43 protein-coding genes, 2 other RNA genes, 1 pseudogene and 1 other annotated feature are annotated in these 42235 nt (G+C 27.7%); of the genes and pseudogenes, 37 read left to right on the top strand and 9 right to left on the bottom strand.

All coding sequences use genetic code 11. The features are described 5' to 3' along the window. A pseudogene (locus KMP12_RS04810) lies at positions 1-188 on the top strand (hypothetical protein); the annotation flags it as partial. Between the two features lie 115 nt (positions 189-303). On the opposite strand, the gene murB reads toward KMP12_RS04810, so the two are convergent. Next, the gene (murB, locus tag KMP12_RS04805; RefSeq protein WP_215756610.1) at positions 304-1200 is read right to left on the bottom strand and encodes a UDP-N-acetylmuramate dehydrogenase; all 897 of its coding nucleotides are present in this window, start codon (positions 1198-1200) and stop codon (positions 304-306) included. Next, the gene (locus KMP12_RS04800; RefSeq protein ID WP_252344708.1) at positions 1184-1711 is read right to left on the bottom strand and encodes a GrpB family protein; all 528 of its coding nucleotides are present in this window, start codon (positions 1709-1711) and stop codon (positions 1184-1186) included. Before KMP12_RS04800 ends, murB begins: the two co-directional genes overlap by 17 nt. Positions 1712-1870: 159 nt before the next feature. Between KMP12_RS04800 and KMP12_RS04795 the strand changes: the two genes are divergently transcribed. Both KMP12_RS04795 and KMP12_RS04790 read left to right on the top strand, forming a co-directional pair. Then, positions 1871-4288 carry a transglycosylase domain-containing protein gene (locus KMP12_RS04795; RefSeq protein ID WP_215756609.1) on the top strand — a complete coding sequence of 806 codons (2418 nt, stop codon included), beginning with the start codon at positions 1871-1873 and terminating at the stop codon, positions 4286-4288. Positions 4289-4399: 111 nt separating this feature from the next. Beyond that, on the top strand, positions 4400-4939 hold the full coding sequence (locus KMP12_RS04790) for a competence protein ComK (RefSeq protein ID WP_215756608.1): 540 nt from the start codon (positions 4400-4402) through the stop codon (positions 4937-4939). 386 nt (positions 4940-5325) lie between these two features. Here the strand turns inward: KMP12_RS04790 and KMP12_RS04785 are convergent, their stop codons facing one another. Further along, the gene (locus tag KMP12_RS04785) at positions 5326-6960 is read right to left on the bottom strand and encodes an Rqc2 family fibronectin-binding protein (RefSeq protein WP_215756607.1); all 1635 of its coding nucleotides are present in this window, start codon (positions 6958-6960) and stop codon (positions 5326-5328) included. Positions 6961-7101: 141 nt separating this feature from the next. Here KMP12_RS04785 and gmk point away from each other — a divergent pair, with 141 nt between their 5' ends. The 5 genes from gmk to KMP12_RS04760 all read left to right on the top strand — a co-directional run bounded on the left by gmk (position 7102) and on the right by KMP12_RS04760 (position 10130). Continuing rightward, a complete protein-coding gene (gene gmk, locus KMP12_RS04780) occupies positions 7102-7728 on the top strand; it encodes a guanylate kinase (RefSeq protein ID WP_215756606.1) in 627 nt (208 codons plus the stop codon). 13 nt (positions 7729-7741) lie between these two features. After that, positions 7742-7936, top strand: coding sequence for a DNA-directed RNA polymerase subunit omega (rpoZ, locus tag KMP12_RS04775; protein ID WP_215756605.1), 195 nt, complete (start codon positions 7742-7744; stop codon positions 7934-7936). 31 nt (positions 7937-7967) lie between these two features. Then, an RNA gene (gene rnpB, locus KMP12_RS04770) (RNase P RNA component class B) lies at positions 7968-8343 on the top strand. A gap of 82 nt (positions 8344-8425) precedes the next feature. Beyond that, positions 8426-9559 (top strand): THUMP domain-containing class I SAM-dependent RNA methyltransferase, encoded by a 1134-nt coding sequence (locus KMP12_RS04765; RefSeq protein ID WP_215756604.1) that lies wholly within the window; start codon positions 8426-8428, stop codon positions 9557-9559. 67 nt (positions 9560-9626) lie between these two features. Further along, complete coding sequence (locus KMP12_RS04760) at positions 9627-10130, top strand: RrF2 family transcriptional regulator (protein ID WP_215756603.1); 504 nt, start codon at positions 9627-9629, stop codon at positions 10128-10130. Between the two features lie 71 nt (positions 10131-10201). On the opposite strand, the gene KMP12_RS04755 is transcribed toward KMP12_RS04760, so the two are convergent. Both KMP12_RS04755 and KMP12_RS04750 read right to left on the bottom strand, forming a co-directional pair. After that, positions 10202-11782, bottom strand: coding sequence for a hypothetical protein (locus tag KMP12_RS04755; protein WP_215756602.1), 1581 nt, complete (start codon positions 11780-11782; stop codon positions 10202-10204). 1 nt (position 11783) lies between these two features. Continuing rightward, positions 11784-12521, bottom strand: a complete 738-nt coding sequence (locus KMP12_RS04750; RefSeq protein WP_215756601.1) for an ABC transporter ATP-binding protein — start codon at positions 12519-12521, stop codon at positions 11784-11786. A gap of 157 nt (positions 12522-12678) precedes the next feature. Here KMP12_RS04750 and trpS point away from each other — a divergent pair, with 157 nt between their 5' ends. The 4 genes from trpS to KMP12_RS07585 all read left to right on the top strand — a co-directional run bounded on the left by trpS (position 12679) and on the right by KMP12_RS07585 (position 15442). Beyond that, entirely contained in the window at positions 12679-13695 is a 1017-nt protein-coding gene (gene trpS / locus KMP12_RS04745; RefSeq protein WP_215756600.1) for a tryptophan--tRNA ligase, read from the top strand. Between the two features lie 183 nt (positions 13696-13878). After that, positions 13879-14370, top strand: a complete 492-nt coding sequence (locus KMP12_RS04740; RefSeq protein ID WP_215756599.1) for a hypothetical protein — start codon at positions 13879-13881, stop codon at positions 14368-14370. A gap of 704 nt (positions 14371-15074) precedes the next feature. Next, positions 15075-15287: a hypothetical protein gene (locus KMP12_RS07590; protein WP_252344707.1), complete on the top strand. Its 213-nt coding sequence runs from the start codon at positions 15075-15077 to the stop codon at positions 15285-15287. After that, positions 15284-15442, top strand: a complete 159-nt coding sequence (locus tag KMP12_RS07585) for a rhodanese-like domain-containing protein (protein WP_252344706.1) — start codon at positions 15284-15286, stop codon at positions 15440-15442. Before KMP12_RS07590 ends, KMP12_RS07585 begins: the two co-directional genes overlap by 4 nt. Positions 15443-15677: 235 nt before the next feature. Here the strand turns inward: KMP12_RS07585 and KMP12_RS04730 are convergent, their stop codons facing one another. Next, positions 15678-16940 (bottom strand): competence/damage-inducible protein A, encoded by a 1263-nt coding sequence (locus tag KMP12_RS04730; protein WP_215756598.1) that lies wholly within the window; start codon positions 16938-16940, stop codon positions 15678-15680. Positions 16941-17059: 119 nt separating this feature from the next. On the opposite strand from KMP12_RS04730, the gene ssrS reads away from it, so the two are divergent. The 9 genes from ssrS (at position 17060) to KMP12_RS04690 (ending at position 22131) form a co-directional block, all read left to right on the top strand. Continuing rightward, a non-coding RNA gene (gene ssrS, locus KMP12_RS07925) (6S RNA) lies at positions 17060-17253 on the top strand. Between the two features lie 95 nt (positions 17254-17348). After that, the gene (locus KMP12_RS04725) at positions 17349-18116 is read left to right on the top strand and encodes a tRNA threonylcarbamoyladenosine dehydratase (RefSeq protein WP_215756597.1); all 768 of its coding nucleotides are present in this window, start codon (positions 17349-17351) and stop codon (positions 18114-18116) included. Between the two features lie 217 nt (positions 18117-18333). Further along, a complete protein-coding gene (gene comGA / locus KMP12_RS04720; protein ID WP_215756596.1) occupies positions 18334-19326 on the top strand; it encodes a competence type IV pilus ATPase ComGA in 993 nt (330 codons plus the stop codon). Continuing rightward, positions 19298-20347, top strand: a complete 1050-nt coding sequence (comGB, locus tag KMP12_RS04715; protein WP_215756595.1) for a competence type IV pilus assembly protein ComGB — start codon at positions 19298-19300, stop codon at positions 20345-20347. Before comGA ends, comGB begins: the two co-directional genes overlap by 29 nt. Positions 20348-20360: 13 nt before the next feature. Next, on the top strand, positions 20361-20696 hold the full coding sequence (comGC, locus tag KMP12_RS04710; protein ID WP_215756594.1) for a competence type IV pilus major pilin ComGC: 336 nt from the start codon (positions 20361-20363) through the stop codon (positions 20694-20696). Next, a complete protein-coding gene (locus KMP12_RS04705; protein WP_215756593.1) occupies positions 20671-21111 on the top strand; it encodes a prepilin-type cleavage/methylation domain-containing protein in 441 nt (146 codons plus the stop codon). The genes comGC and KMP12_RS04705 overlap by 26 nt, the downstream gene beginning before the upstream one ends. Continuing rightward, positions 21101-21376, top strand: coding sequence for a type II secretion system protein (locus KMP12_RS04700; RefSeq protein ID WP_215756592.1), 276 nt, complete (start codon positions 21101-21103; stop codon positions 21374-21376). The genes KMP12_RS04705 and KMP12_RS04700 overlap by 11 nt, the downstream gene beginning before the upstream one ends. Then, positions 21369-21878, top strand: coding sequence for a prepilin-type N-terminal cleavage/methylation domain-containing protein (locus KMP12_RS04695; RefSeq protein WP_215756591.1), 510 nt, complete (start codon positions 21369-21371; stop codon positions 21876-21878). Before KMP12_RS04700 ends, KMP12_RS04695 begins: the two co-directional genes overlap by 8 nt. Beyond that, complete coding sequence (locus KMP12_RS04690) at positions 21847-22131, top strand: hypothetical protein (protein ID WP_215756590.1); 285 nt, start codon at positions 21847-21849, stop codon at positions 22129-22131. The genes KMP12_RS04695 and KMP12_RS04690 overlap by 32 nt, the downstream gene beginning before the upstream one ends. Before the next feature lie 7 nt (positions 22132-22138). Here the strand turns inward: KMP12_RS04690 and KMP12_RS04685 are convergent, their stop codons facing one another. From KMP12_RS04685 to lysS, 3 genes are all read right to left on the bottom strand, one after another. Continuing rightward, the gene (locus KMP12_RS04685) at positions 22139-23005 is read right to left on the bottom strand and encodes a DMT family transporter (protein ID WP_215756589.1); all 867 of its coding nucleotides are present in this window, start codon (positions 23003-23005) and stop codon (positions 22139-22141) included. A 62-nt stretch (positions 23006-23067) separates the two neighbouring features. Next, positions 23068-23373 carry a DNA topoisomerase IV gene (locus KMP12_RS04680; RefSeq protein ID WP_215756588.1) on the bottom strand — a complete coding sequence of 102 codons (306 nt, stop codon included), beginning with the start codon at positions 23371-23373 and terminating at the stop codon, positions 23068-23070. A gap of 113 nt (positions 23374-23486) precedes the next feature. Then, a complete protein-coding gene (gene lysS, locus KMP12_RS04675) occupies positions 23487-24989 on the bottom strand; it encodes a lysine--tRNA ligase (RefSeq protein WP_215756587.1) in 1503 nt (500 codons plus the stop codon). Positions 24990-25375: 386 nt separating this feature from the next. Here lysS and KMP12_RS07580 point away from each other — a divergent pair, with 386 nt between their 5' ends. From KMP12_RS07580 to KMP12_RS04600, 16 genes are all read left to right on the top strand, one after another. Continuing rightward, positions 25376-25555: a hypothetical protein gene (locus KMP12_RS07580; protein ID WP_252344705.1), complete on the top strand. Its 180-nt coding sequence runs from the start codon at positions 25376-25378 to the stop codon at positions 25553-25555. A 4-nt stretch (positions 25556-25559) separates the two neighbouring features. Next, positions 25560-25907, top strand: a complete 348-nt coding sequence (locus tag KMP12_RS07575) for an HAD hydrolase family protein (RefSeq protein ID WP_371821666.1) — start codon at positions 25560-25562, stop codon at positions 25905-25907. A 91-nt stretch (positions 25908-25998) separates the two neighbouring features. Beyond that, positions 25999-26193 (top strand) — a binding site (T-box leader). A 223-nt stretch (positions 26194-26416) separates the two neighbouring features. Continuing rightward, entirely contained in the window at positions 26417-27229 is an 813-nt protein-coding gene (locus KMP12_RS04665) for a transporter substrate-binding domain-containing protein (protein WP_215756586.1), read from the top strand. A gap of 18 nt (positions 27230-27247) precedes the next feature. Continuing rightward, positions 27248-27889, top strand: a complete 642-nt coding sequence (locus KMP12_RS04660; protein ID WP_215756585.1) for an amino acid ABC transporter permease — start codon at positions 27248-27250, stop codon at positions 27887-27889. 10 nt (positions 27890-27899) lie between these two features. Beyond that, complete coding sequence (locus KMP12_RS04655; RefSeq protein ID WP_215756584.1) at positions 27900-28625, top strand: amino acid ABC transporter ATP-binding protein; 726 nt, start codon at positions 27900-27902, stop codon at positions 28623-28625. Between the two features lie 149 nt (positions 28626-28774). Beyond that, the gene (locus KMP12_RS07850) at positions 28775-29299 is read left to right on the top strand and encodes a CtsR family transcriptional regulator (RefSeq protein WP_215756583.1); all 525 of its coding nucleotides are present in this window, start codon (positions 28775-28777) and stop codon (positions 29297-29299) included. Beyond that, complete coding sequence (locus tag KMP12_RS04645; protein ID WP_215756582.1) at positions 29299-31767, top strand: ATP-dependent Clp protease ATP-binding subunit; 2469 nt, start codon at positions 29299-29301, stop codon at positions 31765-31767. The genes KMP12_RS07850 and KMP12_RS04645 overlap by 1 nt, the downstream gene beginning before the upstream one ends. 8 nt (positions 31768-31775) lie before the next feature. Further along, positions 31776-33161 carry a DNA repair protein RadA gene (gene radA, locus KMP12_RS04640; protein ID WP_215756581.1) on the top strand — a complete coding sequence of 462 codons (1386 nt, stop codon included), beginning with the start codon at positions 31776-31778 and terminating at the stop codon, positions 33159-33161. A gap of 22 nt (positions 33162-33183) precedes the next feature. Further along, entirely contained in the window at positions 33184-34266 is a 1083-nt protein-coding gene (locus tag KMP12_RS04635) for a PIN/TRAM domain-containing protein (protein ID WP_215756580.1), read from the top strand. A 61-nt stretch (positions 34267-34327) separates the two neighbouring features. Continuing rightward, entirely contained in the window at positions 34328-34558 is a 231-nt protein-coding gene (secG, locus tag KMP12_RS04630) for a preprotein translocase subunit SecG (RefSeq protein WP_215756579.1), read from the top strand. Between the two features lie 75 nt (positions 34559-34633). Continuing rightward, the gene (rnr, locus tag KMP12_RS04625) at positions 34634-36811 is read left to right on the top strand and encodes a ribonuclease R (protein ID WP_215756578.1); all 2178 of its coding nucleotides are present in this window, start codon (positions 34634-34636) and stop codon (positions 36809-36811) included. Positions 36812-36813: 2 nt separating this feature from the next. Next, positions 36814-37275 (top strand): SsrA-binding protein SmpB, encoded by a 462-nt coding sequence (smpB, locus tag KMP12_RS04620; RefSeq protein ID WP_215756577.1) that lies wholly within the window; start codon positions 36814-36816, stop codon positions 37273-37275. A 304-nt stretch (positions 37276-37579) separates the two neighbouring features. Further along, positions 37580-39226, top strand: coding sequence for an L-lactate permease (locus KMP12_RS04615; RefSeq protein WP_215756576.1), 1647 nt, complete (start codon positions 37580-37582; stop codon positions 39224-39226). A gap of 518 nt (positions 39227-39744) precedes the next feature. Continuing rightward, positions 39745-40182 carry a 50S ribosomal protein L13 gene (gene rplM / locus KMP12_RS04610; RefSeq protein ID WP_215756575.1) on the top strand — a complete coding sequence of 146 codons (438 nt, stop codon included), beginning with the start codon at positions 39745-39747 and terminating at the stop codon, positions 40180-40182. Between the two features lie 19 nt (positions 40183-40201). After that, a complete protein-coding gene (gene rpsI / locus KMP12_RS04605) occupies positions 40202-40594 on the top strand; it encodes a 30S ribosomal protein S9 (RefSeq protein ID WP_215756574.1) in 393 nt (130 codons plus the stop codon). Positions 40595-40996: 402 nt separating this feature from the next. Continuing rightward, positions 40997-42235 (top strand): hypothetical protein (locus tag KMP12_RS04600; RefSeq protein WP_215756573.1); only part of this gene is annotated, 1239 nt, incomplete at its 3' end.

The following is a 42235-nucleotide window of genomic DNA, read 5'->3' as shown; positions in this document are numbered from 1 at the left end:
AGAAAAATATCAATAAAAAAATTAATATGTTAGAAAACAAAATTAAAATGTATAAAAGTTTAGTAAATCAACAAATCCAAAACTTACAAGAACTAAAACTAACATTAATTTCTGATGTAGTTACAGGTAAAATAGATATAAGAGAAATAGAAATACCAGAGGAATATAGGAGGGAAATTGATTATTAGACTTAGGGAAATAAATTAATTTTATTGTAAATTTCTAAGATAAAAGACAAAAATTTATAGTTTTAAAAATTATAAATAGCTAGCAAAAAAATGAGAGATTAGTTTCTCTCATTTTTTATTCTCCTATTATCTTAACTTCACGCTCTAATTTTACGCCACTATGTTCAAAAACTTTTTTTTGAACTAGAGCAATTAAGTTTTTATAGTCTTCACAAGTTGCATTATCTATATTTATCATAAAACCAGCGTGTTTAGTAGATACCTGAGCACCGCCGATAGTTAGTCCTTGACAGTCAGCGTCTTGAATTAATTTTCCAGCAAAATAACCCTCGGGTCTTTTAAAGACAGAACCACATGACGGATATTCAAGTGGCTGTTTATCCGAACGCATTTTATTTAATTCTTCAACCCTAGCCATCATTTCTTTTTTGTTTCCAGGTTTTAGTTTGAAATAAACAGTTGTGATAATATCTTTTGTATCTTGGATAATTGAGTGTCGATATGAAAAATTCATATCACTATTTGAATATTCTTTATACTGCCCCTCTAGTGATAATGTTTCAACCCTTGTTACAACATCTTTAACTTCACCGCCATAGGCACCTGCATTCATAAAAATTGCACCGCCCACACTGCCAGGAATACCACAAGCAAATTCTAAACCACTCAATTCTTTTTCTATCAGAAAATCGGTCAGTTCTTTTAGAGTTAAACCAACTTGGCAACTAACTATATTGTCTTCTAAGAGGTCTATTTTATTCAGACCACTGGTAATTATAGTAAGCCCCCTAATTCCCTTATCAGAAATCAGAACATTAGAACCATTGCCCAAAATAGTTACATTGATAGAATATTTATTTGCAAATTCTATAACTTTTTTTAACTCTGCAACATTTTTTATAATAATTAAGGCATCACTTTTCCCACCAGTTTTTGTGTAAGAATAATTTTTTAGTGGCTGGTCATATTTAATAATACTGTCGACTAATATTTTTTCAAGTTCTTTTAGCATTTTTATCTCCATTTAATATTTTCTTAATAAAAATATCTCGTTTCTTTATATATTCTTTGCTATTACTTTTCAGATTAAAATTTTCTTTTTTAAAATTTTGATAGTCTTCAAATATTTTATTATTATTTTTTAATAAATCGTTAAAGAAAATAAAATTTTTATGTATGTCAGTATCTTTTTGCACAATAAATAATTTTATGTTGTAATCCATTTTAGTAAAATCTTTTATTTTGCAGTAAGAAATAAATCCTTTTCCCTTATGAGCAAACCTGTGATAGCCCATATTATTCAATCTTTTTTCATCAAAATTATTTATTTCGTGTAAATTTTCCACAACGATTAAAATATCTATTATCTCTTCACCCAAAGAATTATTAATTGCAGTTGAACCGATATGTTCATAAGTGAAGATAGGCATTTTAGGTATATCTTTAATTTTTTTAATTTCTTCTAAAAAATTATTTTTGAAAGAAAGATTATTTAATTTTTTGATACTTATATTTCTTTTCATAATAAATCTCTAATTTTATAATTTATATACATTTTATATTATATTTGTTCTTAACATAATTGTAAAGATAAAGTTACAATTATGAAATTGATTTTTTTTTCTTTTCGCTATACAATGGTATTAGTAAAAATATATAAAAATTAAGGAAATTAATTATTTATGAATAAAAAAAATGAACAGCTATCTAGGAGAGCAAGATATAAGAGTGTCGCACCTGGGGGTTTTGTTTCTAGGAATTATGTCAATAATAATGAAAATAAAAATAATAATTCTGACACTATACGCAGAACAGCTCCTAAAAGGTCAAAATATAATCAAATAGAAGAAGATAAAAATACTCAAAGAGTATATAAGAGAAACTCTCAAAATAGACCCGTAAATAATAACTTAACAAAAAAAGAAGATAAGAGAAATATAGCTAAAAAAAGAATTAGCAAACCAAATAAGCCTAGAAAAAATAAAAAATGGCTTGCTGCATTAATAAAATATTGTTTGTATTTAGCTAGTATAGGGACAATAGCCCTGTTTTTAATTTGTGTTTATTGGATATACCAAGCACCAGAATTTAATTCTAGTTTACTTGACAATAACAATAGAACAATAGTTTATGACATTAATGATAAAGAAGTAGCAAAACTTGGGAATAAAATAGGGGACAATGCTGAAATGTCAGAAGTTCCTCAACAAATGCAAGATGCAATTTTAGCAACAGAGGACAACAGATTTTTTGAACATGGAGCAGTTGACTATAGACGACTTGTTGGAGCAATATTTTCTAACATCACAAGTGGTTTTGGTTCTCAAGGGGCTTCTACTATCTCGCAGCAACTTATCAAGAGAATATTTTTAGATGATAACAAGCATATTAAAAGAAAGGTTCAAGAAGCCTATCTAGCTTACAAATTAGAACAAAATTATGACAAAGAAACTATTTTTAATATGTATATTAATAGAATTTATTATTCTGACGGAGTATACGGCTTAAAAACAGCGGCAAATTATTATTACGGCAAAGAACTTAGTGACTTGAGTTTACCCCAGACGGCATTACTTGCTGGGATACCGCAGCAACCAAACGGATATAATCCTTATGACCATCCAGAAAATGCAAAAAAAAGAAGGGATACTGTACTTTATCTGATGAAATATCACGGTAAGATTTCTGAAGAAGAAGCCAATGCCGCTGAGCAAGTTGATATTACAGACGGTTTAGTAAGAAGAGACAGTAGCAACAGATTTATTCTTTCTAGTGAATTTGATGAAAGTTTGACAACTTATATGAGTCAGGTTGCTATGGAGTTAAGAAATAGTAAGGAATATAGAAATTATGACGGAGATGTATTAAATCTAGGTTTAAAAGTTTATACAAACTTAGATACTAATATTCAAAAATCAGTTTATAATTCTATGGCTAATAATTCAGTTGGAATAAAAAATTCTAGTGATATAGCCATGGTTGTTCTTAATAATGAAAATAGTGGCGTGTCTGCCTTGTACGGGGGACGAAATTTCAAATTCGGTGGCTTTAATTATGCAACACAAGCTAAATTACAACCTGGTTCATCTATAAAACCAATTTTAGCCTATGGGCCGGCAGTAGAATATTTAGGCTGGGCAACTAATCAAATGATTGAAGACAAAAAAATTCCTGGTTCAGAAATACAAAACTGGGATAGAAAATATCACGGCAATGTAACGATGAATTATGCTCTGATGATGTCCTTTAATATACCTGCAATAAAAACTTATCAAGCAGTTGGATTTAATAATATTAGAAAATATGCTAACAGTGTAGGACTTGAAGTTACAGACGATTCAATTACCACTCCTATCGGAGGAAGTGCTGACGGCTATAGCCCCCTACAAATGGCTGGGGCCTATGTACCATTTTCTAATGGAGGTTACTATGCAACTCCGAAAACTGTCAGAAAAGTTTTTGATAATGAAGGATTTGAAATTGCAAGTTTTAATTCTAATGATAGAAAACAAGTTATAAAAGATACAACAGCCTATATTATGACCTCTATGCTAAGAAATGTTATCAACGGTACAGCGCAGTATTCAGCAGTTGGCGGTGTTGACATGGGGGTTAAAACTGGAACAACTACTTTTTCAGTTTCAGAAGCAGAAAAATTTGGTTTTGATGTAGACAATTATTCAAAAGATTCTTGGGTTATTGGCTATACAAGTAAATATACAATGGCAGTTTGGCAAGGTTTTGATACTATTGATGATAATAAAAAATTCATGACAAGTCAGGATAATGTAAAAACACAACAGCTTTATAAAACTAATATGCAAAGCATAGCAAGACTTTATCCACCAAAAGCATTTACTGCACCTAACAATGTAGGAACATATAATGGCGGTTTGAAAGTTTTAACAAATGAAGAAAAAGCACAAATAGAAGCCCAAGCAAGAAAAGAAGAAGAAGAAGCTAAAAAAGAAGAAGAAAATAAAAAAGCAGCTGAAGCAGAAAAAAATAATAATAGCAATAATAATTCTAATAATAGAAATAATAATATGGCAACAAATAACAGTAGAAATACAACTGAAAACTCAAGTAATGGTGGCTAAAAATATAGTAGGCGAAAGCCTATTATATTTTTTATTATTTCTCCAAGAATATTTTATAAATACTAGAATAAAAAAACACTATTTGCTATAATAAACTTGAGGTGAGGAGCTATGGAATATTTTAAGTCTAAAGACATAGTAGTGCTAATAAAAAAATATGAAATAATGGCAATAGATTGTTTTTATGATGAAATGGGAGCATTAATTTCTAAATTATATTGTTTGGATAATAATGAAATATTGGTTGATATAAAACCATCAAAAATTATAAATACAATATGTGAAATTTATAATAATGATGACTATATATCTTGTAGTAAAAAAACTAAAAAAATAATATTGTGTGATAAAAAAATTCCAGTTTTTATCAATGACGATTACGGAAGTATTTGGCTTCCTTTTGGAACGACAAATAATGATACTGATGGAAGTTTTTGGCTTAATATGAATTATATTTCTATTAATCCTCACACTGCTAAGGCAGATAAAAAAACAAAAAGATTAACATTGATACTTGAAGATGGGCAAAAATTAGAACTTGATATAAATTATAAAAACTTTATGCTTAAATGGGGCGAAGGTGCGGCCCTAAAATATGAAATTGATAAAAGTAAAAGAAGAATAATTGCTCAAAATCATTTTAACTATTAAAAAATTAATTTTTAAATTTCAAGAAGATAAAGAATCGGTAATAAGTTTATTACCGATTCTTTATTTATTATTTTGCTTAATTAATAAAAAAACCTACCTTACAAAATGTGTAAGGTAGAAATAAGGGAGTAAATATGAAAAGTCTTTATTATAAGCTAGGGATACTTATAATAAAAGAACAATTGAAGTAATTAATTACTTCATATAATATTATAGCATAATTTTTTTAAAATACAAGTATAAAAATCAATTTTTTAAAAAACATACTTTGAAAACGTTAATATAACAGGGTTAAGAGAAAAATTTATATTATTTATCTATAATTTTATTTTAATTACTTAAATTTTTAAAAAATGGAAATTGTAAAAAGAAAAATATTTTAATTTTTACATATTTATTATTTTACTAATGAGTAATTTATCTATTTTTATTTTTAAAGTTTTTTGATTTGTATAAGTAACCATCCCAGCTTTTGCACCAGATATTTTTTTTACATATTTAATTAGGGTGTAGTCAACATTAACAAAATCTTCATTTTTAAATTTTGAATAATAGGCTGCTAACATGGCGGCTAGATTTATTAGTTCTTCCTTAGGATTATTTGAAAAAATAACAACATGGCTTCCAGGTATGTCTTTGGCATGGAACCACAGATAATTTCTTTTTGCCAATTTATTAGTTATATTATCATTTTGAATATTATTTTTTCCTATATATATAGGAGTATCTTCATAATTAATTACAGTATATTTAATATTTTTTTGTTTTTTGTTAATCTTATTTTTTATGTATTTATGCTTAACTAATTCTTCGTTTATTTCTTCTAAATCTGATATTTCAGCATTTTCTATTTGTATTTCTAAGTTTTCAAAATAATTTATTTCTTCTTTTGTTACTAGTATTTGCTTTTCAATGTTTTCTATACTTCTCTTATTTTTTTTATTTTTATTAAAATAGTTTTCTGCATTTTTTTCTATGGATAAATTTTCATCTAGGCTGATTTTAATATTTTCTAAATTTTCATCATAAAAATTTTGCAAGACTACTTCTTTTGGTGTGAATTTTTTATAAAGATAATTATTTGCTAATAATAATTGCCCCTTTAATTCATTTAGATTATCTTTTTTTGCTTTTTCTAGCTCATCTTCTAAAATATTTATTTTATTTTTTAGTTTTGTTATTTTATTTTTTACAAATAAATATATTTTTTTGTTATTATCTTTATTAGATATTAAATTATTTTCTAAGTAAACAAAGTCTAAGAGTTCAGAGTAGCTAGTAAATTTATTTTCCTCGCTAAAATTATTAAAATTGTAGTAGTAAAAATCTAATTTTCCATTATCTTTAAAGGCAAGGGGCTGATTATAATTATTAAATTTAGCACAGAAGTCTTTAAATTCAGTCAAGGAAGAAAATTGTTTACTAAGCAATTTTGAAACTCCGTAAAAATTATTTAGTAAAAATTTATTATTAAATTCTTTTTCGCTTGTTGGATATTCTTCAAAATTAAAAGGATTTATTTTTTTTACTGTTGGTGGAAATTTATATTTTATTCCAGCCATTGTTGGCCTGCTGTATTCAATACTATAAGAATTTTTAATGGCTTCAATAATAGTATAGTCTTCATCAGTTAGAATAATATTAGAGTGTTTACCCATTAGTTCAAGGATCAAATAATAATTTTTTTTATATCCTAATTCGTCAGAATTTTTGAGTTTAATAAATATAATTCTGTCATTATTTTTTTGTTCAAAAGATACAATAAATGAATTGTTGATATATTTTCTTAATACTGTACAAAAATTAGATGGTGATTTTGGGTTTTCATAGTTATTATTTGTTAGATGTATTCTTGAATTTTGTGAATGTATAGAAATAAGGAGTTTTTTATTGCTGAATTTTCTTATAGAAAAAATTAATTCTGTATTAGAAATATTATTTATTTTATTAATTCTTCCAGTTTTTAATTTTTCATTTAATTCATCAACTATTTTTTTGATAAAAAAACCATCAAATGCCATAAAATCACTCCTTAAAATTTTTCTATAAAATACTATAACATATATTAAAAAAATATAATATTAATAGGTTTAAATTTACTTAAATTTATGTTATGATAGTAGTCAAATAGTTAAATAAAAATTTGATAACAAAGGTGTAAAATGAGTGAGAAAGGGTTATTAATTGTTCTATCTGGACCTTCTGGTGTAGGGAAAGGTACAGTAAGAAAAGCAATATTTAAAAATGGTGTAGATTTTGAATATTCTATTTCTATGACTTCTCGAAACAAAAGATCTGGAGAGATTGAAGGAGTAGATTATTTTTTCAAAACAAGAGAAGAGTTTGAAGAATTAATTGAACAAGGGGAATTATTAGAGTATGCTAAATATGTAGATAATTATTATGGCACTCCTGTTCGTCATGTTCGTGATACAATGGATAGGGGAAAGGATATTTTTCTGGAAATAGAAGTTCAGGGTGCAGAGCAGGTAAAAAATAAAATACCAGAAGCACTGTTTATCTTTTTAGCACCACCAAGTATATTGGATTTGGAGTGCAGGCTAAAGGGTAGGGGAACAGAAAGTGATGAAGTAATCAAAGAACGTATAGCTAAAGCACGAAAAGAAATTCAAATGATGTACTTATATGATTATGTTGTAGAAAATAATGAAGTAGATTTAGCAGTTGAAAGAATTAAAGCTATAATACAAAGTGAACATTTAAAACGTGAAAGAGTAGAAATGAAATATCGTCGTGCCTTATTAGAATTAGAGGAAGAAGAAATTTAAAAGGAGAAAAATAATGTTATATCCAAAATTAGATGTGTTGAAAAAACAAATTGATTCAAAATATATGTTGGTTTCTTTAGCAAGTAAAAGGGCAAGAGAATTATTTTCCCAACCAGAAACTGCAAAATTAGAAGAATATGTATCTCACAAAGAAGTAGGCAAAGCACTAGAAGAAATAGCTGCTGGAGAAATAACAGTTTTAAAATAGTGGCTTATATGATATAATAAGCTAGTATTTACTTTTGATGTGGTCGCGCCTAACGGTGAGGAAAGTCCATACTCGCACAAGCTGAGATGCTTGTAGTGTTCATGCTAAACAAAAAAATAAGTTTAGGTACACCCAGTGTAACGGCAGACAATTAATCCTAAGTACCTGGTATATGGATTAATAAATCTTGAAAGTGCCACAGTGACGTAGTTTTTATAGAAATATAAAAAGTGGAACGCGGTAAACCCCTTGAGCGAGCAATTCAAATTTTGGTAGAAGCACTTATTTCGTAGAAATGAATACAGAAATAGGAGATTTAATATCTAGACAGATGACCACAGCTATTACTTACAAGAGCATTAGTTACTCGTTATAGTAAGAGTAGTTACAGAATATGGCTTATGATAAAGTAAAATAACTAGCTTAAAAGACCCCCAGGGTCTTTTTATTATAAAAATAATTTTGTTAAATAAAAATTAGGAGAAATTTATGCAATATAATTTGGTAGCTACAAGCCCCATGGGTATAGAAGCGATAGTAGCAAAAGAAGTTCAAGATTTAGGTTATGAAACAAAAGTAGAAAATGGTAGAGTATATTATTCTGGTGATAAGAGGGCAATAGTACGTTCTAATATTTGGTTGCGTTGTGCAGACAGGGTGAAGATAGTAGTTGCTAAATTTCCAGCCTATACATTTGAAGAATTATTTGAAAAAACAAAGGTGGTAGAATGGGATAAATTTTTACCAGAAGATGCAAATTTTCCAGTAGATGGTCGTAGTCATAAATCAAAATTATTCAGTGTGTCTGACTGCCAATCAATCGTAAAAAAAGCAATAGTAGAAAAAATGAAAAAAAGTTATGGTCTTAGTGGTTGGTTGAAAGAAACTGGAGCCAGATATAGACTAGAAATAATTATGCTAAATGATGAAGCAACTATTTTACTAGATACATCAGGCGAGGGTTTGCACAAAAGAGGCTACAGAGAAAAGCAGGGTGTCGCCCCATTAAAAGAAACTTTAGCGGCGGCCATGGTAAAACTAACTAATTGGAATGGTGAAGTTCCCTTTTATGATTTATTCTGTGGGTCAGGAACTCTATTAATAGAAGCAGCCATGATGGCACAAAATATGGCACCAGGTCTTAACAGAAAATTTGATTTTGAAAAATGGCATTGGATACCAAAAAATCTTGTTTCAGAAGAGAGAAATCGTGCAGAAGAAATGATAGATTACGAAAAAGAATTAGAATTATACGGCTCTGATATTAATCCCAAAATGATTGCTACTGCCCAAAATAATGTAGAAGAAATAGGCTTGGCAGGAGTAATAGAATTTAAACAAATGAGTGTTTATGATTTTGTTGCAAAAAAAGAAGCTGGATGTGTCATAGCCAACCCACCTTATGGTGAAAGACTCGGAGAAAAACAAGAAGTTGAAAAAATGTATAAATTTTTAGGTCAAGCCCTAAAAGATAAAGAATATTGGTCGCTATACATATTAACTTCCCATAAAATGTTTGAACATCTTTATGGTAAAAAAGCAAGCAAGAGAAGAAAGTTATTTAATGGTTCGATAGAGTGTACTTACTATCAATACTGGGGCAAAAGGTTAAAAAATTATTAAACTATCAAATTGACAAATATAAATATATAAATTACAATGTAATTAAAGTTATAATAGGAGGTTTATTATGCACCTAACAAAGAGTACAGAACAAGCAATATGTATTATGGTCATGCTTTATATGCAGGATAGAAGAATTTACTTAAATTCAAAAGAAATAAGTGAGCGCCTAGATATTTCTCCGACCTATTTAAAAAAAATAATGAGAAAATTAGTTCTTAGTGATTTAGTTTTAGCCAATACTGGAGTAGGGGGGGGATATAAATATCGCCAAAATAAAGTGATAACACTATATGATATTTATAAGGCTATCAATGGAGAAGTTAATTTATTTGTTCTGCAAGCTGACTACATAGAAAAAGTTTTTAAGGGTGCAGAAAATATGACCTCAAGATATAAGGATTATCTAAAAAAAATAAATACGATAAATCTATCCTTAAAAGAATCTTTAAAACAAATAACTATTGAAGATATAATTAGAGATATATTAAAGAAAACTGCTGATATAAGAATAGACTGGAATAATTGGGAAGTAGAATTTGAAAGATTATATAAAAAATTAAAAAATTAAAAAATTAAAAAATTAAAAAAGAGTTACGAAATTTTGTAACTCTTTTTTAAAGATTAAATTTTTATAATAAATTATTTTTCAATATTTATTAATTTGAAAAATTTATTAAATATTTCAAATGCAAGTGCAAGGAGTATAATAATATAAATTAAAGTTAGTAGCCACCACAATTTAGGTAGGTATATGGTATAGAAAACAGTTATTGTTAAAATCAAAGCAAAAACTAAAAGAAATCCAAAGAAAATTAGCCACTGTTTTAAACCAGTTTTTCCTCTTAACATTAGCTGTGTGATATTGCCCCAACCTGTGAATGGTTTTTCAAGGTCATTATTAAAACCGTATGTTCCGTAAGAAAGCGAAACGATTAAAAATGTTATTAAAGAGGTTACGAAAAATATTAAATCTACACCCAAGATTAAGAGAATAATAGAATAAACTAAAAGTGCTGGTAATATCTGTAAAATAATTGATAGACGATATTTAACTAATAAATATTGTCTTATATTAATAGGTAGTGTTTTTAAAAATTCATAATTTTTATAATCAACCGAGATTGATAAAAATGATAATGAACCATGGCCATACATGGCAATACCAAATATAATAGAAATCATAATAGCAGTTGGCATAACAGCCAAGCCCTCTTTAAAATAAGGATTGCCAATCAAGGCAATAATAAATCCTAAAAATAGCATAGGAATAAATAAAGGAGTTAGTAAAACTTGAGTTATAAGACTTCCATTAGAAAAACTTTTTAGTGTCATGCCTTTATAAATTTTAATAAGATTAATTTTTTCATTTTTATCAAGTTTTTTAATTTCTTTTTTAGGGCTAGCTTTTACCTTAATAATATCTTCAAAATAAGTTTTAATTACAAACTTATTAAGTAAAATCATAGCTATTACAAGTAATAATACAATAGCTAAGATTTTAATTAGTGAATTTGTTGCAAGAGGATTAGCTACGATATTAAATAAGAAATCTCCCTTGTAATCTTTTGCACTGACAATTGAATTGTCGAGAGCATTCATAGCACCATAAAATCCAAAAACTAACAAGAAGCTAATAGTTTGTATTCCAGTATTAAATGTTTTTTTGTACTTAATAAATAATTTTATTTTTGACAGGCTAGAAAAAATTAAAATTATTAGACTTATCCATAAAGAAAATAAGGCGACACTATATACCAAAATAAGAAGGACAGCTACAATATTAAAATGTGAAAATTGTATACTAGAAAATATATTTATTAATATGTAAGATAAAAATAATCCTATGGAATTTGATATTAAAGTTAATAATTTGCTAACAAATATTTCTTTTTCAGAAATTGGTAGTGATATTAAGCTTGAAGTTTCCTTATCTTCATAAAAAACCGAAAAAAATGGTTGTATGATAGTTATAGAAGCAAATCCTAGAATAAATATCGAAATTGACATATATTTATTGGCGGCGGCAGATAAATTATTCATTCCTAAAAAAAATGTTAAAAATATTAAAAGAAAAAATTGACCTAATAAAAAGTTAATAAATAATTTTTTTTGTAAATTTTTACCCTGTTTCTGAGACTTAATTCTTTGTAGGTTAGTTTTTGCAGGATTTACATATAATAAATTCATTAAGAATAGATTTTTTATAATAGAAAAACGCATTTTACTCACCACTTTCTTCATTAATATTTTTAATCAAGTTTAGGTATATGTTTTCTAATGAGTCGCCACTATATTTTTCTCTTAGTTCAGAGATAGTTCCCACAAAAATTAATTTTCCTTTTGAGAGAATACCTATTCTGTCGCATAGATTTTCTGCAACTTCTAAAACGTGGGTTGAGAATAAAACTGTATTTCCTTTTTGGATATGTTCTTTCATTAAATTTTTCAAATCAAAAGACGCCTGCGGGTCAAGTCCTGTCATTGGCTCGTCAAGTATCCAGTATTTAGGGTTGGCAATTAAGGCTCCGATAATAAATGTTTTTTGACGCATACCGTGTGAAAAAGAATCTATTGCAGAGAATTGTTCGCTCAACATATTGAACATACCTGCATATTTTTTTATTCTTTCGTCAGCTTCTTCTTTAGAAAGTTCAAAAACATTTGCAATAAGTAGCCAGTATTCTAAGGCTGACATGGTTAAAAACATATTAGGATTGTCAGGAACATAATAAATTTCTTTTTTACATTCAAGGCGTTCATTTTTTAAATTTTTATTACCAAAATAAATTTCTCCAGAAGTTGGTTCGATAACACTAACTAGTGATTTTATTGTTGTACTTTTTCCTGCTCCGTTGTGTCCTATTAAACCAAAAATTTCTCCGTCATTTATTTCTAAATTCAAACTGTCTAAGGCGATTTTTTCGCTATATTTTTTCGTAAGATTTTTTATATTTATCATAGTGCAACTCCTTTTAAATTTTTATGTAAAAAAATATATGTATTAATTGTAACATATTGTCAAGTATTTTCAACCATTTTCATAATTTATAAAAGTATATTTTAAAAAATAATATGATGTGCTATAATTATTTTAGAGTAAACTAAGGAGTTATATTATGACTAAAAAAATTATACTTACAGGAGATAGACCGACAGGAAAATTACATTTGGGTCATTATGTTGGTTCTCTTCAAAACAGAGTAAAACTTCAGGACGAAAAAGATACAGAAATGTTTATAATGATAGCAGACCAACAGGCACTGACAGACAATGCAGATAATCCTAAAAAAATTATAGAAAATGTTACCGAAGTAGCCTTGGATTATTTAGCAGTTGGAATTGACCCAAGCAAAACAACAATTTTTATTCAATCACAAATACCACAACTAGCAGAGCTGACAATGTACTACATGAATTTAGTGAGCCTAGCTAGACTGCAACGTAATCCAACGGTAAAACAGGAACTGAGCAGTAAAAATTTTGGTGAAAGTGTACCAACTGGTTTTTTAACTTATCCAATTAGTCAGGCTGCTGACATTACAGCTTTTGCTGCAACACACGTTCCAGTAGGTGAAGACCAAAAACCAATGTTGGAGCAAACTCGAGAAATAGTTAGAGATTTTAACAGAATTTATAATAAAGAAGTTTTAGTCTTGCCAGAAATAGTTTTACCACCGAAAAATCAGGGGCGTCTTATGGGTATAGATGGTAATGGTAAAATGAGTAAATCATTAAACAACGGAATTTATTTGGCTGACTCACCAGAAGAAATAAAAGCAAAAATTATGAAGATGTACACAGACCCTAATCACATTAGGGTAGAAGACCCGGGACAAGTAGAAGGAAATGTTGTCTTTACATATTTAGATATTTTTGACGCTAATAAGGAAGAAGTAGCAGCCCTAAAAGAAGATTACACAAGGGGCGGGCTAGGAGATGTAAAATTAAAACTTCGTCTTAATGATATAATGCAAGATTTATTAGCACCAATCAGAAAACGTAGGGAAGAATTTGCAAAAGATAGAGATTTAGTTTATAAAATGTTGCAAGAGGCAAGCCAAAAAGCAGAAAAAATAGCAGCAAAAACTTTAGAAGAAGTAAAAGACGCTATGGGGATAAATTATTTTAAATAAAAAAATATTTAGTGTAGATAAAATTCTGCATTAAATATTTTTTTATTTTTTAATATTATACTTCTTGTTTTTTTATTTTTTCTGTGTTACAATCTAAATGTAAGCGAATTATAAATATAATGTAGTTAATCTACTTTATCCAAAATATCTATATTAATACTATTCATAAAGGGGGATAAAATTATGAATAAAAAATTAAAATTTGCAAGTGCATTTCTTGTAACTACTTTACTTGTTGAACCTGTGGTAACTTTAATTAATGATAATAATATTATATTAGCTAGAGAAAAAAATACTATTAATGAACAGATTAAATTAAAAAAATTTTTAAAATATAATTTTAATTTAAGCAACAAAGAAAGTGAAGATGTTATAAAATTTTTAGAAAAGATAAAAGAAGAAGGTTATAATAGTCCCGAAGCAAGAGAAAGAGGAAAATTTGCGATTTTAAGAGGAATATTCAAAGTATTTGTAAGAAATGTAGATGCAATAGATGCAATACCTTCTAAAACAATAAGACGCTATATAGATACTCATGGATACAAAATAATTGAAGCAGTTGACTATATAGAAGAAACTTCTACAGCTGGTTTCACAATAGCCTTTGAATCAGCAGGAATTCCTTATCCTCAAGCTAGGCTTCTTGCAGAATTTGTAGTCTTTTTTGTATTGTAAATTCTATAATTATTTAGAGGTATAAATGAAAGACATACATTATAAAATTTTAGCGACATTGTATTTTATAGTACCTATAAGTGCCTATATATATATTAACTACATTATAATAAAAGACTTAAATAATATTTCTACAATACGAACTATAGTATATATGTATATTTTGTATAAGGTATCGGAATTAGTATATTATGTATTAGATAGGATAATAAAAAACAAAATATATATTTTGAATATTACTATATCTTTGCTTGCGGCCACTTGTGTACTATATATTTTTTTTAAAATAAGTTTGAAAAGCATAGTAATATTTATATTGTTTAATGTTATTTTAATACATTTATTAACTAGAAGAGGCGAGTGATTACTCGCCTTTTTATTATATATAAATTTAGATGAAGTAAAAATACAAAAAAATTACTTTTATAATGTATAATAATAAAATACAAGGTAAAAATTAATAAATGGGAAAAATTTATTTGAAAAATAATTTATTATGTAAGATAATTTTTAAATATAAAATAATAGAATTTTGCATAAAAAACTAAGTATTAAGATAGTAATAATTAAAAATATTTTTAATATTTTTTATTCATATTTATTGCAGGTAGTCAAAATAAAAATCTTTTTTAGCTTTTTATTTATTAAAGTATTTTTTAATATTATAATGATTTTGGGAAGATTGGTCTAAGGATCATACAGATATGAAAAATAAAAAATTATTATCAATACTAACAATAGGCTGTCTATCTTTATCCCTAGTTGGGTGTGGCGATAAGGTAGGAAGTGTTAAAGATGGTAATGAACAAAAAATCGAGCAAGCATCTATAAAATTAGTGAATGCAGTTGAACAAGGGAAATATAAACTTGTTAGCACAGAAGAATTAAAAAATGGATTGATGCTAAGCAAGATATGATTATTGTAGATACAATGCCGAAAGAAAATTTTGAAAAACAAAAAATTCCTGGGGCTGCAAATGCAACTTTACCTCCTAAAATGGAGTATGTAAGACCAGAGCAAAAAGAGAATTTTTTAAAAGCCTTGGGAAGATATAAAAATAAAAAATTGTAGTTTATTGTGGTTTTGTAGGTTGTCTAAGAAGTCATGTAGTTGCAATGATAGCTAAAGAAGCTGCCTATACAGATGTTTATCGTCAACCAGGTGGCATTATAGCTTGGCAAGATGCTGATAACAAATAAAATTTTTTATAATTTTTATCACTGCACTTGTCAAAGATAATTTTTTATAAACTTATAAGCAAAAATTTATAATCCTTATGGATTAACTTCCATAAGGATTATTTTATTTATATATTTTCTAAAATTAATTTTCTTATTTCGTTTAGGGCTTCTTTTGCTGCTCTATCACGAATTCTATTTCTATCTTCGTTGAACTGACATTCTTTTACACTAACTTGCTCCCTATAGTATATACCTATGTAAACAAGACCTACTGGTTTGTCAGAATTTTCTACTGGACTAGCAATTCCTGTTGTAGATATGGCTATATCACTTTTAGTTTTATTAGCCAGACCAAGAACCATTTCATGTGCTGTTTCTTTACTTACGTTTCCAAATTTTTCTAAAGTTTCTTTTTTTACACATAGTGAATTAATTTTTGATTGATTAGAGTAGCAGACTAGACCTTCAATAAATGAGTTAGATATTCCTGCATTATCTATTAAGATTGAAGATAGGTAGCCACCTGTTACCGATTCTGCTGTTGATAAACTTATATTATTTTCAATTAATAATTTTGCCACCACATATTGAAGTTCGCTTTGACTTTCTGCTATATCTTCATCACCAATTAAATAAATAAATTCTCCAACTATATCTTCAATTTCTTTAATTTTATTTTCAAGCAGTTCATTACAATAATCAATATTATTTCCACTTGCAGTTACTCTGATTAAGACTTCACCAGTTTTTGCATAAATAGCAACAGTAGGATTAGTTTGCTCATCTAATATATTTTTTATTCTATCTTCGAGTAAAGATTCTCCAATTCCATACAAGCGAATATATTTAGATATAAATTTTTGGTCGCTTAATTTTTCTAGGTAGGGCTTTACAGATTTTATAAACATATCTTTCATTTCATGAGGAGGGCCAGGCATTAGGATAATACGTTTATTATCTTTTTCTAATATTATACCAGGAGCAGTGCCGCAAAAATTTTCTAAAATAATTGCTCCATTTGGTATCATGGCTTGCTTTTTATTATTCATAGTAAGAACATTATTTTTATTAAATTTTTGAACGTAATTTTTAATTTTTTCCCAAGAGTATTCATCAAGATAAAAATCACGATTAAAATATTCAGCCGCACATTCCTTAGTTATGTCGTCATCTGTTGGCCCTAAACCACCAGTTACAATAATTGTATCAGAACTATTGAAGGCACGGTCAAAAGTTCTTAGTAATCTTCCTTTATTGTCGCCAACAGTAGTATGTTTAAAAACATTGATACCTATGTTAGCTAATTCTTTAGAAAGATAAGTTGTATTTGTGTTGACAATATCTCCTAATAAAAGTTCTGTTCCAACAGATATTAATTCTACATTCATATAATAACCTCCAAACTTTATTTATTTTATTATACTCTTATTTTCAAGAAAAATAAATTCTAGAAATATATTGAAAATTTTAACTTGTTAAAGTAAATAATATATGCTAAAATATAAGTATAAAACTTGAGTATGCGTGTGGCTCATTTATATTCGGACCTAACACTTTTTGTAAGGGAATAAGAATCTCTTGTTAGTATGGCATGCATTTCCTCCTTATGTGACGAACTGACTTCAGAAGGCAAGGCTATTATACCCACCTGATTATAGCAGGACCAATTTTTGTGAGATACTACGATACTACGGTTTTGGGACTAGCATTTGCTAGTCCTTTTTTAGAATCAAAATAGCTAATAATATATTTTAATGTATAATTATTGAAGTTATTAAAAATTTTAGGAGATAATAATGCTAAATCAATTTTCACGTAATGAACTTGTTATAGGTAAAGAGGGATTAGAAATTTTAAAAAATTCTTGTGTTGGTATTCTCGGTATAGGAGGAGTAGGAACTTTTGCAGTTGAATCATTGGCTAGAAGCGGTATTGGGTCTTTTGTGATTATGGACAAGGATAATATAGACATAACAAATGTAAATCGCCAAATTCATGCGACAACCAAAACAGTAGGACTTAGTAAAGTAGAAGAAATGAAAAAAAGAATACTTGATATTAATCCTGAGTGTCAGGTTATCGCTATTCAAGATTTTTATACGGAAGAAACATTTGAAAAATTTTATAAGGAAAAATTGGATTTTGTAATTGATTCTTGCGATACTGTAAAATATAAAATACATCTTATAGAACATTGCTTAAAAAATAAAATAAAATTTATCTCCGTAATGGGGGCGTCAAATAAAATGGATCCAACAAAATTTGACATAGCTGATATATCAAAAACTTCTATTTGCCCACTTGCAAAAATTGTGAGATTACATTTTAAAAAATTAAAAATCAAGGGTAAAATTCCTGTTGTTTATTCAACAGAAAGTCCCCTAGTCCCAAGAGATGAATACACAGAAAAAATTGGTAATAAAAATTCAGAAATAAGAAAAGCACAAACGCCACCAACATCTAATGCTTTTTGCCCAGCTACAGCTGGTCTTATAGCGGCAAGTTATGTATACAGAAACCTATTAAAAGATATTTCATTTAAAACTATAGAAAAAAATAATTAAAATATAGTCAAAATATTACTAAAATTCATAGTAATTTTTCAGTAGTATTTTGATTTTTTTTATTATATTTAATATAATTGAAGTGTATATAAGTATTATTAATAATAATTTTAAAAATTAAAAGAATAATATGCTCAAATTACTAGTATAAATATTTTCTTTGTTACCATTAATGAAGATATAGTATAAGTTTAATAACTATTATTTTTTAGGAGGATTGATTAGTATAGATATAAAAGAATTAATGATAAATATTTTAAATATGGGGATAGAAAGTAATGCTAGTGATATACATATTTATCCTAAGTCAAGCGGAAGTGCTTCTATAAAATATCGTATTAAGGGTTCTTTGGAGGAGAAATTAAATTTAAAAAATTCAGAAATAGATAGTTTAATATCTCTTTTAAAATTTAATGCCAGCATTGATATTGCCTTGAATAAAACTCCTCAGTCAGGAAGATTTGAATATAAGTACAAGGAGAAAAAATATTATTTAAGAATTTCAACTATACCACTTAATGAATTGTATGAAGGCTGTGTAGTCAGAATATTTACAGATGAACTAGCTGAAGTTAATTTTAGTTTATTTGAAGAAGATGTAGAAAGTATAAATAAATTATCAAAATACGCTAATGGATTAATAATATTTTCTGGACCTACTGGCAGTGGGAAATCTACATCAATGTACAAATTAGCACTAGATATTGCAAAACAAAATCGTCAAATCATTTCCATAGAAGACCCTGTTGAAAAAAATTTTGATAGCCTTATTCAAATGCAGGTAAATGAAAAAGCAGGAATAAATTATGACAATGCCCTAAAATCCATTTTACGATGCGACCCAGACGCTATTATGGTTGGAGAAATAAGAGATAGTTTAACTGCTAAGTATGTGATTACATCATCATATTCAGGGCATTTGGTACTGACGACGCTTCATGCAGAAAATTGTATCGGAGTAATAAATAGACTTGTAGATTTAGGAATATCAAAAGAAGATTTAAGACAGACCCTCTTATGTATAATTTCACAAAGACTTGTTAACTTAGGAGAAAAACAAGAACTTATAACAGAAATAATGCCTAAAGAGAAAATAAATTCATACATACTAAATAAAGAAATAAATTTCGCATCACTAAAAGAAAAATTTGAAAAAGCATATAAGATTGGAAAAATTTCTAATGAAGAAAAAGAAAAATGGGGATATTAAAAAATTATTAGTAAAAGATGAAAAAATTTATTTTATAAGAAGACTGTATGAATTAATAAATCATGGATATATGCTAGAAGATTCAATAGAATTTTTAATGCTACAATATAGTGCTAATGATAACACCATAAATTATTTAAAAACAGAATTAGCAAATGGTAAAAAATTATCTTTTATTCTAAAAAAATTAGGCTATCCCAGTTCTGTCGTAACTAAAATGGAATTTGCAGAGCATTACGGAAGAATTGAAAATATGCTTTTAGAAATAGAAAAATATCTCCGTATCCAAAAAGAACAAAGAGAAAAAATAGTAAAAACAACTAGGTATCCCTTCTTTTTAACTATGACACTAATAATACTAATAACAATTTTTAATTTATTAGTAATACCCCAATTCCAAAATATTTACACATCAACAAATATAAAAATGGATATGCAGGTAAGTATTTTAATAAATATACTTTATTATTTACCAAAAGTATTGATTGGTTTAATCTTGTTAATTGCAATATTAATTTTATATTTAACATATCTTTATCGTTATAAGAAAGCTAGATTTTTAAAATTAATAATAAAGATACCTTTAATTAATAACTACTTTATATACTATATATCATATCAATATTCACAAGAATTAAGTTTATTTTTAATGAGTGGATTTTCTATGAAGACAGCATTAAATGAAATAATAAGCAAAGAGTATAATTATTTTTTTGTAGAATTTTCAAAAAAAATAGAAATTTCATTGGCAGCTGGCGATACTTTTGAAAGAGCAACAGAAAAAATTATATATTTAGATAAGTCCATGGCAAAATTTATAAATCATGGAAGAAAAAATAGTATGTTGGATAAGGAATTAAGTTTATATAGTGATATTATGTTAGATTCCTTTTTAAAATTAGTAGATAAACGTCTAAAAAAAATTCAACCAGTATTATTTTTTATCCTAGCCTTAATAATTATAGGTTTATATTTAGTTATATTATTACCAGTTTTTAATATGGCAAGTTCAATACGTTAAAAAGGAGAACAATATGAAAGAGAAATTAAGAAAAATATTAAAAAACAATAAGGGATTCACACTAATAGAAATGTTAATTGTCATTTTTATTATAGCTATCTTGTTGGTACTTATTATACCAAACATAACAAAAAATTTAGATTCTGCAAAAGATAAAAGTTCGCAAGCCTATGTAAAAACAGTGCAATCTCAAGTTACAGCTTATGAACTAAATGAAGGGGACAGTAATGTTACTTTTGAAAAGTTGGTAGAAAAAGGTTATCTAGAAGGTAGTGCAACAGAGGCTAGCAAAGCACCTAACGGCAAAGCAGTAATAATAGAAAATGGCAAAGTTAGATTGCAAGAATAATCAAGGATTTAGTTTTGTAGAAGTTTTGGGAGTATTATTTATAGTATGTAGTGTTATTTTTATTTTATCATTAAATCCAGTTGCATCTTATGAAAAATACAAGGAAAAAGTGGCAGTCAATGAACTGATTTCTAATATCTATATGGTGCAAACAAAAAGTTTAACCGACAGTAGAACTAATTATATAGAATTTTTTGAGAATGCTAACGAATATAGAATGTATTATGACGGTAAATCAGAAACAAGACATATCTCAGAAAATGGAAAAACTGGCGTGGGTCTTAGGTCTTTACAATTTAGGTATCGCAGGGGGAATGTCAACAGGGCTAATACGGTTCTAGTAAATTTTCCTAATAGTAGATATGAAATAATAATACATTTAGAAACGGGATATGTAACATTAAATGAGAAATAACAAGGGCTTTACTTTAATAGAAATTTTAGCGGGAATATTTATTTTTTCTGTTATTTTAATATTTCTTGTACCAAATATAGTAAGAGAATATGAAATTTTAAAAAAATCTGAAGACAAGTTGATTATGAAAGAAATTTTATATGAAGAAATATTAATAAATAAAGATGTTGGAAGATTCACAAGAAATAATTATGAAATAACAATAGGAGAAAATTCTGCCAGTATAAAAAATTTAGATACAGGAGAAATAATTTTATATGAATAAGGTTAGAAATGCAGGTTTCACTTTGATAGAAGTTATAATATCTTTAGCCTTATTATCAATTTTTTTATTGTTACTTTCTGCTATTTTGACTTTGACCTCAAATATATCTAAAAGTTTTTTAGATTATAGTAATTATGAATATGCTATGATGCACAAAAAAATTTTTGAAATTTATGAAGATAGTGAGCAGGTAAGTATTGATAGAAATAAAATAAAATTTATAAATGAAAAATACGACAGACAACATACTGTAATTTTTTCCAACTCAAAAATTTACAAGCAAACTAAAAATCCCGGAGAAAAATTTTCTGCTGGCTATTCACTACTGCTAGAAAAAATAAATAGCTACCAATTTAAAAAAATATCAGAAGAAATAGTAAGTGTAAAAATCATAGACAAAAAAAATAAGGAACACGTATTAAAACTAAGATTAAAAGATGAAATTAAAGAAAGAGAAAAAAATAACAGTGATGAAAGTAATAAAAAAAATCAAGATGAATAATAGTGGCGGTGCAATTTTAATATCACTCTTAGTCTTAGTTTTAGTATCGCTTATTATAGCAGGCGTATCAAATATTTATGTTAGTAAGGTAAGAAGTATAAAAAACTTAAATGATTATTACGATAAAAAAATAATAGAAGAATTAAATAAAAAAGAAGAATTAAATAAAAAAGAAGAATTAAATAAAAAAGAAGAATTAAATAAAAAAGAAGAATTAAATAAGAAACAAGAAAAAAGTAGCAAGTCTGATTAAGACTTTGCTACTTTATTTTTATTTGTGCAAATAGTGATGAACCTAAAATTAATGTTGCTCCTATAATTTGGTAAAAATTTAAACTTTCTCCTAAAAAAATATAAGCAAAAAAGAGTGCTGAAATAGGGTCTACATAACTAAGAAAGGCTATATTAGTTGTTGGTAGTTTTGCTATTGCTGAAAAATATAATAAGCAAGCAAGACCAGTGTGAACTACACCAAGTATTAATAAATAAGAAATTTCAAAATTATTTTTTGGGAATTGAATAGAATCTCCATTTATAAAAATAACATAAATAGCTAAGACTAAACTTGCTACTATCATTTGAACAAAAGTAGAATTATGACCATCAATTTTTGAAATTTTTTTATTGATAATTACTAATAGAGTGTAGCCTACTGCTGAAGCTAAGCCATATACAATACCAGCATTTGCAGAAATTTCAAAAATATTTATATTTGCAACCAAGGTCATACCCAGAGTAGATAACAAAATGCAAATAGCTTTGACCAAGGGAAAACTATCTCTAAATATAAGAGGTGAGATAGCTATAACTAGAGTAGGAGTAAAATAATATAAAAGGGTTGCTATACTAATAGATGTGTAACTATAGGCTTCAAATAAAAATACCCAATTTATTCCTAGTGCAAAACCAGATAATACTAATAAAAATAAATTTCTTTGTATATCTTGCAAATTTATTTTATTTTTTGTAAAAGTGAAAAGTAATATAAAAAATATTGATGCAATAATTGTTCTGAATAATACGATATGGCTACTTGGCATATTTATATTTTTAACCAATATACCAATGCTACCAAAAATTAAGAGTGATATTATATATTTTATATAATCTATTTTTGAATAATTCATTATTTCCTCATTAATAAAAAAGACGGCAAGCCGTCTTTGAATTTATTTTTAATTTCATTTTACTATAGGTTACCGTCTGCGGCATCTTCTAACATTTTTTGATCATTAGATATACTTACTTCATCATATTCAAAATCATCTTCATCATAAGAATAATCCATTGTAAGACCAATTCCTAAAGAGTAATCAGAAAAATCATCTTCTGTTCTATCCATAATTAACTCGTTAGAGTTGTAACTTTCATCAGCATAATCAGATAAAATTTCATTTTCATAATAAATTTCGGTATTGAAGTCCTGGGAATATTCATCGTCATCAGAAAAAATGAGGTGAGGCGACTCCAAATTAGATAAGTTTGTTGTATACATATAATAATCTCCTTTTAAAATAATATATATTTTTAAAAATTATATAATAAAAAATTTTTCTAAGCAAGTAAAAAGAAAATTTTATAAAAAGAGAGGTAAGACCTCTCATAATTTTATTTGTGTTTCATATATGGGAATAATAGAACATCTCTTATTGAAGGAGCGTTAGTTAGGAGCATAACCAATCTGTCAATTCCGATACCAAGACCACCAGTAGGAGGCATTCCATATTCTAATGATTCTACAAAATCTTCGTCCATTTCATAAACTTCTTCATTACCCGCATCTTTCTCGTCCATTTGAGCAAGAAATCTTTCTTTTTGGTCGATAGGGTCATTTAATTCACTAAAGGCATTTGCGTGTTCACGTTTTACTATAAATAGTTCAAACCTGTCTGTAAATCTGCTATCTTCCTTATTTGTTTTTGCAAGTGGAGAAACTTCAACAGGGTGTCCGTATATAAATGTTGGTTGAACTAATGTTTCTTCAACAAATGTTTCAAAAAATTCATTAATAATGTGTCCAACTTTCATATCCTTGCGTGTGTGTATTCCATGTTTTTTTGCCAAGGTGTGAGCTTCTTCATCAGTAATTTTTTGCCAAAAATCAATTCCTGTTATTTCTTTTATGGCATCAACCATATGAACTCTACGCCATTTTGGAGTTAAGTCTATTAGGTGCTCGCCATAAGTAATTTTAGTTGTACCGTGGATAGTCTCACAAATATAAGCTATCATATTTTCAGTTAAATCCATAATGTCATTATAGTCGGCGTATGCTTCATACAATTCAATCATTGTAAATTCTGGATTGTGTCTTGTAGAAACTCCCTCGTTACGAAATGCTCGACCAATTTCATAAACTTTTTCAAGTCCACCAACAATTAGACGTTTTAAGGGCAATTCTAATGCGATACGCATAAATAATTGCATATCTAAAGCATTGTGATGTGTAACGAATGGACGAGCTGCTGCTCCTCCAGCTATGCTGTGCATCATAGGAGTTTCAACTTCTAAATAGCCTCTTTCATTCAAATAGTTACGCATAATTTGAATGATTTTAGAACGAAGAATAAAAGTATCTTTGCTTTCCTTGCTCATTATTAAGTCAACATATCTTCTACGGTATCTCTCTTCAACATCTTTTAATCCGTGGAATTTATCGGGGAGAGGTCTTAATGATTTTGTCAGTATTTGAAAACTATTAGCCTTAACTGATAATTCACCAACATTCGTTTTAAATAAAATACCTTCTATTCCAACTATATCACCAAGGTCGGCAGATTTGAAAAATTTATAATTTTCTCCAACTCTATCTTGACGAACATAAATTTGTATTTGACCACCTAAGTCTTGCACGTGGGCAAAACCAGCTTTTCCTTTACCACGCTTTGTCATAACTCTACCAGCGATAGTAACAGAAATATTTTTTTCTTCTAGTTCTCCCTTGTTAAAGTCATTAAATTTTTCAATAATTTCATTTGTTAAATGTGTTCTTACAAATTTACTTCCGAATGGGTCGATACCGTTTTTGCGAATATCTTCCATTTTTTCACGGCGAACTAACATTTGGTCGTTTAAATCTTCTGTGTTTAGATTAACATTTTCTCCAGTCATTAGATAATCCTTTCTTTAATATCAAAACAATAATTTTTATATAAAGGTTATTATATCATAATTTTATATACTTTTACAAAATAAAATTTTAGAAAATGTAATATGTAGAAAAAAGAAATGTGCTATAATATTTTTATTGTAAATTATAAGATTTTAGGACTAGTTATGAATAATATAAAAGCTATATTTTTTGATATTGATGGAACGCTTAGAAGTTTTAAAACTAATGAGATAAGGTCTTCTAATAAGAAATATTAAGACGACTAAAAGAGTCTTGGATAAAAATATTTTTAGCATCCACTATAGCACCAGAAAGTTTATTCAGATTAAAAGAATTACTAGAATTTTATTTTGATGCTTATATTACAATTAAAGGATAGCTATGTTTGAATAAGAATAGAGAAATAATATTTGAAAATTTTATTTCTAAAGAAGATATTAAAAATGTTTTCCCCTATATCAATAAACAAAAAATAGCTTGTGATTTTGTAAAGTTGGATAGACGCTATGTAAATATAAAAAATGACAAAGTAAAAAACTTAAAAAGATTTAGGAGAAAGTCATAAATTTATAGAAGTTGATGGCATAAACATAGCCTTAGAAAATAAAATTTGTCAGTTAAATGTTTTTGTTGATAAGGGAGAAGAAGAGCAAGAATTTTTAAAATATATGTCTTCTTCTAAATCAGTAGGTTGGACAAGTTGGTTTACAGATATAATAGCAAAAGATGGTGGAAAAGATGTAGGTATAAAAAAATTAGCAGCTTATTACGGAATTGATATAAAAGAAACTATGACTTTTGGTGGTGGTAATGATATTGACATGTTAAAAAATGTAACACTTGGTGTTGCCATGGTCAATGCTAGAGACTATGTAAAAAAAGTTGCTGACTATGTTACGGATACTGTTGATAATTAAGCTATAGAAAAAACCATAAAAATATTTTAAAATAATTTAAAAATAACTTGACAAATAATTTTAAAAGGCGTATAATTGTAAGAAATTAAATATTTGTACGTTGAAGAAGAGTAGTAGTTTATTATTTGATAAAAGCGAGCTAGTGTTGATGGGAGATTAGTATTAAAAATAAATGAACGCACTTTGGAGTAAATTTTTAAAATAAATTGGTAGTTCTGCCTTAAAGAATTTGAGTGGATATATTTTATATCAATGAGAGTGGCAACGCGGGTATTTCGTCTCTTACAAATCATCTTGGTTTGTAGAGAAGTACCTGCTTTTTTAATTTATAGTTTTGAATTAGTTTTATAATTTCTAAATTCAATAATCTTAAATTCTATTTTCATATATATTTATATCAATAAGAGTGGCAACGCGGATAATTCGTCTCTTACAAGTCCATTGATTTGTAAAAGACAATTATCCCTTTTTTATTTTAAAAAGAAAAGTACAAAAATTAGGAGGTTAAAATGAAAAAAATATATTTATTATTTATATCTTTTATAATTTTAATAACGTTGACAGCTTGTAGCAACAAGAGTGCTGTTAATAAATTAGATGAAATAAAAGAAAAAGGAAAGTTGAGTTTAGCAGTTTCTCCTGACTATCCCCCTTATGAATTTTATGTTGCAGAAAATGGTAGTGTAAAAATTGTTGGGGCAGATATCCAGTTGGCTCAAGAAGTTGCAAAAAAATTAGGAGTTGAATTAGAAATTGTACAATTATCTTTTGACTCTTTACTACCAGCTTTAACATCCGGACGTGTTGATATGGTTATATCAGGTATGAATCCAAACAAAGAACGCCGTCAAGTAGTAGATTTTTCTGATATTTATTATGTTAGTGGTAGTGCATTTATAGTTAGACAAGATGACAAAGATATAACTTCAATAGATGATTTAAAAACTAAAAAAATAGGGGTTCAAAAAGGAACAATTCAAGAAAAAGCCCTGCTAGATGATTTGAAAATTTCACAAGAAAATATTCAGTCTTTAGCAGATGTTCCAAGTGTGCTTCAAGATTTAATAAATAAAAATGTTGATGTAGTATTTTTGGCTGAAGATGTAAGTCAAATATCCTTAAATAAATATCCGTCATTAAAAATTAGCTCTTTCAAATTAGAAAAAGATGCAGAATTAGACGGAATGGCAATAGCCTTTAGTAAAGGAAATAATGCTGAATTAATTTCAGCTGTTAATGAAGTTATAAAGAAACAAAATTCAGAAAATATATTTGCAAAAGAGTTAGAAAAATATGCAGCACTTGCAGCAAAAATTCAATAGTTAAGGAGAATAAAATAAATGTTTAATTTTTTATCAGAATATTATCAGATGTATATAGATGCTACAATAACAACTTTAGAAGTTTCATTTTTAGCATTGATAGTAGGTTTAATTTTAGGAATATTAATTTGTATTGCAAAAATTGGCAATATAAAAATATTAAAATGGTTAGCTAGTATTTATATAGAAATTATTAGAAATACGCCAATTTTAGTACAAATAATGATTATTTATTTTGCCCTGCCAGAAATAAATATTAAACTTTCACCATTTATGTCAGCCATAGTAGCCTTGTCAATAAATTCAGCTGCCTATGTAAGTGAAATATTTAGAGCGGGAATAAATGCAATAGACAAGGGGCAAATGGAAGCTGGACGTTCTTTAGGACTTAGTTATGGACAAACAATGAAATTAATTATTTTACCCCAAGCATTTAAAAATTCTTTACCAGCTTTAGGAAATGAATTTATATCTCTTGTTAAAGAATCGTCAATAGTTTACTTTGTAGGTGTTGCTGATATAATGTTTGCCGCCAATGCAATTAAAAATGCAACTTATCAAACATTTGGTCCTTACTTAGTAGCGGCATTAATTTATTTCATTATAACGTCAATACTTTCACAATTTGTAAAAGCACTTGAGAAAAAATTAGATAAATAAGGAGAATATTATGTTAATAGAAGTTAAAGATTTAAAGAAAAATTTTAAAAATGTAGAAGTCCTTAAAGGAATTAATTTTAAGGTAGATAAGGGAGAAAAAGTTGTAATAATTGGTTCAAGCGGTAGTGGAAAATCGACAGCTTTAAGATGTCTTAATTTATTAGAAATATCTAGTGGTGGAGAAATATTTTATAAGGGAGAAAATATTTTAGAAAAAAATTATAATATCAACAAACACAGAAGCAAGGTAGGAATGGTATTTCAAAATTTTAATTTATTCAATAACATGACAGTATTAGAAAATATAATATTAGCTCCTAAAAATTTAGGTTTAGATACTGAAGAAAATTTGAAATTAAAAGCTGTAAAATTATTAGAAAGAGTTGGACTGCTTGATAAAAAAGATGCTTATCCAAATAGTTTATCAGGAGGACAAAAACAACGTGTTGCCATAGCTAGAGCCTTAGCAAACGAACCAGAAGTTTTATTATTTGACGAACCAACAAGTGCTTTAGATCCAGAAATGGTAAAAGAAGTTTTAGAAGTAATAAAAGAATTATCTGCTGAAGGACTTACTATGATTGTTGTAACTCACGAAATGGGATTTGCAAAAGAGGTGGCAGATAAGGTAATATTTATGGATGGTGGCTACATTGTTGAAGAAGGGAAACCAGAACAAGTATTTAATAATCCAAAAGAAGAAAGAACAAAAGAGTTTCTTAGTAAAATTTTATAATTATTCAAACAAAGAGAGAACACAGTTTTAAAACTGTGTTTTTTATATTTTATTTAAAATACAAACTAAATAAATTGGTTTGTAAAATATAAATATTTATAGTATAATTTTTTAAAAGTCAATTTTAGTCAATGAGGAGGTTTATGCCTATGAATAATATGACTGATATAATAGAGCAATATATAAAACAATTATTTTTAGAAGCAAAAGATGATTATATAACCCTAAAAAGAAGTAATGTTGCAGAAAAATTTGACTGTGTTCCCTCGCAGTTAAATTATGTAATAAAAACTAGATTCACACCCGAACATGGATTTATAATAGAAAGTAAACGTGGGGGAGGAGGCTTTATTAGAATTACAAAAATAACACTCCAGAGTGATGATTATATAGATTATTTAATAGAAACTATTGAACAAGTAGAAGCAAAAGAAATTGATTATATTAAAATATTAAAAATATTAAAAAATGAAAAATATATAGATTACTTTGACTATGAAGTTATGAATAATTCTTTATCAATATTACAAAAAAATACATTTGATACACTTCAACTTCTCGATGATATAGATATTTTGACTACAAAAAAAATAAAACTAACAATGGACAAAAATTCAAAAGAAATGTTGTTGCAATTTTTAACAAATATAAAATACAGTAAGGAGAAAAAATAATGTATATTAGATTTAATGAATCAGCTCTTATGGTTCTTACAAATGCCAAAGAAGAATCTAAAGAATTTGGTTTAAAAGCAGTTGGAACAGAACATCTATTATTAGGTATTTTAGATATGAACAACACTTTAGCTTGTAAAATTTTAAACAAGTATGGAGTTAATTATCGCGACTTTAAAAGAGATGTTGAAAAATTTTATGAAGTAGAACTTAAGGGGACAGAATTTTTCAATAATGTAATGTTACGTCTTGATTATACAACTGGAGCTGTACAAACAATAGAAAAAAGTCAAGCTTTTGCTGATAATACTAGAAGTTTTGTAGTTACCAGTGAGCATTTATTATTATCTTTATTAAATCAAAAAGAAAGCACAGCTGTTAGAATATTAAGAGATATATTAATTGTTCATGTACAAGGATTAATAGAAGATTTAGAAACTTCATTAAAACAGAATCAAGGATTATTTTCAAAATTATTTGATACCTTTAGAAATATAGAAGAACAAGAAGACACTACTTCAAAAACAAAACTTTTAAATTCTTTAGCTAAAGACTTAACAAAAGATGCAGCAGATAAAAAACTTGACCCTGTTCTTGCTCGTGATAAAGAAATTACCAGAATGATAGAAATACTGAATAGAAGAACAAAAAATAATCCTGTATTAGTTGGAGAACCTGGAGTAGGGAAAACAGCGATAGTTGAAGGTTTAGCAGAACGAATAGTATTACAAAATGTTCCGAGTAATTTAATAGGAAAACGTGTTATGGTTTTAGATATGGCAACACTACTAGCAGGAACAAAATATCGTGGAGAATTTGAAGAAAGATTAAAAAATATTCTTAAAGAAATAGAAGAAGCTGGGAATATAATTTTATTTATTGATGAAATTCACACTATAATCGGAGCTGGAGGCTCAGAAGGTAGTGCTGACGCTTCTAATATTTTAAAACCTGCCTTATCGAGAGGATTAATTCAAGTTGTAGGAGCAACAACCATAGAAGAATATCGTAAATATTTTGAAAAAGATGCAGCCTTAGAAAGAAGATTCCAACCTATCAAGGTAGAAGAACCAAAAAATGAAGATACAATAGATATTCTAAAAGGATTGCGTCATAAGTACGAAGAACATCATAATGTAGAAATAACTGATTCAGCTATTGAAGCAGCGGTTAAATTGAGTAGCAGACATGTTACAGATAGATTTTTACCAGACAAGGCAATAGATTTAATTGATGAGGCAAGTTCTAAAGTTAAACTACGCAACTACAAATCACCAGAAGAATTGAAGCAATATGAAGAAGAATTAAATGCTTTAAATATAGAAAAAGATAATGCAGTATCTAATCAAGAATTTGAAATAGCGGCTAAGAAAAGAGATGAAATAAATTCTGTTGTAAGTAAAATAGAAAAATTTAAGGCAATATGGCAAGATAATCTAGCAAAACACAAAATTCAAATTACAGATGAACACATTGCAGAAGTTCTTGCAGCTTGGACAGGCATACCTGTTACAAAATTAACGCAAACAGAAAGTGAAAAATTATTAAATCTTGAAGAAATTTTGCATAAGAGAGTTGTTGGTCAAGATGAAGCAGTTGTAAGTTTAGCAAAATCAGTGCGACGAGCAAGGAGTGGATTTAAAGATGAAAATAGACCGATAGGGAGTTTTATCTTCTTAGGGCCTACTGGTGTAGGTAAAACAGAATTAGCAAAAAGTTTATCAGAGGCTCTATTTGGTTCGGAAGATAATATGATAAGAATTGATATGAGTGAATATATGGAGCCTCATTCAATAAGTCGTCTTATAGGAACTCCCCCTGGATATGTTGGTTATGATGATGCTGGCCAATTATCTGAACAAGTTCGTCAAAAACCTTATTCAGTAGTTTTATTTGATGAAATAGAAAAAGCTCATCCATCAATTTTTAATATTTTACTACAAGTCTTAGATGACGGAAGATTAACTGATAGCAACGGCAGACTTATTGACTTTAGAAATACAATTATAATAATGACTTCAAATGTGGGTGTTAATGAACTTAAAGACCAAAAATTTGTAGGTTTTGCAGGTAGTGAATCGATTAAAAATGATTACAAAAATATCCAAAATACAATGATGGAAGCATTAAAAAAACAATACAGACCAGAGTTTTTAAATCGTATTGATGATATAGTAGTCTTCAAATCTTTAGAAAAGGAAGAACTTGAAAAAATATCTTTATTGATGATAGAAGGTTTATCAAAACGACTTAAAGATAAAGATATTGAAATCAAATTAACTAGAAAAGCCCTTGATAAAATTATTGAAGATGGTAGTATCAAAGAATACGGAGCTAGACCTCTAAGAAGAAGTTTACAAAAAAATATTGAAGATTTACTAAGTGAAGAAATATTAAAAAATCCTGACTTGTCAGGGGCAGTAAATATAGATTATAAAAAAAATAAATTTGTTGTTAAACAAAAATAGGAATTGATATGGCAAAAAAAATTTCAACAAAATATGAATGTGATGCGTGTGGTTATCAAAGTATAAAATATTTAGGAAAATGCCCCAACTGTAATAAATGGGGCTCTATGGAAGAAGTAAAAGAAGTAAAAATCAGCGATAAGCACAGAACATATATGCCAGAAGAAAATTCTAAGGCAACTGTTGCGGTAGAAAAATTAAAAAATATTTCAACACAAGATGTACCTAGAACTCTAACTGATAGTAATGAATTAAATAGAGTTTTAGGTGGTGGAATTGTCCCAGGTTCACTTATATTGATAGGGGGGGATCCAGGTATAGGTAAATCAACCTTATTACTACAAATTTCATCTTATCTTGCTGATAAATCTGATGTCTTATATGTTTCTGGTGAAGAATCTGTAAGGCAGGTAAAGGTTCGTGCCGATAGAATGAAAGTTAGTACGGATGAATTATATGTCTATTCACAAACTGACTTAAATCTTATATATGAAATAATAAAAAAAATAAAACCAAAATTTTTAGTTATTGATTCTATACAAACAGTCTATAATCCAAATTTAGAAAATTCTCCTGGTAGTATCACCCAAGTTCGTGAATGTACACAACAACTTATGAAAATTGCTAAAAATTTAAATATAGCAATATTTATAGTTGGGCATGTAACAAAAGAAGGAACGATAGCTGGACCTAAAATGTTAGAACATATGGTAGATACAGTTTTATACTTTGAAGGAGAAGAACACCACTCTTATAGAATTTTAAGAGCAGTAAAAAATCGTTTTGGCTCTACCAACGAACTTGGAATTTTTGAAATGCGAAGTTTTGGTTTAGTAGATATGGATAATCCTTCCCAAATATTTTTAGAAGAGAGAAGCAAGGAACTATCTGGTGCTTCTATAGTAGGAATTATGGAGGGGACTAGACCACTTTTAGTAGAGATACAATCATTAACTACACCTACAGCCTTTAATAATCCTAGAAGAATTTCATCAGGTTTGGAATATAATAAACTGGTACTGCTTATGGCAGTGTTAGAAAAAAAGGCGGCTTATCTACTGCAACAACAAGATGTTTATGTAAAAGTTGCAGGAGGAGTAAAAATAGATGACCCAGCTGTAGACTTAGGAGTTTTAGTAGCAGTAGCATCTAGTTTTAAAGATGTAGCAATAAATATGTATGATTGTTTTATAGGAGAAGTAGGTCTTACAGGAGAAATAAGGAGAGTCAGTAGAATAGAACAACGTATTGCTGAAGCTAAAAAACATGGTTTTAAAAGAATATTTGTTCCATATGGTAACAAAAAAGGTATAGAATTTCCAAGTGATGTGGAAATTCTACCTATAAGAAATATTAATGAATGTTTAGATATAATATTTAAAAATACATTTTAGTAAGTTATAAAGGAGGAAAAATATGCTAAGAAAAATTATAATAATAATATCTGGTTTAATAGGTATAACAATAGGGACACTTTCAGCTAATGCACTTATTAACAATAATATTTTTAATGATATTTTTAACAATACCATTCTTAGAATTATCACTATAACTGTTATTACACTGATTTTTATTTTAATGTCTTTATTATTTTCTGGTACATTAGTAGCAGTATTAAAAAGTGCTGAAGATAAAATAGCAAAAATTCCAATGTCAAAAGTTGTTTTTACAACTCTGGGTTTAATTTTAGGTCTATTAGTCGCAACTTTACTAACAACAGCAACGGTTTCAATAGTTTCTATATCTTGGTTAGCATCTATAATATCAGCATTTTTCTATGTGATCTTTGGTTATTTAGGATTTATTATAGGATATAGAAGAAGTACAGAGGTACTTAATATATTTATTTCAAAATTAATTACGCAAAAGCCAAAAAATGAAAAAAAATTATCTAAAAATATAGGTTTTTTAGATAAAGTAGTAGATACAAGTGCCTTAATAGATTCTCGCATACACGACATAGCCAAGACAGGATTTTTAGAAGGAAAAATAATTGTAACAGAATTTGTTTTAAAGGAATTACAATTAATTTCGGATTCAGAAGACCCACTAAAAAGAGCCAAGGGAAGGTTGGGACTTGATTGTGTTGAATATTTACAAAATATCAAAGAAATTGAATTACTTGTAGATAATTCATATAAGTATAAAGAACATTCACCAGTAGATGATTTATTAATTACTTATGCACATAAATATAATTGTGCAATCATAACAACAGACTACAATTTAAACAAGATAGCAACGGTACAATCAATAAGAGTATTAAATGTTAATGACTTATCAAATGCAGTCAAGCCAATTTTAAGTTCTGGAGAAAAAATTAATGTTCATATTCAACGTGAAGGAAAAGAAAATAATCAGGGTGTAGCCTATACAGATGACGGAACTATGATAGTAGTAGAAAATGGTAAAGAACATTTAGGAAAAAATATCGATGTTGAAGTTCAAAGTATTTTACAAACATCCTCTGGTAGAATTATATTTACAAAAATTATATAGTTGATTTTAAAGAAAATTTATGTTACTATATATTCTGTGTAAATAGGTAGGAGGAAGACTTATGCATACTTTTTTAATCGCATTATCAATAATAAGTAGCATTTTAATTATAATAGTTGTAATGTTACAAGAAAGTAAGTCAGGCGGTTTATCTGGGCTTACAGGTGGAGCAGAAGAATTGTTTGGAAAACAAAAAGTAAGGGGAGTGGAATTAGTTTTACAGAGAATAACAGTAGTTCTTGCTTTTATTTTTTTCGTATCATTACTTTGCCTTACTTGGTTTAATATTTAAATATTATATTAAAAAGACCCAAAATGCTAATACATTTTGGGTTTTTCTTTTGCAGAAATATCAAGGAGATTATTCATGAAAGAAAAAATTATACAATTATTCAAAGAATACAAAATTTTAGATATAGAAAAAATCAAAGAAAAATTATACATAGAAGATTCAAAAAGTTTTGTAGACCTAATTAAAAATATAGAAGAACTTACAAGAAAAAAATTAATTATCCAAATAAAAAATGAAAAATTTATTTATACAGCAGAATCTTTAAATTTAGTTGGTACAATAAAAGTAAATACAAATGGTTTTGCATTTGTTTATTGTGATGAATTATTAGGAGAAGTTTATATACCTAAAAATTTTTTAAATTCGTCTATGACTGACGATAAAGTAGAAATAAAAATTGATAATTTTTATAGTGGCGATAAAAATTTAGAAGGAAAAGTAGTTAATATTTTAGAAAGAAATACAAAATACACAGTTGGAACATTAATAAAAGCAAAATTATTTTCTTATGTAAAAAGTGACGATAAGAATATAAATAAATACATTAAGATAAAAGATAATAATATTAAAAATTTAGATGAGGGTTCTAAAGTTTTAGTAGAAATAACAAATTATTCTAAGGAAAATATTGACGAACATCAAGGTCTTATAATTAAATATATAGGCCATAAAGATGAACCTGGAATAGATATATTGTCGACAGTTTACAAACACCAAATTCCTGTTGATTTTCCCGTAGAAATAAATGAGGAATTGGACAAAATAAAAGATGATGTAGAATTAGATAATAAATATATAGATTGTAGAGATGAATTAGTTGTTACCATAGACGGAGAAGATTCAAAAGATTTAGATGATGCAATTTCTGTTAAAAAAATAAGTAAGGGTTATAAACTTAAAGTTTTTATAGCAGATGTTAGTAAATATGTAACTGAAGAAAGTTTTTTAGATAAGGAAGCGCAAAATAGGGGTTGTAGTGTTTATCTTCTAGATAGAGTTATACCCATGTTACCTAGAAAATTGTCTAACGGTATTTGTTCTTTGAATCCAAATGTAGATAGATATACTATTTGTTGTGAAATTATTTTTAATGATAATGCTGATGTTGAAAATTATGATATTTATCCAGCCCTTATAAATTCAAAAGGTAGATTAACTTATAATAAGGTAAATGAAACATACGAAAATATTGAAGATAGCTTGCTAGAGTATAAAAAATATATTTCTATGTTAAATGTAGCTCTTGAATTATCAAAGAAAATTAGAAATAATAGAGAAAAAAGAGGAGCTATAGATTTTGACAAGGCAGAATCAAAAATCATAGTAGATGAAATGGGCAAAGTTCAAGATGTGATTTTACGAGAGAGGGGACAAGCAGAAAAAATGATTGAAGACTTCATGCTTAGTGCTAATGAAGTTATAGCTGAACATTTTTACTGGTTAGAAACGCCTTTTATTTATAGAATACATGAAGAACCTAAAATTGAAAAATTAAGACAATTTTTTGACTTAGCTACAAGTTTTGGATATAGGGAAAAAAAACTTAATATAAAAGAAATAGAGCCCTATGTTCTAGCTAATATGCTAGAAAAATTTAGGGGTAAAAATGTTGAACAGATGCTATCAACTATTTTACTTAGAACTATGAACCAAGCAAGGTATTCGAGTATAAATACAGGACATTTTGCCCTTTCTGCTAAATACTATACTCACTTCACATCGCCAATAAGACGCTATCCTGATTTACTAGTTCATAGAATGATAAGAAGTTATATTTTCAATGGAGATATTAGTTCTAACAACAAAGAACATTTTGAAAAAATTCTTCCTGAATTAGCCCAAAAAAGCTCCTTATGTGAGAAAAGGGCAGTAGACTGCGAAAGAGAAGTAGAGAGAATAAAAAAATGTGAATATATGTTAAATCACCAAGACCAAGTATATGACGGTATAATATCTTCGGTTACTAGGTTTGGCGTTTTTGTAACTTTAGCAAATATGATTGAAGGATTATGTCATATAAAATCTCTGGCATCTGATTATTTTGAATTTGACGAAAAAAATATTATGCTAATTGGTAGACGAACAAGTAAAATATACAGAATAGGCGATAGGGTAGGGGTTAAGGTTGAGAATGTTGATTTAGAAAATCAAAATATAGATTTTAAAATTATAAGGCACACAGAATTTTACAAAAAGAAAAAGAAAAATATAAAAACAAAAACAAAAATAAAAACAAAAAGAAAGAGAACATAGCCATGTCAGAAATAAAAATAATAGCCAGTAACAAAAAAGCTAATCATGATTATTTTATAGAAGATACATTTGAAGCTGGAATGGCACTTACTGGAACTGAGATAAAATCTATAAGAAGATGCAGAATAAATTTAAAAGATTCTTATTGCCAAGTAAGAAATGGAGAAGTATTTGCTTACAATATTTATATTTCGCATTTTGAAGAAGGAAATAGATTTAATCATGAACCACTTAGAGTAAGAAAATTACTTTTAAAGAAAAAACAAATATCTATATTATCAGAAAATCAATCTATTTTAGGTGTTAGCATAATTCCTCTAAAACTTTATATAAAAAATGGTTATGCAAAATTATTAATAGGCCTAGCAAAGGGTAAAAAAAATTACGATAAGCGTAATAGTTTAAAGAAAAAAGAAGCAAGTAGAGAAATAAATCGAGTTTTAAAGGAAAAACAAAAATATTAAATAAAAAACTTTTAATGAGAAAAATCATTAAAAGTTTTTTTATTATTTTAAAATATTTTTTGAAATGATTTTTTATATAAAATTTTAAAGAATAGTAACAATAATAATAACAATCTAATAGTTATTGATACATTATAATTAAAATTATTAATATAATAATTTTTTATTGTTATAATATAATTTAAAAATATATAAAATAATAAATATTAAAAAAAATTATAAAAACGCTTTACAAAAAATAAAAACTATTGTAAAATGTAAACATAAATTAAACGTATCCAAAAAAATTAAGGAGGAAAAATCCATGGATAAATTTACACAGTTATTACAGCCAGTAGCAGATAATATTTATATCTCTGCATTAGTAGCACTTATACCTATTGTTTATTACTTAGTAGCGTTGGCTGGATTTAAATTAAAAGCTTGGGTTACAGGCTTAACAACTTTAATAGTAGCAATAGTTATAGCTATTGTATTCTTCAAAATGCCAGCAGGTTTTGCTGTTATGTCATCACTACAAGGTATAGTTTATGGTATTATACCTATTGGTTGGATAATTTTGACATCAGTATTCCTTTATAAGATGACGGTAAAAACTGGACACTTTAACATAATACGAGACAGTGTTACTTCATTAACAGATGATCGTAGAATACAAGCATTACTTATTGCATTCTCATTCGGGGCCTTCTTAGAAGGAGCCGCAGGATTTGGAGCACCAGTTGCTATTACAGCAGCTTTATTAGTAGGTTTAGGATTTAAACCTTTGTATGCGGCTGGTATCTGTCTTTTAGCTAATACTGCACCAGTTGCTTTCGGAGCTGTTGGTGTTCCCGTAACTGCTATAGGTAACTTAACTACTTATGCTGATGGTAGTCCTATTCCAGCAACTGATATAGCTAGAATGATTGGACATCAATTACCTTTAGTTTCTATATTCATACCATTTTACTTAGTATTTGTAATGGCAGGATTTAAAAAAACAATTGAAATTTTGCCAGCACTGTTAGTTTCAGGCGGTTCTTTTGCTTTGGCACAATTTCTAAGTGCTAGTTTTATGGGACCTGAATTACCAGATATTGTTTCATCTTTATTTTCATTAATCTGTACAGTTATACTACTTAAATTCTGGAAGCCGAAGACTACTTGGAAGTTTTCAGATGAACCAAAACAAAGTATAACTCAGGTTAAACACTCTAATAAAGATATATTTATAGCTTGGGCACCTTTTGTAGTGCTTGTATTTACTATCTTTGTTTGGACTTTAGCACCTGTTAAAGCATTCTTTAAAAATTTTGTATTGCATCCAGCGGTACCATTAATTCATAATAATATTATTAACTCTGTATCACACAAGGCTGTTGCGGCAGAGTTTAAACTTGATATTCTAGGAGCGACTGGGACTGCAATATTAACAGCGGCTATAATCGGTAAGTTTATTATAAAAATTTCTTGGAAAGATACTTTTGCTACATTTGTTGAAACATTTAGAGAAATTAGATTAGCCTTATTAACAATTTGTTTCGTAGTAGGATTTGCCTATGTTATGAATGCTTCTGGTATGACTAATACTTTAGGAAGTGCCTTAGCAGCAACAGGAAAAGCATTTGCTTTCTTCTCAGCAGCTTTAGGTTGGACAGGGGTATTTATAACAGGTTCAGATACTTCAGCAAACTTACTATTTGCAAAATTACAACAAGTTACAGCACAACAAACAGGTATGGATCCATTATTAGCTGTGGCGGCTAACGCTTCTGGTGGTGTAACAGGTAAAATGATTTCGCCACAATCAATCGCAGTTGCAGCGGCATCTGTTGGTCTTGTAGGTAAAGAACCAGAAATACTAAGATTTACTGTTAAACACAGTATAATTTTACTATTAATGGTTTGTTGCTTAGTATACTTACAATCAACTGGACTATTAAGCTGGATGATACCAGTTCACCCATAAAATTAAATTTTTAGTACTAGCTAGAATTTTCGGGCTAGTATTTTTTTATTAAGATAATTTATTAAAATTTATATTTTACATTTTAAAAAATAAATTATTAATTGAATGTGATTTTAAAGTTTTAATAATGTAAAAATTAATATTTAAAAATTTTTAAAAATTATCAATTCAAATGTTTAATTAAAAAATTTAAAGTTAATTTGTTTTTGTAATTAAATAATATTAAAATCAATATTGAAAAATTTATTTATTAAACGTTAAGTAAAAAATATTAAAATAAAAATCTAGTAAATTAATATTATATATTTTAAAAAAATTTCTAGTTTTAATCTTTTAAATTAATTTTGAATAAAAAAATAAATTCTTGAAAATACTTAAAATATCTAACTTTCTTTGTTGACATTTACTATTAAATAATGTATCATAACTAGTGATATTGTTTATATATCTTCACGAGTAAGCCCCGGAAAACTTAGTCGTTACGACAGATTAAAAACAACATCTTAGGAGGAATTGACATGCGTCAAACTTATATGGCTAAGCCATCAACTGTAGAAAAAAAATGGTATGTTATAGATGCTGAAGGACAAACTTTAGGTCGTTTATCATCAGAAGTTGCATCAATACTTAGAGGTAAACATAAACCTACTTATACACCTCATATTGATACTGGAGATAATGTTATAATTATCAATGCTGAAAAAGTTGTGTTAACTGGTAGAAAATTAACTGATAAAATTTACCGTCGCCACACAATGCACCCAGGTGGATTAAAAGAAAGAACTGCTGGTATTATGTTAGAAAAATATCCAGAAGAACTTTTAGAATTATCTATTAAAGGTATGCTACCAAAAAATACTTTGGGTAGAGCACAAGGAATGAAACTTCACGTTTATCGTGGAGCAGAACATCCGCATGCAGCACAAAAACCAGAAAAATATGAATTACGTGGATAATTAGGAGGAAAATATTAATATGGCACAAGTAGAATACCGCGGTACAGGACGCCGTAAAAGTTCAGTAGCACGTGTAAGATTAGTACCAGGAACTGGGAAAGTAACTATCAACGATAGAGAAATGCGTGAATACTTACCATTAGAATCTTTAGTATTAGATTTAATGCAACCATTTGAAAAAACATCAACTACAGGAAACTATGACGTATTAGTTAACGTTCATGGTGGAGGATATACAGGTCAAGCTCAAGCAATTCGTCACGGAGTAGCTCGTGCTTTGTTGGAAGTAAACCCAGAATATCGTAAAGATTTAAAACCAGCTGGTTTACTAACTCGTGACCCTCGTATGAAAGAACGTAAAAAATATGGTCTTAAAGGTGCACGTCGTGCCCCACAATTTTCAAAACGTTAATATTACGTTAAATAAAACACCACATTGAAATACAATGTGGTGTTTTATTTTTGTATATAGAATTTAGTGTAATCCACACTAAATATTTTTTATTTTTGTGAAAATTATATTTAGAAAGTTTTAAGAAATAAAAAGTAAGTACTGAATAAACTAATTTCATAAAAACAAGTCAAGTAATAAAAACAAGATTTATTAGAAAAGTAAATAAAATATAAAAAATACTATTTGAATTTAATAATATATTAATCAGTTTATGTTTGCTAAAAAGTTTTATATCTTTGTTTTTTAAAAATAGCAATAAATTTTAAGTTAAAAAATAGTTATAAAAACATTTGCAAAAAACCATAAAAAATGCTATGATAAAATTAGGAATAAAAATATAAACATATAGGGAGAACGATTATGAAAAAATACACACTAAGGAAAATAGGAAAAAGATTGCTGCCAGTAGTATTTGCTACTGTATTAACAACTGGGGTGGCAATTACTAACCAAGTAAACGCACAAGATAATTTGTCAGAAGAAAAGGCACAAGAAAATACAGTGCCAACTAGAGAAGAAGTAAATAAACTAGAGGCAGAAAACAATCAAGCACAAGAAGACTATAATAAACAAGCAGAAAAAACAAATAGGGCCAAAGAAGAATATGATAAGACTAAAGAAGAACTTGATAAAGCTAATAGGGAATTAGAAGAAGCAAGCAAGTTAAAAGAAGAGTCAAAACCTGAAAATATAGACAAAACAAAACAAGAAGTAATAGCTAAAGAACAAGAAAAGCAAGTAGCACAAAAACAATTAACAAAAAAACAAGCAGAAGAAACAAAAAAACAAGAAGCATTAGACAAGCAAAAAGAAATATCAGCAGATAAAGAAAAATTAGTAGAAATAAAAAAGGCTGATGTAGCTGTGGCTCAAAAGGATGCAGAAAAAGCCCAAAGAGATTTAGACAATGCAAATCCTAGTCAAACAATAATTAATTATAATGAAGCCAATAAAAATGTGCAAAAAGCAGAATCGAAAATAGTCGAGGCTGCACAAAACCTAGAAAAAGCAAAAGAATTTGATAGAGAAAGACCAGAAAAAATAAAGAAAGCCCAAGCGGATTTTGATGCTAAGGATGTAGCTTTAAAACATGTTGAGAAAGATAAAAAAATACTTACAGATAAATATAAGGAAATAATGGCTCAATATGGTAACCAAAATACTGCAGAAGCAAAATCAAAAGTAGAACAGGCAGAAATTGCTAAAAAATTTATAGAAGAATTATACGAAAAAGGCTATCAAGCAAAAGTAAAAGCTAAAAAAGTTTTTGAAGAGGCTACAAATGAGCCAGAAAGAACACCGCAAGCCCAAGCAGAAGTAGAAAAAGCAGTAGAAGAAGCTGAACAAGCTAAAAAAATCTTACTTAAAGCAAAAGAAAAATATGATAATATAGATGAAAATACAAGAAGTAAAAATGAGGCTTTAGAAAAGGCTAAGCAAGTTTTAGACTTAGAAAAACAACTATTAGAAGAAGCCCAAACCCAACTAGAAACAAAGAAAAAAGAAGAAGCAAAGAAAGCAAAAGAGCTAGAAAAAGCAAAAACAGAAGTAGCAAAAACACAAAAACAAATAGAAGAAATAACTAAACTAATACAAGAA

The organism is Gemella sp. zg-1178 (assembly GCF_018790995.1).
Taxonomy (GTDB): domain Bacteria; phylum Bacillota; class Bacilli; order Staphylococcales; family Gemellaceae; genus Gemelliphila.
Note: the sequence above shows the minus strand (reverse complement) of the source record. Positions and strands in the feature narration are given on the sequence as shown.

What these genes read in the sequence shown, in the direction of transcription:
- murB (WP_215756610.1), bottom strand. Translation starts at nt 1,200, where the DNA reads ATGCTAAAAGAACTTGAAAAAATATTAGTCGACAGTATTATTAAATAT.
- KMP12_RS04800 (WP_252344708.1), bottom strand. Translation starts at nt 1,711, where the DNA reads ATGAAAAGAAATATAAGTATCAAAAAATTAAATAATCTTTCTTTCAAA.
- KMP12_RS04795 (WP_215756609.1), top strand. Translation starts at nt 1,871, where the DNA reads ATGAATAAAAAAAATGAACAGCTATCTAGGAGAGCAAGATATAAGAGT.
- KMP12_RS04790 (WP_215756608.1), top strand. Translation starts at nt 4,400, where the DNA reads ATGGAATATTTTAAGTCTAAAGACATAGTAGTGCTAATAAAAAAATAT.
- KMP12_RS04785 (WP_215756607.1), bottom strand. Translation starts at nt 6,960, where the DNA reads ATGGCATTTGATGGTTTTTTTATCAAAAAAATAGTTGATGAATTAAAT.
- gmk (WP_215756606.1), top strand. Translation starts at nt 7,102, where the DNA reads ATGAGTGAGAAAGGGTTATTAATTGTTCTATCTGGACCTTCTGGTGTA.
- rpoZ (WP_215756605.1), top strand. Translation starts at nt 7,742, where the DNA reads ATGTTATATCCAAAATTAGATGTGTTGAAAAAACAAATTGATTCAAAA.
- KMP12_RS04765 (WP_215756604.1), top strand. Translation starts at nt 8,426, where the DNA reads ATGCAATATAATTTGGTAGCTACAAGCCCCATGGGTATAGAAGCGATA.
- KMP12_RS04760 (WP_215756603.1), top strand. Translation starts at nt 9,627, where the DNA reads ATGCACCTAACAAAGAGTACAGAACAAGCAATATGTATTATGGTCATG.
- KMP12_RS04755 (WP_215756602.1), bottom strand. Translation starts at nt 11,782, where the DNA reads ATGCGTTTTTCTATTATAAAAAATCTATTCTTAATGAATTTATTATAT.
- KMP12_RS04750 (WP_215756601.1), bottom strand. Translation starts at nt 12,521, where the DNA reads ATGATAAATATAAAAAATCTTACGAAAAAATATAGCGAAAAAATCGCC.
- trpS (WP_215756600.1), top strand. Translation starts at nt 12,679, where the DNA reads ATGACTAAAAAAATTATACTTACAGGAGATAGACCGACAGGAAAATTA.
- KMP12_RS04740 (WP_215756599.1), top strand. Translation starts at nt 13,879, where the DNA reads ATGAATAAAAAATTAAAATTTGCAAGTGCATTTCTTGTAACTACTTTA.
- KMP12_RS07590 (WP_252344707.1), top strand. Translation starts at nt 15,075, where the DNA reads ATGAAAAATAAAAAATTATTATCAATACTAACAATAGGCTGTCTATCT.
- KMP12_RS07585 (WP_252344706.1), top strand. Translation starts at nt 15,284, where the DNA reads ATGATTATTGTAGATACAATGCCGAAAGAAAATTTTGAAAAACAAAAA.
- KMP12_RS04730 (WP_215756598.1), bottom strand. Translation starts at nt 16,940, where the DNA reads ATGAATGTAGAATTAATATCTGTTGGAACAGAACTTTTATTAGGAGAT.
- KMP12_RS04725 (WP_215756597.1), top strand. Translation starts at nt 17,349, where the DNA reads ATGCTAAATCAATTTTCACGTAATGAACTTGTTATAGGTAAAGAGGGA.
- comGB (WP_215756595.1), top strand. Translation starts at nt 19,298, where the DNA reads ATGAAGAAAAAGAAAAATGGGGATATTAAAAAATTATTAGTAAAAGAT.
- comGC (WP_215756594.1), top strand. Translation starts at nt 20,361, where the DNA reads ATGAAAGAGAAATTAAGAAAAATATTAAAAAACAATAAGGGATTCACA.
- KMP12_RS04705 (WP_215756593.1), top strand. Translation starts at nt 20,671, where the DNA reads ATGGCAAAGTTAGATTGCAAGAATAATCAAGGATTTAGTTTTGTAGAA.
- KMP12_RS04700 (WP_215756592.1), top strand. Translation starts at nt 21,101, where the DNA reads ATGAGAAATAACAAGGGCTTTACTTTAATAGAAATTTTAGCGGGAATA.
- KMP12_RS04695 (WP_215756591.1), top strand. Translation starts at nt 21,369, where the DNA reads ATGAATAAGGTTAGAAATGCAGGTTTCACTTTGATAGAAGTTATAATA.
- KMP12_RS04690 (WP_215756590.1), top strand. Translation starts at nt 21,847, where the DNA reads ATGAAAGTAATAAAAAAAATCAAGATGAATAATAGTGGCGGTGCAATT.
- KMP12_RS04685 (WP_215756589.1), bottom strand. Translation starts at nt 23,005, where the DNA reads ATGAATTATTCAAAAATAGATTATATAAAATATATAATATCACTCTTA.
- KMP12_RS04680 (WP_215756588.1), bottom strand. Translation starts at nt 23,373, where the DNA reads ATGTATACAACAAACTTATCTAATTTGGAGTCGCCTCACCTCATTTTT.
- lysS (WP_215756587.1), bottom strand. Translation starts at nt 24,989, where the DNA reads ATGACTGGAGAAAATGTTAATCTAAACACAGAAGATTTAAACGACCAA.
- KMP12_RS04665 (WP_215756586.1), top strand. Translation starts at nt 26,417, where the DNA reads ATGAAAAAAATATATTTATTATTTATATCTTTTATAATTTTAATAACG.
- KMP12_RS04660 (WP_215756585.1), top strand. Translation starts at nt 27,248, where the DNA reads ATGTTTAATTTTTTATCAGAATATTATCAGATGTATATAGATGCTACA.
- KMP12_RS04655 (WP_215756584.1), top strand. Translation starts at nt 27,900, where the DNA reads ATGTTAATAGAAGTTAAAGATTTAAAGAAAAATTTTAAAAATGTAGAA.
- KMP12_RS07850 (WP_215756583.1), top strand. Translation starts at nt 28,775, where the DNA reads ATGAATAATATGACTGATATAATAGAGCAATATATAAAACAATTATTT.
- KMP12_RS04645 (WP_215756582.1), top strand. Translation starts at nt 29,299, where the DNA reads ATGTATATTAGATTTAATGAATCAGCTCTTATGGTTCTTACAAATGCC.
- radA (WP_215756581.1), top strand. Translation starts at nt 31,776, where the DNA reads ATGGCAAAAAAAATTTCAACAAAATATGAATGTGATGCGTGTGGTTAT.
- KMP12_RS04635 (WP_215756580.1), top strand. Translation starts at nt 33,184, where the DNA reads ATGCTAAGAAAAATTATAATAATAATATCTGGTTTAATAGGTATAACA.
- secG (WP_215756579.1), top strand. Translation starts at nt 34,328, where the DNA reads ATGCATACTTTTTTAATCGCATTATCAATAATAAGTAGCATTTTAATT.
- rnr (WP_215756578.1), top strand. Translation starts at nt 34,634, where the DNA reads ATGAAAGAAAAAATTATACAATTATTCAAAGAATACAAAATTTTAGAT.
- smpB (WP_215756577.1), top strand. Translation starts at nt 36,814, where the DNA reads ATGTCAGAAATAAAAATAATAGCCAGTAACAAAAAAGCTAATCATGAT.
- KMP12_RS04615 (WP_215756576.1), top strand. Translation starts at nt 37,580, where the DNA reads ATGGATAAATTTACACAGTTATTACAGCCAGTAGCAGATAATATTTAT.
- rplM (WP_215756575.1), top strand. Translation starts at nt 39,745, where the DNA reads ATGCGTCAAACTTATATGGCTAAGCCATCAACTGTAGAAAAAAAATGG.
- rpsI (WP_215756574.1), top strand. Translation starts at nt 40,202, where the DNA reads ATGGCACAAGTAGAATACCGCGGTACAGGACGCCGTAAAAGTTCAGTA.